We start from the raw sequence: 42,455 nt of genomic DNA on the forward strand, positions 1-42,455 counted from the left end.
GCAGAACTTGAGCGACGATCCCGCGCTGGTGCTGTCCTTGATGGCATATTTTGCGATGTAGTCCTCGGTCGCCTGGTCGCGGTGCGATTTGGAGGCGACAACCATGAGCGCGGCATTGTCCGGCGTGCTGACACTGACCGGGCGGGTGGCGCCGGGCGAGGTCTTGTCGAAGGGACCGGTTTCCTCGACCGAATTGCCGGCCGCATCGGTGTAGAACAAACGCCCCCTGGCGGGGGCAAAGACGACCCCGCGCACCGGCCGGCCGTTCTGCACGTAGGCGATGTTCACGGTGAAATCGCCGCGCCGTTGGATGAATTCCTTTGTCCCGTCCAGCGGGTCCACGATCAGGAAGGTCGAGGCCGACAGATCATGCGATTCCGCCTGTTCTTCGGTCACCAGCGCCACATCGGGAAAGGCCGCCCGAAGCCCCGCAGAGATATGCGCGTCAGCCGCCTCGTCCGCCGCGGTGACGGGGCTTTCGTCACCCTTGGTCCGCACCTCGAAATCGGGGGCGCCGTAGACCTCCATGATCAGGTCGCCCGCCTCAAGCGCCAGGCGGCGCATGACATTTACAAGAGTATCGAAATCCAAGGGCCTGCTCCCGGTCCGCCCCCCGGGGGCGCTGCGTGTTGATCGTTGTCCCGGCTGCTCCTATGCTATGATGACGGGAATTGGCAAGATTTTCGCGCCACCTTCGCGCGGGAACGACGCAGGCAGGTCACGATGTTCGAGACGCACAGGGTACAATCACGCTCGCGCGGCGCGCTGGGAATGCTGGAGCTGATCTATCACTCCATCGTCCGCGATATTCGCAAGCAGCATCGGCACGCGGTGATCGGCCTGCTCATGAACATCATGCAGACCATGGTCTTCGCCCTGGCCTTTTATTTCATGTTCTCGGTCCTGGGCCTGAAGGGTACGGCAATCCGCGGTGACTTCATGCTCTACATCATGACCGGGATCTTCCTGTTCATGACCCACATCAAATCCATGGGCGCGGTGCTGGGGTCCGAGGGACCCACCTCGGCGATGATGAAACACGCGCCGATGAACACGATCGTCGCGATCTCGGCCTCGGCGCTCAGTGCGCTTTACATCCAGGTCCTATCCATGGCGGTGGTGCTCTATCTCTACCACACGATCATGACGCCAATCACCATCCATGATCCCATCGGCGCCATGGGCATGGTTATCCTGGCCTGGTTCTCGGGCTGCGCGGTCGGACTCGTCTTCCTTGGGCTCAAGCCCTGGCTGCCCGGCTTCGTCACCATCGCCTCGTCGGTCTATTCGCGGGCCAACATGATCGCCAGCGGCAAGATGTTCGTGGCCAACGCGCTGCCCAGCTCGGTGCTGGCGCTGTTCGACTGGAACCCTTTGTTTCACGCCATCGACCAGGCACGCGGCTTCACCTTCATCAACTACAACCCGCTTTTCACCTCGGTTTCATATCCGCTGATGATCAGCGTAATCCTGGTGCTGATCGGGCTGATGCTGGAATTCTACGCGCGGCGGAATGTCTCGGCCAGCCATGAAGCCGCACGCTGAGATCAGGACACATGGCGAACCACGATGACACGTGCTGCCGGCGCGATGGCGAAAAAGGCCCGCTGAGCGGCGCTTTCAACGGTGTGCCACGCGCCGCGCATTCCTGAGCTGCCGAACATGATCCGGATGCGGATACGTCCTTCATGGCTGCAATATCATGGGTGGGCTGCTGGCGTTCTAACGGGTGCAGGGCATATCCCTTGCCCTGCAACGCCAGATCACGTGACGAAAGAATGGCACCGGTGTCTCGCGTCTCGAACCTGCGCCACCAACGGGTCGGAGTTGGTCGCGTGAATGCGACTGAACGCAACGCGCTCTAGTCCACTTCGCGCAGGATCTCGCTGAGCAGGGCGATCACCTGTCCGGAATGAGTGAAGGGCATCTGGTGGCCCGCACCGTCGACGACCTCCTGCCGGACGGTCCGGTTCCACTGGGTCAGCATCCCCAGCGATGATAGCGGGATTACCTCGTCCTTTTCGGCCCAAATGCCAACGACCGGTACGCCCTCGCGGCCCAGCAGGCGGTGATCCTCCTCTTGCACTTCGGCCAGCATATGCCGGCGGCTGGACAAGACCGACCGCAGAAAACCCCGGCCTGCGTACTCGGCCAGTTGCAACTCGACGATGCCTTCGATGTCGAAGTCGCGCCCCAGCTGGCGGCGCAAGGCGCGACGTTCACGGCGCTGGACGATCACCGCGTGAACCCAGTCGCCAAGAAAGGGCGTGGTCCGGCAGAACCGGTTCAGGCGATCCTCGCGCAGACGCATACCGGCCGAGGCCAGAAGGATCAGACGTTTCATGCGCCCCGGACAAGCCGCAGCGAAGGCCGTGGCGATGCCCCCACCCATGGAATAGCCAAGCACTGTCAGGTCCTCCTCCAGGTCCTGGTGCGCCAGCAGGTCCTGAAGCTGGGTCAGGAAGAAACCCCGGTCCTGCGCCCCGCCCGGCGCGTCGGAATAACCGCGACCGTAAAGGTCGTAGATCAACACCCGGTAGCCTATCCGTGCCAACCCGCGGGCGATGGCGTAAAAAACCGGGCCGGGCGTGGAAAGGCCGTGAATCGCAACCACGACCGGGCCACGCGCGGGGCCCAGCCATTGGTAGTGCGTCACGCCCTGCGACAGCTTGGCAAAACGGCCCGGCGCGGCATCGCGCATCCGCGCGGCCGGGATACGGCGCGCCTCGGCTTGCTGCGGCAATGTCGCAACGACCGCGACCAGGATCGTCAGCAGTATCCAGCCCATCTCAACCCTGCCATCTCTCCAGGATGTAGCGGCTCGTCATCAGGTCCAGATGCGCGCCACCCCCGTTCTTGAACAGGGTGATCTCGTCCGCGGACTGCCGGGTGAACGCGGACAGCCCGTAGTAGTCCGAGACGACATCATCGCGGGTGATCGCGCCGGTTTCCAGGGGAATGCGCAACTCGCCGATGTGGCCAAGCGTCGTGTCGCAACTGTCGACGAAGATACGGGCCCGTTGCAACGCAGTGTCGTCGGCCTCGCGCATGTCAGGGCGATAGGCACCGATCAGGTCGATGTGCTGACCCGGTTGCAGCCAGCCCCCCTTTAGCAGCGGTTCAGTGCTCATGGTGGCCGAGGTCACGATGTCGGCCTGTTCGACCGCCGCCTGCAAGTCCTCGGCGACGGTGACGCCCGGACAATCCCCGGCGAACCGCGCCGCCCCCTCGGGCGACCGGTTCCAGACCGTGAATTCAGCCTGCGGAAAGGCCGCGCCGTAGGCCTGCCAGAGCGACCGGCCCACGGTGCCCGCGCCGACGATCAGGATCTTGCGGCTGTCGGGCCGGGCCAGGCGACGCGCGGCCAGAAGGCTGTCGCCTGCGGTCTTCCACTTGGTCACAAGGTGGAAATCCAAGATCGCCTCCAGGTCGCCACCCTTGTCGGCGAACAGCATGACCGCCCCGTTGATCATCGGCTGCCCCGTGGCCGGATTACCGGGAAAGATCGTGGCGCATTTCACCGCGATTCCCATCCCGTCGATCCAGGCGGACCGGTTCAACAGCGTGTCCGGGTCCCGGTAGAGGAACAAGTCATCGACCGAGGCGCGCGGGCCGTCGTGTCCGGCTGCCAGCGCCTCGGTCAACGCCAGCCAATCCAGCCCGGCCTCGCCGTCCTCGAAGGGTATAATTGTCGTCATGCAAGGGCCCCCCGCGTGATGAGACCCGCCGCGACGAGCCGTCGGGCCCAGCCGACGGGACCGTCGAAAAGATGCGCCTGCCAGCCACGTTCGCTGGCTGCCATGATGTTCTCGGGCCGATCGTCCGTGAACAAGAGCCGCTCGGGCGTCACGCCGCAGTCGTCTTCGACCATCTCGTAGATGCGCGGATCTGGCTTGGTCACACCCATATGCCCGCTGATGTAGTGACGGTCGAATTCTTCCAGGAAAGGATAGTGCTCGCGCCCGATCTGGAATGTCTCGATCCCGAAATTCGACAGGGCGAAAACCGGAACACCGGCGCGGCGCAATGCACGCAATATATCCACCGAGTCGTCGATTGCCGGGGCAGCCATGTCGATCCATCGGTCCTGCCACATCCGGATTTCCTTGGCCCAGTCGGGGTTGGCGGCGGCGACCTCGGCTATGACTGCGGCAAAAGGTTCGCCCCGGTCGATCCGGTCGTTCATCCCGTGCAGGTCTATGGCCCCGAAGAAAGCCGCGCGCCGCTCCGCGCCGATCACGCGATCATAAAATCGTTCGGGCTGCCACTCGATGAGGACATTGCCGATGTCGAAGATCACGGCGTCGGGGGTCATGGGAACTCCTTCCTGCTGTGCCCGGCACAGTAGCCCCGCCCGGGGGTCGCGGAAAGCCCCGTCTACGGCACCATGAAAAGGCCGGCCGCTCAGCGCGGCCCGGCGCCCCGCAACTGGCGTTCCAGCCGGTCCAGGAAACGCGAACGGTCGGCCTTGGTGAAGCCCCTGCCGCCACCCTGGCGAAACGGGTCGGCAGCGCGTAGATCGGTCATCAGGTCGCGGGTGGCCAGCGCCTGGCCCACGTTGCGTGGAGTCAGTTCCTCGCCATCGGGCTTGAGCACGGACGCACCGGTCTCGACACAGCGGGCCGCAAGAGGAATGTCACCGGTCACGACCACGTCCCCGGGGCCGCAGCGTTCGGCGATCCACTTGTCGGCCTCGTCGGGGCCATCCGGGACGAAGACCGTTTCGATCAGCGGATTGGCCGAGGGCCGAAGGCCGCCGTTGGCCACGATGGTGACGGGATGCTTGTGGCGCGTGGCGACGCGCTCGACCTCGGCCTTCACGGGGCAGGCATCGCCGTCGACGAAGATCACGCCCACAATGCCTCGGCATGGAAGGCCAGGTGATCCGCAATGAAACTGGAAACGAAGAAATAGCTGTGGTCGTAGCCTTCTTGAAGGCGCAACTGGCCCTGTTGACGCCGCGCAGTCATGGCATCGGCCAGTGTGTCCATGCGCAGCAAGTCCCAGAAATCGTCACGCGTGCCCACGTCGACCAGGACCGGTCCGTCGAAGCCACTTTCGCGCATCAGCAGGCTTGCGTCGTGGGCGCGACCGGCCTCGACGCTGCCAAGGTAGCCTTCGAACTGCTTTCGGCCCCAGTCGCTGTCGGTCGGGTTGCAGATCGGCGAGAAGGCCGAGACCGAGCGGAACCGCCCTGGCAGGGACATGGCCAGGGTCAGCGCCCCGTGGCCGCCCATGGAATGCCCGGTGATCGCCTGCCGATCGGGGTCGATGGCAAAACCGTTGTCGAGGATCGTGGGCAGTTCCTCGGCTAGGTAATCCCACATCCGGAAATGGGGGGTCCAAGGCTTTTGCGTCGCATTCAGGTAGAAACCGGCCCCCTGGCCCATGTCGTATTCGGGGTCGTCGGCGACCCCCTCGCCCCGCGGCGACGTGTCGGGAAAACACAGCGCGATGCCGTGATCCGCCGCCCAGGCCTGCGCGCCTGCCTTGGTCATGGCGTTCTCGTGGGTGCAGGTCAGACCCGACAGGTACCACAGCAACGGCACCGGACCGTCGCCGGTCTCTTCGGGCAGGAACAGCCCGAAGGTCATATCGCAGGAGCAGGCGTCCGAGCGGTGTCGATAGACGCCCTGAACTCCCCCGAAGCAGCGGTTCTCGGAGAGTGTTTCCATCAGCTTTTTCCTTCGTATGTGGTCATGATCTGATCCAGCGGTTTCTTTGACTTGGCAATGGCGGGGACGGTCGCGTCCTCTCCCGGATGGCCGATAGCAAGGATCATGACCGGTTTCTCGTTCTCAGATCGTTCGCACAGACCGTTGAGGAACTTCATCGGGTTGGGCGTATGGGTCAGGCAGGACAGCCCCGCGGTATGCAGTGCGGTGATGAGCATTCCGGTGGCTATGCCGACGCTTTCAGGAACATAATAGTGCTTGATCCGTTTGCCCTCGCGATAGCCCCAGCGCTGGGCGAAGATCACGATCAGCCACGGCGCGAGATCCAGGTGCGGCTTGGAGGCATCGGTGCCGATAGGTTCCAGCGCGGCCAGCCACGCGTCACCACCGCCACCGTCGTAGAATCTCTCTTCTTCGGCCTCGGCGGCCTTGCGGATCTCGTGTTTCATCCCGGGGTCCGAGATGGCGACGAAATGCCAGGGCTGCTGGTTGGCGCCGCTGGGCGCGGTGCCCGCCGCCGCAATGCACCGTTCGATCACGGCACGCGGAACCGGCCGTTCGGAATAATCGCGGATCGAGTGGCGGGTCTGCATCAGCGCGAGGAAATTCGCGGCCGCCTCCTGCATATCGGCATCCGTTAAGCTGCGCCTGTGCGGCAGGCGCAGCGCCTTGTAGACGGGTCGCTCGGCCATGGCCCCTCCTAGCTGCTGACAAGGGCGATGACGCCCGAAACGGTGAAAACGCTGACCGCGGTCGAGATCAGGATCGACGCCGACACCCTGTGCGGCGCGACGCTGTAGTGCTGGGCCAGAATGTAGACATTCCCGGCAACCGGCAAGGCGGCAGCGGCAATCATGACACCAGCTGCATAGGGGTCCACCGGAAACACGTAGAGCGCGGCGAACCCAACGGCCGCCGGATGCAGCACCAGCTTGGCGAAGGACAGCCAACCGGCGACCGCCACCCGCTCGGCAGACTTGCTGGCCAGCGAGGCCCCGATGGCAAACAGCGCACCGGGCGTCGCCGCTGCGCCAAGGATTTCCAGGAAATCGTCCGCGGGGCCGGGAATGGACAATGGCAGGGCCGAAACGATCAGCCCCATGCCGATGGACATGATCATCGGGTTCTTGAGAAGCCCCAGCCCGACAGTGCGCAGGATGCCAAGGCTCATCCGACCGTCGCGCGACCCGGTGATCAGGATCACGATCAGCGAGCCGAAGACGATCAGGTCCACCGACAGGACCATCATCACTGCCGGGATCGCTTCGGCCCCCAGTAGCATGGCCAGCATCGGAATCCCGAGAAACCCGACGTTACCGATCACGGCGCATTGTGCCTCAACCGCTGCCTCTTCGATCCCGCGGCGGCGCAACAGGGCGACGCCATTCGCCACGACATAGATCAGGAGCGTCCCCCAGAAGTAAGCCTGCACGAAGGACCAGTCGAAGATGTCCCCAATCGACAGGTTCGCGGCGAACCTGAACAGCATGGCAGAGAGCGCGAAATAAAAGACGAACTTGGTCAGCCAAGCCGTGGCCTCTGCTGTAAAGAAGCCGGTCCGGCCCGCGCCGTAGCCCAGCCCGATCAGGGCGAAGAAGGGCAGCGTCTGAAGGAAGATATCCCACATGAAGGCAGCGTTAGCAGGCCCGGCGGACCGGTGCCAGTGGCAAGGGGCACAGGCACGATCGGGGCCGTTTCAGGTCCGACACAAGGGCTCCGCGGTCTTGGCGACGCGCCTAGCCGCCGCCGATCAGCGCGCCCGCCGCAAAGACCAGCGCCCCGCCTAAAACGACCTGGAACGTCGCGCGCAAAAAGGGCGTGTCCATGAACCGGTTCTGGATCCAGACAATCGCCCAGAGTTCGACGAAGACAACGATGAGCGCGGTTATGGTCGCCGTCCAGAAATCCGGGATCAGGTAGGGCAGCGCGTGGCCCAGCCCGCCCAGCGTGGTCATGACGCCACTGGCCAGACCCCTCTTGAAGGGTGACCCGCGCCCCGAGATCTGGCCATCATCCGAAGCGGCCTCCGTGAATCCCATCGAAATCCCGGCCCCGACAGAGGCCGCCAGGCCGACCAGAAAGGTCGTCCATGTGTCCTGTGTAGCGAATGCCGTGGCAAAGATCGGGGCCAGCGTCGAGACCGAGCCGTCCATCAGACCGGCAAGCCCCGGCTGAACCCAGGTCAGGACAAAACGGCGATGCGCCTCGGAATCCTCGTCGCTGCGGGCATCGTCGCCCAGGTGCTCCTGCTCCAGTTCGTCGGCGGTGTCGGCGTGGCCCGCCTCGGCCGCAGCCAAGTCGCCCAGCAGCTTGCGGGTGTCCGCGTCGGTGGTGGCCGCCGCCGCAGCCTCGTAAAAACGCTGGGCGTCGCGCTCCATCAGATGCGCCTCTTCGCGTATCCGCTCCAGGCCGAGGTTCTCGACCAGCCAGACCGGACGGCGCGCATGGAACCCGGCCACGTGTTCGCGCCGCAGCAATGGAATGGTCTTGCCAAATCGGACCTCGTGCAGGTCAATCAGGCGGCGGCGGTGCGTGTCTTCTTCCCCGGCCATGCCGTCGAAAACCGCGGCCGACGAGGGGAAATCCTCGCGCAGCATCTCGGCATAGCTGCGGTAGATTCGGGCGTCGTCCTCTTCCGATGATATGGCGAGAGCCAGGACCTCCTGCTCGTTGAGGTCCTTGAAACGGCGGCGGGATGGAATTCCGGGGATCACGAGAACACCTCATTTTTAGAATAATTCTAATATGTATAATTCCTGTTGGATTGCAAGCTCCGTATCTTCGGTGTCTGCCAAGAAGCGTTCCGGGACGCGGCTGACGTCGCGGTTTCCTTGCTGAAAGTGAACCGGACGGTTTATAGTCGTCGCACGGAGGAGAGATGGCCGACGGCGATATCGAGATCAAGAAAGGCCGCAAGTTCGACCAGGTGCTGCTGGGAGCGCGTCAGGTGTTCATGGCCCACGGCTACGATGGCGCCTCGGTCGACGAGATCGCGCGCGCCGCGGGGGTGTCCAAGGCCACGCTCTACAGCTATTTCCCCGACAAGCGCCTGCTCTTCGCCGAGGTGGCCAAGCACGAAAGCGAACGCCAAGCGCAGCTTTCCCTGGCCGAGATCGACACCAACGGCCCGCCGGAGGAGGTTCTCTATCGCGCGGGCAAGAGCCTGATGACCTTCCTGACCTCACGCTTCGGCCAACAAGTCGTCGGACTCTGTTCCGCCGAGGCGCAACGATTCCCCGAACTGGGCTGCATGTTCTACGATTCGGGCCCTGGCCTGGTTCGTCAGCATTTCAGCCACTACCTTGCCTGTGCCGCTCAGGCGGGCCGGTTGCGGATCGACGATCCTCTGCTGGCCGCCGACCAGTTCGCCGAACTCTGCAAGGCTCGGATTTTCACCCGCATCACCTGCGGGGTCCAGACCGAGTTCGACGACGACGAACTGGAGATGATCCTGACCGCTGCCGTCGATTTGTTCATGGCCCGCTACGGCCCCTGACGACACGCGTGGGCGTCAGTCCTTGCGGCGCACTTCCATGTGATTGCCGGACCCGCGGCGCAGTTCGAACAGCTTGAGTGTGCCGACAAGGTCACTGAGCTTCGTCTTGCCATAGGTGCGCGGGTCGAAGTCGGGGTTGTCGGCCACGAGCTTTTGCCCGATCGCACCCAGACCGACCCATTCGCTTTCCTGATCGACCGCGTCCATGGCGCGGCGGATCAATGGCACCGCTTCGGTAGGTTTGCGCTTGCCCGATTGGGGTGCGTCCTCCTCGGCGATGTTCTCGATCAGGACGAACCGGTTGCAGGTGTTGCGCAGGCTGACCGGGGTCTTGGCCTCGCCGATACCGATCACGGACAGGCCCTGTTCGCGGATGCGGCTGGCCAGTGCCGTGAAATCGCTGTCGGAACTGACCAGCACGAAACCGTCGAACCGGCCCGAATGCAGGATATCCATGGCGTCGATGACCAGGCCGATGTCGGTGGCGTTCTTGCCAGTTGTGTTCGACGGCAACTGCCGCTGCACTAACCCCAGCTCGGCCGCGGTTTTCTTCCAGCCCGACAGGTGACCGCTGGACCAGTCGCCATAGACCCGGCGCAGGGCCGGCTCCCCGAACTGGGTGATCTCCTTGAGGACCGCCTCGGCGTGGCTGGACGAGACGTTGTCCGCGTCGATCAGAACGGCATAGAGGCTGTTGGGGTCCGGCATGAGCCCTCCGCAGGCATGAGATTAATAGACGACGACCGAGCGGATCGACTCACCGCGATGCATGAGGTCGAAACCGGTATTGATCTCGTCCAGCCCAATGGTGTGGGTGATCATCGGGTCGATCTCGATCTTGCCGTCCATGTACCAGTCCACGATTTTCGGCACGTCCGTCCGGCCCTTGGCGCCACCGAAGGCAGTGCCGCGCCAGACCCGCCCGGTGACCAGCTGGAAGGGGCGGGTGGAAATCTCGGCCCCCGCGGGGGCCACACCGATGATGACGCTTTCGCCCCAGCCCTTGTGCGCGGATTCCAGCGCGGCGCGCATCACGTCCACGTTGCCCGTGGCGTCGAAGGTATAATCGCCACCGCCCCCGGTCAGATCGACCAGGTAGGGGACCAGGTCGCCCTCGACCTCGGCCGGGTTGACGAAATCCGTCATGCCGAAACGCTCGGCCATGGCCTGCTTTTCGGGGTTCAGGTCGACACCGACGATCTGGTCGGCCCCCGCCATCCGCAGTCCCTGGATCACGTTCAACCCGATGCCGCCAAGGCCGAAGACGATGGCGCGCGCGCCGATCTCGACCTTCGCGGTGTTGATGACCGCGCCGATCCCGGTGGTCACGCCACAGCCGATGTAGCAGATCTTGTCGAAGGGCGCATCGGAGCGCACCTTGGCCAACGCGATCTCGGGCAGGACGGTATGATTGGCGAAGGTCGAGCAGCCCATGTAATGCAGAATCGGGTCACCATCGAGCGTGGAAAACCGGCTCGTGCCATCGGGCATCAGGCCCTGCCCCTGGGTAGACCGGATCGCCTGGCACAGGTTGGTTTTCCCGCTCAGGCAGTATTCGCATTCGCGGCATTCGGGGGTGTATAGCGGGATCACGTGATCGCCGGGCTTGAGGCTTTTCACGCCCTCACCCACCTCGAGCACGACGCCTGCGCCCTCGTGGCCCAGGATCGCCGGGAACAGGCCCTCTGGATCAGCGCCCGACAATGTGAATTCATCGGTGTGACAAATGCCGGTGGCCTTGATCTCGACCAGGACCTCACCGGCGCGTGGACCTTCCAGGTTCACGTCCATGATTTCGAGCCGCTTTCCAGCGGCGGTGGCTACGGCGGCGCGGGTACGCATGGTGAATCCTTCCTGATACTTTGGCGAAACCCTCATGTAAGTGCTGCCGCGTTGCAAGCACCAGAGTTGATTTCACCGCCTGAAATGCGACCATCCGCACATGCGACCCCTTTGCCTTGCGACGCTCTTTATCAGCCTTGCCGCCTGTGGCACCTTGGATCATTCTGATCCGCCCCGAGTGCCGCCCCAGGGCGCGGACAACTGCGGCGCAGGTGATCACGCGGGCCTGGTCGGGCTGGACGCCACCGCGCTGGAACAGGTGCTGATCCTCGGGCCCGTGCGTGTGATCCGCCCCGGCGACGCGGTGACCATGGATCAGCGGCCCGGACGCATCAATTTCGTCGTCTCCGAGGCGGGGCGAATCGAGCGCATAAGCTGCGGCTGACCCCAGCACTGCGCCGCTTTGACAAACGGGTTGAAAAACCCGGGCATAGCAGCAAGTCTAGCCGCTATGAATGCCCCTCCGCCCATCCCGCTGACAACCCGTGAAAGCCAGAAAGTGGCGTTCCATCGTTCCGAGTTGAACGTCATCCTGTCGCTTTACGGACGCATGGTTGCCGCCGGAGAATGGCGGGACTACGGAATGTCGTTCCTCAAGGACGTGGCGGTGTTCTCGGTCTTCAGGCGGACGGCCGAGGTGCCGATCTACCGGATAGAGAAACGGCCCAAGATGCGGCTCCGGCAGGGCCAGTATTCCGTCGTCGGGATGGAAGGGCAGGTTCTCAAGCGGGGGGACGATCTCAGGACCGTGCTGCGGGTGCTCGAACGCAAGCTGATCCGCGCGGTAGAGTAGAAGGCCCCCGTTACAGCCGTCTGCGCATGGTAATCTGCCCATCCCCCTGCGCCATGATCCGGGAAATGGCAGCGTCGATTGGCTCAAGCGTCACCGCCATATGATGCAAGTTGGCGTGGATCAGGGTCTGAGGATCCGCAGCAAGGGCGACATGCCCCTTCCAGAAGAACAGGTCGCCCCGCTTTATGGGGTCATCCGGCGCGACAGCCTCACCCAGCGTGGCCTCCTGCACGTCGCTGTCACCGGGACAGGGCCGACCGCAGGCGTGCAGCGCGACCTGCACCAGTCCCGAACAATCGATCCCGAAAGACGAATTCGCCCCCCAAAGGTAAGGCGTGCCCAGGTAGCGTTCCGCCACGGCCACGGAATCGGATTCCAGATCATCGGCCAAATGCGCCGTGGGCACCCAGCCAAGTTCGGTGCGAGTGAACCGGCCCTCTTTCTCGCTCGTCGCAACGATGGCCATATGCGGCAGGGCCATGCGCTCGGGCGCCTTGAAATCGGGCGCGTCGTAGACGTGGGTCTGCCGTGCGCCGATCCACTCCAGTGCCTCGGGCCGGTCGCTTTCCGCGGCCAGACCCGCCTCGGCCACCCATCCAACATATTCTGCCAGCGCCGCGATGCCGAAGGCGAAACCGTCGCGCCTTTCCAGCACCTCGAAACCCTCGCCATAGCGCAGTTGCCTGGCGCGTGGACCGCCGGGGGACAGGCTCAGATCCAGGACCGGCCAGCCGACATGGCGGGGCGGCTCGGGGTCCGCCGGGCTGCGGTCCGGATACTCGGCGGCCAGCCAGCGTGCGACGACGCGGTCATTAACCGGGGTCAGACGCGGGTCGCTCACGACGACAGCACCGCCGGCAGGGCCTGCAACAGGGCCCGAGCCCCCTGCCCAACGCCGCCCTTGGGGCGCGCCGGCGCCGGGGTAGGCTGCCAGCCATAGATGTCGAAATGTGTATAGGGGGCGGTCTCAACGAAACGGCGCAGGAACAGCGCCGCGGTGATCGACCCGGCGAAGCCGCCCGCGGGCGCGTTGTCCAGGTCCGCGATTCCAGGCTCGATCATGGCTTCGTAGGGATCATGAAAAGGCATCTGCCAGACCGGGTCGCCCACCAGGGCGCCGGCTTGCGGCAGGGCCTCGGCCATCCGCGCGTCGGTAGTGTAGAAGGGTGCAATGTCGGCACCCACGGCGGCGCGCGCCGCGCCGGTCAGCGTGGCGAAGGAGACGATCTGGTCGGGTGCCTCCTCGTCGGCCAGGGCCAGCGCGTCGGCCAGCACAAGCCGCCCTTCTGCGTCGGTGTTGTTGATCTCGACCGTGAGCCCCTTGCGGCTGGTCAGAATGTCGCCGGGGCGGAACGCATCGCCACCGACGGCGTTTTCTACAGCCGGAATCAGAACGCGCAACTTCACTTCAAGGCCCAGCGCCATAATCATCTGGGCCAGGCCCAGCACGGTGGCCGCGCCGCCCATGTCCTTTTTCATCAGCGCCATCGAGCCGCCCGGCTTGAGGTTCAGCCCGCCGGTGTCGAAGATCACCCCCTTGCCCACAAGGGTCAGCGTCGGGCCACTGTCACCCCAGCGCAGATCGATCAGACGCGGGGCGCGTGCGGCGGCGCGGCCGACAGTATGTATCATTGGCAAATCACGCGACAGCAGGGCGTCGCCTTCGACAACCTCGATCGCGGCGTCATGATCCTCGGCCAACCGTGCGGCAGCCTCGGCCAGCTCTTGCGGGCCCATATCGTTGGCCGGTGTATTTATCAGGTCACGGGTCAGCGCCTCGCCCGCGGCGATGGCTTCCAGCCGTGCGGCATCGACGCCTGCAGGGGCGGCAAACCGAGGCCGCTCTTCCGTCACGGTTCGATAGCGGTCGAAGTGGTAGCCCGTCAGAAGCAGGGCAAGCGCCGCCTCGTCCAGCGCAGCGCCCTCCAACGTGTTTTCCAGGTGATAGTTTCCGGCGGGCAGGCCCTGCGCCGCCTCGGCAATGGCCATGCGCTTTCGCCGCCGCTGCTCGGCACTGCCCAACCCGACGAAGGCACAGGAGATCTCGCCCGCGTCGTCAGGCACCAGTTGCCGCTCGCCTGCCCGGCCCGAGAAGCCGGTCGCACGCAGCCAGGCGGCCCAGCGCCCGGGCAGGGCGTCCAGCAGAGCCGCCAGGTCCTCGACGGCGACGGCGTGCAGGGGGGTCGTCTGCGTGGCGGGCGGCAGAAATTTCATGGCGGGGGACCTTTCCGGATCAAATCTCGCGCCAGCCTAGTGCATGGTGCCGCCGCTGCAAGCGCTCACCAGCCGGGGCGAATGAGGCCGATCTCGTCCAATGTGGCGGTCAGCAACCGCATCAATCGCGCCAGGGTCGCCGCAAGGGCAGGTTCGTCCCCGGCGACATGGCAGTAGTGCGCATCCGCCCCCACCCGAGCGACACGTCGCATCCCGATCCGGTCGGCCAGTGCCACGATGGCGTGCAGCCGGCTGTCAAGCCGCTCCGGCTCGGCCAACTGATAATCGTCCTCGAGACGGCGCAGGTGCCGGCCTAGGTCGGTCAAACAGACCGAGAGAAAATCTTCGGTGCGCCGGACATCCTGAGCCCCGGCCATTTCGCCCGCCACGGGCAGGCACTGGTCATGTTGCCCCGCTTCACGCGGAACCAGCCTGATTATCTGCATTTCCCCTTTCCCGCGACACGGCGCGGGACCCTTGATATTCACCACGGGGCACAGCCTGACGCGAAACGGTTTCCAAGGCGGTAACGAGGCGGCGGCGCGCAACAGGGTTTTCCCTCGAAATTGCCGCGAATTGGGCGTATGCCCATGGTCCGGACCGGAGGCAGGATAATGCTCAGCCCAACCCCCTTGCCCGACTACCTCGTCAATCGCTACCACGGCTGGCGAGCCACCACCTATGCCAGGAATACCGCCTGGTATCAGCACCTGGCCGAGATGGGCCAGCACCCCCGTGCCATGGTGATTTCCTGTTGCGACAGTCGGGTCCATGTGACCTCGATCTTCGGCGCCGACCACGGCGAGTTCTTCATCCACCGCAACGTGGCCAACCTCGTGCCGCCGCATACCCCCGACGGAGAGACCCACGGCACCTCGGCCTCGGTCGAATACGCGGTCACCGTACTGAAGGTCGCCCACCTGATCGTTCTCGGCCATTCCAACTGCGGCGGCGTTAAGGGCTGCTATGACATGTGTTCAGGCAAGGCGCCCGCGCTCGAGGACAGTTCCAGCTTCGTCGGCCGCTGGATGGAGATTCTTCGCGGCAAGTTCGAGGCCCTGCCCTCGGGCGACGAGGACACGCGCCTGCGGGAACTGGAACAACAGGCGGTCAGGACGTCGCTGCAGAACCTCATGACATTTCCCTTCGTTAGCCAGGCCATGCAGGGGGGCCGGCTTACGCTGCACGGTCTTTGGAACGACATCGGCGCGGGCAGACTGTCCTGCCTTGATCCGCAGACCGGGGAATTCACTCCGCTATGATCCGATAGAGGTTGCCCCGGCGGCAATTCGATCCTAAGCACCCGCAACCTGAGACGACCCGGGGTGCCTTATGGCCGACATCCTTTCACTTGCCGCCGAAAATCTTCTGTCCCCCGTCATTTTGTCGTTCATCCTGGGTGTTGCCGCGGCACTTGGCCGGTCCGACCTCTCGGTGCCCGAGGCCGTCGCCAAGGGGCTTTCGATCTACCTGCTTTTCGCCATCGGCTTCAAGGGCGGGGCCAGCGTGGCCAGCCACGGTGTGGACGCCACGCTGGTTGCGACCATCGCGGCGGGCCTGATCCTTTCGGCCGGTCTGCCCATGATCGCCTTCAACCTGCTGAAGATCATGACGCGGATGTCGCGCACCGATGCCGCTGCGGTGGCCGGGCACTATGGCTCGATCTCGATCGTGACCTTCGTGGCCGCGACCTCCGTGCTGCAGGGGCGCGGCATCTCCTCCGAGGGCTACATGGTGGCCGTGGCCGCCGTGATGGAGGCCCCGGCAATCCTCTCGGCACTCTGGCTGATCTCGACCGGGGGTTCCGAGAAACGCATGGACGGCGCGCTGTTGCGTGAAATCCTTCTCAACGGCTCCATTGTTTTGCTGGTGGGGGCATTCTTCATCGGCATGGTGACAGGCGAGGACGGGCTGGAGAGCATATCCAGCTTCATCGTGGCGCCCTTTACCGGCGTACTTTGCCTATTCCTGCTGGACATGGGTCTGGTCGCGGGGCGTGGGTTGCGCGACGTGCGCGGGGTTCTGGGCGGCGGGGCCATCGCCTTCGGCGTCCTCATGCCCTTGGTCGGTAGCCTGGCAGGACTGGCGGCAGCTATGCTGATCGGACTCAGCACCGGCGGCGCTGTCCTGCTCATGGTGCTGTCGGCGTCGGCAAGCTATATCGCGGTTCCAGCGGCAATGCGCGTCGCCCTGCCCGAGGCGAACCCCTCGATTTACCTGACCCTGTCCCTGGGCATAACATTCCCCTTCAACCTGACGGTCGGCATCCCGCTTTACGTGACGCTGGCCGAACTGGCCACCGGAGGCTGACATGAAGACCCACAAGGCAAAACGCGTGGTCATCACGATCGAGGCCATCATGCAGAAACGCCTGACGGACACGCTCGAAAGCGCGGGCGTAACAGGCTATTCCATTCTTGACGTGATTGGCGGATCTGGCCGCTCCGGCCCCTGGACCTCGGAGGGCCAGATCAGCCGGGCCAGCGGCATGGTGCAGGTAATCTGCATCATCCGCGAGGAACGCCTGGATACCCTGATGGAAGCCGCTTTCGACGTGGTAGACAAGCACATCGGCGTGGTCACGATCACCGACGTGGAAGTCTTGCGGGCCGAACGGTTCTGAAACGAAAGGACCCGCCGAGTGCGGCGGGTCCCCGGGAATCTTCCGTTATCGTCGGTCAGCCCTTCTTGAGCATTCGAACGCCCAGCGTCTCGGCAATCTGAACGGCGTTGAGGGCCGCGCCCTTGCGCAGGTTGTCGCTGACGCACCAGAAGTTCAGGCCGTTGTCGATGGTGCTGTCTTGGCGGATGCGGCTGATGAAGGTGGCAAAATCACCAACGCATTCGACGGGCGTGACGTAGCCACCGTCCTCGCGCTTGTCGACGACCATGAGACCGGGCGCCTCGCGCAGGATGTCGCGGGCCTCGTCGTCGTCGAGGAAATCTTCGGTCTCGATGTTGATCGACTCGGCATGGCCCACGAAGACCGGGACACGCACACAGGTCGCCGTGACCTTGATCGAGGGGTCGACGATCTTCTTGGTCTCGGCGACCATTTTCCACTCTTCCTTGGTGGACCCGTCATCGAGGAAAACGTCGATATGCGGGATCACGTTGAAGGCGATTTGCTTGGGGTAGACACTTGGCTCGACCTCCTGCCCCGGCACATAGACACCCTTGGTCTGGTTCCAGAGCTCGTCGATGCCATCCTTGCCAGAGCCGGAAACCGACTGGTAGGTGCTGACCACCACGCGCTTGATACCCGCGCGGTCATGCAGCGGCTTGAGCGCGACGACCATCTGCGCGGTCGAACAGTTGGGGTTGGCGATGATGTTCTTCTTGGCGTAGCCATCGACCGCTTCTGGATTGACCTCGGGCACCACCAGCGGAACGTCCGGATCGTAGCGGTAAAGCGAGGAATTGTCGATCACCACGCAGCCCGCTGCGGCCGCCTTGGGCGCATAGGTCTTGGTCGCATCCGACCCGATGGCGAAAAGCGCCATGTCGAAGCCCGTGAAATCGAACTGGTCAAGATCCTTTGTCTTGAGCGTCTCGTCGCCATAGCTGACCTCGGTGCCCAGCGAGCGGCGGCTGGCCAGCGCGACGACTTCGTCGGCTGGAAACTGGCGCTCTGCCAGGATGTTGAGCATTTCCCGGCCCACGTTTCCCGTGGCGCCGACGACGGCGACTTTGTAGCCCATTGGCTTTGGCTCCCGATTTGAAATCGTTCGCCTGATAACTCTGCAAGGCAGAAATTGGAAGGGCTAGTCGATCCGGTCGCGGCTGAAGGCATAGATCGCCAGCCCCGCGAGCAACAGCAGACCGTAGACCAGGAACAACGTGGCATAGGGGTCGGACGGGGCCTCGGCCACCGCGGATTGCGCCGTGTGAACCTGGCCAGTGACGAACTGCATCACCCCGACACCCGCGATCCCAAAGAGGTTCATGAGTGTAACGCCGCGCCCGGTCAGATGCGCCGGGAAAAAGGCACGGCCATGGGCGATGAGTTGTGGAAAGGACGCGCCGAAGAAGCCGACCAGCGCCAGCAGCGCAACCACGGTCCAGATATTGCTCATGGTTAGGCCAGCAAGCGCGAAGCAGGCCGCGGCCCCCAAAAGGTTGCCCCCGAAGATGCCCCACTTGCGCGTGCCCAGCCAGCGGTCCAGCGGTCCGTAAAAGAAGTTGCCGGCGATCATGGCCAGCCCCATGACCAGGGACACGAGGCCGATCCGGGCCGCGTCGGCACCAAAGACATCCGCCATATAGGGGCCGACCCAGAGCCCCCGTGTCCCCGCCGAGGGCGCGTAGTTCACGAACATCAGCGGCAGGATCAGCCACATGGCCGGAATCCTCAGGATATCGAGGACCGAGCCGCGCTTTTCCGCCCCGGCCCTTGGCGGGTCCGAGACGAAGGCCGCGATCAGAACGGCGAGGCCCAGGCTGATCGCCGCCAGCACGAAAAGCGTGCCGCGCCAGCCAAAGACCTCGGCCGCCCAGGCCAGCGGTACGGAACTGGCAACATTGCCCAGTGAGCCGACACCAAGGACCACGCCCGCCAGGGTGCCGAAGACGGCCGCCGAATAGATCCGCGCGAAGATGAAATAGGCGGCCATCAGGACCGGAGAACAGCCGATACCCAGAAGGACCATGCCGAGGACGATGTGCAGAGGCGACTGGGCCAGCGCGCAGACCAGCGCTCCGCCTGCCCCGCCCAACGCGAAAAGCACGGCCGCCGTGCGCCGCGGGCCGACCCTGTCCAAGGCTGCGCCCACGGGAATCTGCATCGCGGCGAAGGCCACGAACCACATGCCCGAGGCATAGGACAGGTCCGCCGGCGTTGCCCCTAGCTCGGCCTTGAGCGCAGGCGCCAGAACCGCAAGGAATGCACGGTAGAATTGGCTGAGCACATAGGCCAGCACGAGGCTGATGACGCCCGCTCGCATGTCGTTCCTCCCCTTTGACGGGGATCAGGTCGCACGGGGCGGCATCAGGGACAAGTCAAAGCACGTCAGAGCGCCCGCGAGTGGCGCCCCTCGGGCATCGCGTATTCGTCCAGTTCCGCTGCGACCAGCCGCGCCACGAGCCGGGCGTTCTCGCTCAGGCGGATGCGGTTGTCATGCACCTCGACATGGTCGGGGAAGTCCCGCGGGATGTGGCGAACCCGGTCGCGCAGCGCGGCGACCGACAGGCCATGGCGCGCCGACAGCGTCTCCAGATCGAGTTCGAAGCGGCACATGAGCATCTCGATCATGTCGGCTCGCAACTGATCCTCGGCGCTCATCGCATGACCGCGAACGGTCGCAAGGCGCCCTTCCGTGACGGCCGCCGCATAGATCGAAGAGGTCGAATGATTCTGCGCGAACCCCTGCGGATAGCGCGAGATCGCCGAAGCCCCCAGCCCGATCAGCAGGTCTGCGGTGTCATCCGTGTAGCCCTGGAAATTGCGCCGCAAAGTCCCGGTCCGGTCGGCCTCGGCCAAGGTGTCACCCTCCCGGGCGTAATGGTCGATACCGATCTCGCGATAGCCGTCCCAATTGAAAAGCCGCCGCGCGGTGTCAAAGAGTGCCAGCCGCGCCTCGGCGTCGGGAAGGGCGTCGGCGGGGATCATGGCCTGCCGCTTGGCCATCCAGGGCACATGTGCATAGCCATAAAGCGCCACACGGTCAGGCCCCAAGGACAGCACCTTCTGGACGCTGTCGGCCATGCGGCCCTTGTCCTGGTGCGGCAGGCCATAAAGGATATCCATGTTAAGGCTTTGCACGCCGGCATCGCGCAGCATATCGACGACATCCCGGGTCTGTTCGAAGCTCTGTCGGCGGCCAATGCACTCCTGCACGACCGGATCGAAATCCTGCACCCCGATCGAGGCACGGGTCATGCCGATATCCCTGAGGGCCTCGATTCGCGGCTGATCCACCTCGGTGGGGTCAATCTCGACCGAGAACTGGCAATCCTCGGCCCAAGGCCGGAAACCGGCGATGTCGCGTCCCAGGTCGCGGATCATCTCGGGCGGCAGCAGCGTCGGCGTTCCGCCACCAAGGTGCACCTGGCTGAGCACGACATCCTCGGGCAGGTTGGTCGCGACGGTGGCCATTTCAGCGCGCAACTGGTCCAGGTAGGGGATCAGCGGACGATCGGTACTCGTGCCCTGTGTGCGGCAGGCACAGAACCAGCACAAGCGGCGGCAGTAGGGAATGTGCAGGTAGAGCGAAACACGCGCCCCTGACGGCACAGCCTGCAACCATTCCGAGACAACGCTCGGGCCTATGCTATCGTCAAAGTGGTTGGCCGGCGGGTAGCTGGTATAGCGCGGCGCCCTAGCGTCAAAGAGTCCCAAACGTCTCAGTCGGTCCATGGATGACATTGCAAACCCCTAATCAGTCACGTTACGGTAGGCCCGTTCACCTTGCGTACGGGGACCCACGCTGTGTCAATTTCGCTGTCGACAACGGATATCCGTTGCGCTGATTGCCCGATCCGTCACCGGGCCGTCTGTTCCAACTGCACTGATGATGAACTTCAGCAGCTGGATCAGATCAAGTATTACCGTACCTACGCGCCCGGGCAGACGATCGCCTGGGGCGGAGATGAGTTGGGCTTCGTCGGCTCGGTCGTGCGGGGCGTTGCCTCGCTCAGCCAGACAATGGAGGACGGTCGCACGCAGATGGTCGGCCTTCTGCTGCCCTCCGATTTCGTCGGTCGCCCGGGGCGCGCATCGCTGCCCTACGACGTGACCGCGGTGTCCGAGATCACGCTGTGCTGTTTCCGGCGCAAGCCCTTCGAGAAACAGTTGGCGATGACGCCGCACATCGCCGAGCGGCTTTTGGAAATGACGCTCGACGACCTGGACGCGGCGCGGGAATGGATGCTGATCCTTGGCCGCAAGACGGCCCGCGAGAAGATTGCCAGCCTGCTGACGATCATCGCCCGTCGCGAGAAGAGCATGGAATTCGCGGCGCAGGGCGACGCGGTGGTCATCGACCTGCCGCTGACCCGGGAAGCGATGGCCGATTACCTTGGTCTGACGCTGGAAACCGTCAGCCGCCAGATCTCCGCGCTCAAGCGCGAGGGAATCATCGCACTCGACGGGAAGCGGCGTATTCTCGTGCCCGACATGCCCGCCCTGATGGAAGAGACCGGCGACGACATGGATGGCGGCCTGATTGCCTGAGCGGGCCGCCATCGCGGCTTGTCTCACACGGTTGCCTCTCATAGCGCTCAATGGGTCATCACGATCGGCACCTTGGCCGACTCCAGCATTTCGCGGGTAGCGCCACCGAGGACAGCCTCGCGCACGCGCGAGTGGCCATAGGCCCCCATGATGATCACCTTGCTGCCGTGCTCGGCCACGAAACGGTTCACCACCGCCGACACCCGCGGCAGGGTCTTGGCCAGGATCGAGACTTCGGATTTCACTCCCTGCCGGGCCAGCATCAGGCAGAGCACTCCGCCCGGGTCCGAGCGTTCGGGCGAATGGCTGGGCGGGTCGACCATGACAATGTCCGTATGGTCCGCCCCGCGCAGCACAGGCAGCGCTTTCCGGACGGACTCTAGGCATTCATCGCTTTCGTCCCAGGCAATAACGGCGCGGTCGAAGCGCGTGGTGAAATCGCAAGCAACACGCGGCACGACCATGACCGGGGCCCCTGTTCCAAACAGCGCGGCCTCAAGTGTCAGGACCTGGAGCTGGGTCGCCGCCTCACCATAGGGCTGGGCCGCGACGACAAGGTCGGCATAGCGCGCAAGCCGCGCAACGGTCCCGTCCAGGCCCAGCGTCGTCACCACCGCGGGCGCCACCACAGGGGACAAGTCATAAGCCGCGAGCATTCCTTCGGCCCACTCGACAAGGTCATCGGCCTGCTGGCGCGCGTCGTCGATGCCGGACTCCAGCACCACGCCCGCGGCACCCACCGGCATGGCCTCGTAGCGCGCGGGGTCGATCCCGAGCGCGTGCACGTCCAGATGGGCCCGTTCGCGCACGGCGATTTCGGCGGCGGCGATAAGGGCGGGTGCATCGGCGACTGTATCAGTCACGATCACGGCAATTGTCTTGTAGGCCATGGCGGATCCTCGAGGTCTGTCACGCCGATCCATAGGGCGGGCGCGGGTCTTGAACCCCTGCACATCTAACAATCCTTCGCCCGGATTCACTTGACATGGATCAAGGCTTTGACCCCCTCTAGATGAGAAACCCCGAACGCATAAGCATCCGCCCGGACGATTCCGATCTGATTTGTCCGGGCCAATGAAGGGAACGCACGTCATGTGGGATTGGATCAAGATCGCGGTCCTGGGCATCATTGCCCTAATGGCCGCAGTGGCGGCGAACTTTGCGAGGGACCTGGCCTTTCAGGTGCACGCACTGATCGTCATGGCCGTCGCGGCCGGTATGTTCATCTATACGGTGAGAACAGCGGGAGACGAGAAACCGGCGCCGGTCGGCTATATGGACGGGGTCGTGCGCGCTGGCGTCATCGCCACCGCCTTCTGGGGCATCGCGGGGTTCCTCGTCGGGACCTTCATCGCCTTCCAGTTGGCCTTTCCGCAGCTGAACTTTGACTTCCTGCAAGGCTACGGCAACTTTGGCCGCCTGCGTCCTCTGCACACCTCGGCCGTGATCTTCGCCTTCGGGGGCAATGCCCTGATCGCCTCGTCCTTCTATGTCGTGCAACGCACCAGCGCCGCCCGGCTCTGGGGCGGCAATACCGCATGGTTCGTCTTCTGGGGGTACCAGCTGTTCATCGTGTTGGCCGCGACCGGCTACCTCATGGGGGCCACCCAGTCGCGTGAATACGCCGAGCCCGAATGGTACGTTGACCTCTGGCTGACCATCGTCTGGGTGGCCTACCTGGGTGTCTTCCTGGGCACGATCATCAAGCGCAAGGAACCCCACATCTACGTGGCCAACTGGTTCTACCTGTCGTTCATCGTGACGGTGGCAATGCTGCATGTGGTCAACAACCTGGCCCTGCCGGTCTCGCTCGTGGGGTCGCGATCGGTCAGCGCCATGGCCGGCGTGCAGGACGCCATGACCCAGTGGTGGTACGGCCACAACGCGGTGGGTTTCTTCCTGACCGCGGGCTTCCTGGGCATGATGTACTACTTCGTGCCCAAGCAGGCCGAACGGCCGGTCTTTTCCTACAAGCTGTCGATCATCCACTTCTGGGCGCTGATCTTCATCTATATCTGGGCCGGTCCGCACCACCTGCATTACACCGCGCTGCCCGACTGGGCCTCGACGCTGGGCATGGTGTTCTCGATCGTGCTCTGGATGCCCTCCTGGGGCGGCATGATCAACGGGCTGATGACCCTTTCGGGCGCCTGGGACAAGATCCGCACCGACCCGATCATCCGCATGATGGTCATCTCGATCGGTTTCTATGGCATGTCCACGTTCGAGGGCCCGATGATGTCGATCCGCGCGGTCAACTCGCTGTCGCACTATACCGACTGGACCATCGGCCACGTGCACTCCGGTGCGCTCGGCTGGAACGGCATGATCACCTTCGGCGCGCTCTACTTCCTGACACCGCGCCTTTGGAACCGGGCCCGTCTCTACAGCCTCAGGTTGGTCAACTGGCACTTCTGGCTCGCCACCATCGGCATCGTGCTCTACGCGGCCTCGATGTGGGTCACGGGCATCATGGAGGGCCTGATGTGGCGTGAAGTCGATGCGCAAGGTTTCCTGGTGAACTCCTTCGCCGACACCGTGAGCGCCAAGTTCCCGATGTACGTGGTGCGCGGCCTGGGCGGGGTGCTCTATCTCTCCGGTGCGATGATCATGTGCTACAACCTCTGGATGACGGTCCGCGGGCAGAAGGAAGTTTCCGCCACCGCCGCCACCCCGGCCGAATAAGGAGAACAAGAGATGGGAATTCTCGATAAACACAAGGTGCTGGAGACCCACGCCACGCTGCTGCTGGTCTGCAGTTTCCTCGTGGTGACCGTCGGCGGTATCGTCCAGATCGCACCGCTCTTCTACCTCGAAAACACGATCGAGGAAGTGGAGGGTGTGCGCCCCTATACCCCGCTGGAATTGGCGGGCCGGGAGATCTACATCCGGGAGGGCTGCTACGTGTGCCACAGCCAGATGATCCGTCCCATGCGGGACGAGGTCGAGCGCTACGGACACTACTCGCTGGCAGCCGAGTCGATGTACGACCACCCGTTCCAGTGGGGGTCCAAGCGGACCGGGCCGGACCTGGCCCGTGTCGGCGGCCGTTACTCGGACGCCTGGCACGTGGATCATCTGATCAACCCGCAGGCCGTGGTGCCGGAATCGATCATGCCGCCCTATGCCTACCTGATGGATCGCGAGATCGACCCGGAACACATGGACGATCTGCTGCGGACGCAGGCCATGGTGGGCGTGCCCTACACAGACGAGATGATCGAGAACGTGGAAGAGGACTTCTACGCACAACTCGATCCCTTCTCGGATGGCTATGACGGCCTGGTGGCGCGCTACATCACCGATGAAAATCCCGACGACGACCGCGAACCTCGAAACACGATCGTAGCGCGGAACTACGACGGGCAGGAAGAGGTCACCGAGATGGACGCCCTTGTGGCCTATCTCCAGATGCTCGGCACGCTTGTCGACTTCTCGACCTTCACCCCCGAAGAAGCCGCGATGCCGCGCTGAGGAGAGACCGATGGAAACCTATTCCCTGCTTCGCCACTTTGCAGACAGCTGGATGCTGTTGGCGCTGTTCATCTTCTTCATCGGAACCTGGTTCTGGGCCTTCCGGCCCGGGTCGCGCCCGGTGCATGACGATGCGGCCAATTCCATCTTCCGGAACGAGGACGCGCCCGCGGATGAGGATGGCGACCGTTCCCAGGACAACAACACCGACCCGGAGGGTCAGAAATGAGTGAAAAGAAAGAATATGACGGCGTCGAGACGACCGGCCACGAGTGGGACGGCATCGAGGAGTTGAACAACCCGCTGCCGCGTTGGTGGGTCTGGGTCTTCTACGCCACGATCGTCTGGGCGATCGGCTATTCCATCGCCTATCCCGCCTGGCCCGGCATCAAGAGTTCGACCGCTGGCCTGTTGGGCTACTCGACCCGTGCCAACGTGGCCGAGGACATCGCTGCCGTGAACGAACAGAACGCCGCACTGCGGACCGAGTTGGCCGGCGCAGACCTCGCCGCCCTTGTCGACAACCGGGACAGCGATGTCTACAGCTACGCAGTCAACGGCGGGCGCGCGGTTTTCGCTGCCAATTGCTCGCAATGTCACGGATCGGGCGCCAACGGGGTGGCCCCAGCAAATGGCTACCCCAACCTGCGCGACGACGCCTGGCTTTGGGGTGGCACGGTTGACGAGATCGCCTTCACGGTGTCCCACGGGATCCGCAACGAGCAGTCGCGTGACGCGCGTTGGTCCGAGATGCCCGCCTTCGGCGATATCCTGCCACCCGAAGAGGTGGACCAGGTCGTGCAGTACGTGCTGTCGCTGTCGGGCAACGAGAGTGACGCGGCACTGGCCGAAGCGGGGGCCGAGGTCTTTGACCTCAACTGTTCCTCCTGCCACGGGGCCGAGGGGATGGGCGACCAATTCCAGGGCGCGCCGAACCTGACCGACGCGATCTGGCTGTACGGCGGTGACGAAGAGAGCTTGACCGAGACGGTCATGAACTCGCGCTTTGGCGTCATGCCGGCCTGGTCCGACGAGTACCGCGTCGGCGCGGGTCTCAGCCAGGACGAGGTCAACGCCGTGGCCGTCTACGTGCACCAGTTGGGCGGCGGCCAGTAAGAGACTTGCCGGGGCTTCGCAGCGGCCCCTGGCAAAGGTGGACCTGATACCTGTTCGCGCATTCCATCAGGCCCGCCCCCTCCGATCGGAGGGCTACGCCCCCGGGGTTTGCCCCCGGGGGTATTTCTTTGCAAAATGCCGCAGGTGCGGGGGATAGCGGTTGAGAAAGCCGATCATATATCAATAAAACCAAAGTTGGCCCACGGATACGGCTTTTCAGTTGATCCAAGTCAAAGCCATGTCCCGGTCATATCAGCGAAACCGGTTCCAACGCGAACAGTCACGAACAGGACGATTCCATGAGTTCGACCGAAGAACAGTCGCTCTACGCCAAGCGTGAACCCGTATTTCCGCGCAAGGTGAAGGGCAAGTTCCGCACCCTCAAGTGGTGGATCATGGCAGTGACACTGGGCATCTATTACCTGACGCCCTGGATTCGCTGGGACCGTGGCCCGGCCCTGCCGGACCAAGCGGTTCTGGTCGACATGGCGAACCGGCGCTTCTTCTTCTTCTGGATCGAGATCTGGCCGCACGAGTTCTACTTCATAGCCGGGTTGCTGATCATGGCCGGGCTGGGGCTTTTCCTGTTCACCTCGGCGCTCGGGCGGGTCTGGTGCGGCTATACCTGCCCACAGACTGTCTGGACCGATCTATTCGTGCTGACTGAACGCTGGATCGAGGGTGACCGCAACGCGCGCGTCCGCCTGTGGAAGCAGAAGTGGGACGCCAAGAAGATTCGCAAGCGGCTTGAAAAATACGTTGTCTGGGCGCTGATCGGCCTGGCCACGGGGGGCGCTTGGATCTTCTACTTCGCGGATGCCCCGACGCTGCTGCAGAACCTTGTTACAGGGCAGGCCAACCCGATCGCCTATACGACCATGGGCATCCTGACATTCACTACCGTCTTCATGGGCGGGATCGCACGCGAACAGGTCTGCATCTACGCCTGCCCCTGGCCGCGCATCCAGGCCGCCATGATGGACGAGGACACAATCACCATCGGCTATCGCGAATGGCGCGGCGAACCGCGCGGCAAGGGCAAGGATCGCGAGGGCCTTGGCGACTGCATAGACTGCAATGCCTGCGTCAACGTCTGCCCCATGGGTATCGACATCCGCGACGGCCAGCAGCTTGCCTGCATCACGTGTGGTCTGTGCATAGACGCCTGCGACGACATGATGGAAAAGGTCGGCAAGCCACGCGGCCTGATCGACTATTTCACCCTCCGCGACGAAGAAGTCGAACGCGCCGGTGGCACTGCCAAGGATATCTGGCGTCACATCCTCCGGCCGCGCACGGTCCTCTATTCCTCGCTCTGGGCGGCTGTGGGCCTGGGGCTGGTCGTGGCGCTCTTCGTGCGCTCCGAGATCGATCTGACCGTCCGGGCTGAACGCAACCCACTCTTCGACCAGATGTCGGACGGCTCTGTGCGCAACACCTACGAACTGCGCCTGCGCAACATGACCGGCGATGACCGGCCCTTCCGCATCACGGTGACGGGCGATCCCATGCTCTACCTCCAGATCGAGGGCACACCCTACGAGACCGTCCAGGTCGATGCCGACCAGATGCTGATCCAGCGCGTTTATGTCACCGCACCGGCCGGGTCCGAGGCGGCACAGGACACACGCACGGACTTCCGCATCTGGGTGCAAGACCTGGAAAGCAACGAACGCACCCACGAGGACACCCACTTCAATGGACTGGAGAGCAGATAATGGTGATCACCGGCCGCAAGGTCTTTCTAATTTTCGCCGGCGCCTTTGCCGTCATCATTTCCGTGAACCTGCTGCTCGCCTTTTCGGCGGTGCGCACCTTCCCGGGACTGGAAGTCAAGAATTCTTACGTCGCCAGCCAGAACTGGGACGAGGAACGCGCCGCCCAACTGGCCCTCGACTGGACGGTGGATGCCGTGGTGCGCGACGAGATGCTGACGCTCAGCATCACTGACGCCATGGGCGCCCCCGTCGAGGTCCAAAGCCTGAGCGGCGTCTTCGGGCGGGCGACCTCGGTCAAGGATGACCAGACCCCGGCCTTCGAATTCAACGGCGAGGCCTATGTCGCCCCGGTCCAAACCTCGGACGGCAACTGGAACCTTCGGCTCGAGGCGGTGGCGCCGGACGGAACGGACTTCCGGCAGAGGATCGTGGTCCTGGTAGACTGATGGCAAGCACTGACCTGGAAACCGAGTTCGAAACAGGCGCCTCGGCCTGCCCCGGCTGCTCCATGGCCAGCGTTGCCGCGCAGCACGCTCGGCAACAGGCAGGCGAAGAAGATGAAACGATCCTGGTTTCCTTGCCGACGATCCATTGCGCCGCCTGCATCAACACGGTTGAACAGGGGCTTCTGGCCCTGCCCCATGTCAAGGATGCGCGGGTCAACCTGACCCGCAAGCGCGCCACGGTGCATGCAGACCCCGGCACCGACCCCGCCGATATTGCCGCTGATGTCGAGCGGCTCGGCTACGAAGCACACATCCTGGATTCCGCGACCCTGTCCGGCGACAGCGCCGACCGCGCCGGGCGCGACCTGCTGATGCGTCTTGCGGTGGCGGGCTTCGCTTCAATGAACGTCATGCTACTCAGCGTCGCGGTCTGGTCAGGGGCCGAGGGCGCCACGCGCGACCTGTTCCACTGGATCTCCGCGGCCATCGTCATGCCAGCCGTCGCCTTCTCGGCCCAGCCTTTCTTTCGCAACGCCTGGACCGCCCTTCGCGCTGGACACCTGAACATGGACGTGCCGATTTCCCTGGCGATACTGCTCGCGCTCGTGACGTCGCTTTGGGAAACGTCGCTATCGGGGGAACACGCCTACTTCGACGCAGCCATCGCCCTGACCTTCTTTCTTCTGACAGGTCGCTACCTGGATTACCGGACTCGGTCCGTCGCGCGCTCCGCGGCGCGCGAACTGGCAGCGCTGGAGGTGCCGAAAGCTTGGCGCTTGACCGAGGACGGGGACGAGAAGGTAGACGTATCGACCCTCGCCGTGGGTGACCTTATCCGGGTTCATCCCGGGGCGCGTATGCCGGTGGACGGGGAAATCACCGAGGGCCGGTCGGAACTCGACCGGTCGCTGCTGACCGGGGAAACCGTGCCTGTTTATGCCGAACCGGGCCGGGATGTCAGCGCGGGCGAGGTCAACCTGACCGGCCCCCTCGTGATCCGAGCCAGCGCCGTGGGCCGCGACACTTCTCTGCACCGCATGGCCGACCTGGTGGCGATCGCCGAATCCGGGCGGTCGCGCTACACTTCTCTGGCCGACAAGGCGGCCAAGCTCTATGCACCCGGCGTGCATATCCTGTCGGCACTGGCCTTCGTGGGCTGGCTCCTCTACTCGGGGGATCTTCGCGTTGCGCTCAACGTTGCCGCCGCCGTGCTCATCATCACCTGCCCCTGTGCGCTCGGGCTGGCCGTTCCGGCAGTCACCACCGCCGCGTCAGGTCGCCTGTTCCGTCACGGGCTCTTGATCAAGAACGCCACAGCGCTGGAACGCCTGGCGCAGGTCGACACGGTGGTTTTCGACAAGACAGGCACGCTGACCGCGGGCACCCCCGTCCTGACCAACCTTCAGTCGCTGCCCCCGCGCGACCTGCAGATCGCATTGGCCCTGGCCGAAGGTTCGGCGCACCCGCTGTCCAAGGCGCTGGCCCAAGCCGCGCGCGATGCGGGCGTTGTCCCCGCCGAGGTCACCGGGGTTACAGAGGTGCCGGGCCACGGCACCGAAGGGACCTGGCAGGGCAGCACTGTCCGGCTGGGCCGCGCCGGCTGGGTCGGGGCCGGGTCTGTAGACCAGACCGCCGCCTGGCTGCGGGTGGGCGGTGACGCTGCGCAACCCTTCCTGTTCACCGACCGGCTGCGCAATGGCGCGGCTGAAACTGTGGCGGCCCTCGAGCAAAGCGGTCTGCGCGTGATCCTGATGTCCGGAGATGGTCCGCAAGCGGTCCGATCGCTGGCCGAAACCCTCGGGATCGACGACTGGACCGCCGAGGCTCTGCCTGCCGACAAGGCCGCCCGCATCGAGGCCCTGAGCGCGGAAGGCGCCAAGGTGCTTATGGTGGGCGATGGATTGAACGACACCGCCGCGCTTACGGCCGCCCATGCCTCGATCTCGCCCGCCTCGGCGCTGGACGCGGCACGCGTGGCCTCGGACATCGTGCTGCTCGGCTCCACCCTCGCTCCCCTTCCCGAGGCCATAAGCACCGCCGGGCGCAGCCTGCGCCGCATTCGGGAGAACTTCACAGTGGCGACCTGGTACAATATCATCGCCGTACCGCTAGCGGTTGCTGGCCTGTGTTCGCCCCTGATCGCTGCGCTGGCGATGTCGGCCAGTTCGATAACAGTCTCCCTGAACGCCCTGCGCGTGAGGTAAGAATGGAAGTCTTGTCCTTTCTCATCCCCATCTCGATCTTCCTCGGGATCGTAGGGTTGGTCGGGTTCATCTGGACCCTGCGGACCAACCAGTACGACGATCCGGAGGGGGACGCTCGCCGCATCTTGTCGGACACCTACGACGACCACCCGGCCGAGGATTGACCACCGAGGAGAGCGGGGGCCATTGGTCAAATTGGTCGGGGTGGCGAGATTCGAACTCACGCCCCCAACCTCTTAAAGACGAAGACCCTTTTTGGAACTCCCAAGACCAAGGCGTTTCACGACGGGTTCCGGGCGCGCCACGTCATCAAGGATCGGAAGGGCCTGCCGCAACACCGAATGCCCCGTTCCGCGCCCGAACGGCGCACGCCAGACGCCGGATATCCGGCCGAGCGCAGGAACCGAAAGCCGAATGAAACCTAGCCGCGATACACCTCAGAGACGCTGCCAATACGTCGGAAATGGCGGGACCACTTCAACCGAGGCGCACATGGTCGATCGCCGCGATAGGGGCATCTCCACTTGGGATGATCCGGGTCACGACGGCCCCGACGGCAAGCCCCGGACGACCGGTGGCCTTTCCGACTGAACGTGCCACGCGGCTCGGTGCGCGGATCAATCCGTATCACGCAGGATAAGGGCGATTTCGTCTTCGGTGAGGGACACCGGATTGGCGCGCGTCGACGAGGCCGTCACGGCAAGGTTTGCCACTTCCGGCTTGTCCGCATTGTGCAGGTTGAGCGCCGCAAGGGCCGGCAGTTCATGGCGATCAATGAAATGGCGCAACGCCGCGCTGCCGCTGGTCGCGGAATCCCCGAAATGCCGGTTCAGGATGATGTCGATCTCTTCGATACGCGCGGACGAAAGGCCGCGTGACCGAAGTGCCGCCGCGTTCACATCCAGCGCCGCCGGCAGGAGGCGGCCACAGATCGCGCCATGCGCACCCCCCCGCCCGCCGATGATCGAGGCCAGGCCGTGGACAATCCCCAGGCCGGAATTCGCGAGCGCCAGCCCACTGAGGTAGCTGGCCCGGGCCATGTCGTCACGTGCGGCCGGGTCCTCGTTGCGCATCAAGGTCTTCAGCGCCGCCACTGCGGGGGAAATTGCCGATTGGGTCAGCGCGTCAGTGATGGGCGTCGCGCGGCAGCTCAGGTAGCATTCGATCAGCTGGGTGATCGCATCCAGTCCACTGGCCAGCGTCAGGCCCCGGGGGGCACCATCCGTCAGAGCCGGATCGACAATCGCCAGGTCGGGAACGAGACGTGCATCGCGCAGGCTGATCTTGGCCCCTGTTCCGGGCAGGCCGAGCACGGCATTCCGCGTCGCCTCGGCGCCGGTACCTGCGGTCGTCGGGATCGCCACTGTGGGAAGGGGGTCAGCGAACTGTCGCGGAGGGGTTCCGTCCGATGGCAGATAGTCCGCAACATTCCCCGCGCTGGGGCAAAGCGCGGCGATGGCCTTGCCCAGATCGATCACCGCGCCACCGCCGACGCCAACGACACAGTCGGCAGAATGGGTGCGGGCCGCATTCACGCCCCGCCGCACGCTGTCCAGGTCAGGTTCTCCGGTCGATACAACGCTCTCCACCGCGCAGCCCTGGCCGATCAGTGCGTCGTGCAGCATGTCGACCCAATCCACCGCGCGCCCGCGCACCAGAAGGACCCGATGCCCCAGCGCCGCGACCCGCTCCGCCGCCTCTGCGCGCGTACCCCGGCCGAAAACTGTGCTATGCGGGGCTGTGAAAGTGAAGGCAGTCATTGCGCGTGATACTCTGCCAGTCGGGCCACTTCTGCGGCAGAGCCGAGGACGACGGGCACGCGCTGGTGGTGACTCTCGGGGAGCAGGGGAAGAATGCGCTCGGCGCCCAGTGTCGCCGCGCCGCCGGCCTGTTCGATGAGAAAGGCCATCGGGTTGGCCTCATAGAGAAGGCGCAGCTTGCCGCCCGCTTGCCCGTTCTCGGCATCGGCCGGATAGAGAAATATCCCCCCGCGGGTTAGGATACGATGGACATCGGCCACCATCGAGGCGGTCCAGCGCATGTTGAAATCGCGCCCCCGTGGGCCGGTTTCCCCGGCAAGGCAGTGGTCGACATAGGCCCGCACCGGCACAGGCCAGAAGCGTTGCCGCGACGCGTTGATCGCGAATTCCGAGGTCTGCTCGGGTATGGACATCCCGGGGTGAGTCAGGCGGAAATCGCCGGTGCCGTATTCACAAGAAAACCCGTGGACACCGTGGCCGAGGCTCAGGACGAACATCATCGTCGGGCCATAGAGGGCATAGGCCGCACAGCGCTGATCGGTGCCGGGCTTGAGGACGTCGGTATCACCATCCTCCGCAACCCGTGCCACCGAGAAGATCGAACCGACCGAGATATTCACGTCAATGTTGGAAGACCCGTCCAGGGGATCGTAAAACAACAGGTAATCCCCGGTCTCGGGCGTTTTAAGCCAGTGCGCGGCTTCGCGTTCCTCGCTGACAAGAGCTGCCAGATCAGGCGAGTTTTCGCAGCTGCGGGCGATGATGTCGTCCGCGATCAGGTCAAGCTTCTTTTGATCCTCGCGATGGACATTGACGGCCCCCGCGCTGCCCTGCGCCCCCTCGAAGGCGGCGTTGCGCAGCGTGTTGCCGATCGCCCGGCAGGCCGAGGCGATGTCCTCGATCAAGAAGACGAGGTTGGCGTCGATCGGGGCGGCCTGGCGGGTCAGAAACCGGCGCAGGGTCGGATGGCGGTCGGTCATGGGTTCAATACCTCATGGTGGCCTCGACCGCCCGCGCCCAGGCGGCATATTTGCGCTGGCGGATGGCCTCGGGCATCGCGGGAGTGAAAGTCCGGTCAACTCGCCAAGCATCGGCAAAGGCCTGCATGTCCGGATAGACTCCGGCCCGCTGACCGGCCAGCCAAGCCGCGCCAAGCGCCGTGGTCTCAAGCACCTCGGGCCGGTCGACGGGCGCGTTTATGATGTCCGACAGAAACTGCATCGCCCAGTCGCTGGCCGTCATGCCTCCGTCGACCCGCAGGGTAGGGCGCGTCCCCTCGGCCTGCCAGTCGGCCTGCATGGCCTCCAGCAGATCACGGGTCTGGTAGCCGACGCTTTCCAGCGCGGCGCGCGCCAGTTCCTCGGGGCCGCTGGCGCGGGTCAACCCGAAGATGGCCCCGCGGCATTCGGCGTTCCAGTAGGGCGCGCCCAGCCCGGTGAAGGCCGGCACGAGCGTGACCTCCTGACCTGGATCGGCGGCTTCGGCGAGCGGCTGGGTCTCGCCCGCATCTCGGATGATCCGCAGCCCGTCGCGCAGCCATTGCACCACGGCACCAGCGATGAAAATCGATCCTTCGAGTGCATAGGTCGGGGTGCCGTCCAACTGATAGGCGATGGTGGTCAGCAAGTGATTCTTCGAGGCAACGGGGGTCCGCCCGGTGTTCATCAGCGCGAAACAGCCCGTGCCGTAGGTGGATTTCAGCATCCCCGGCTGGAAACAGGCCTGGCCCAGCGTGGCCGCCTGCTGGTCGCCCGCAACCCCCAGGATCGGCACTGCCCCACCAAAGAGATCGGGCCGGGTCATGCCAAAATCGGCGGCGCAGTCGCGTACCTCCGGCAGCATCTGCAGGGGGATGTCGAACATTTCGCAGATCGTGCGCGACCAACGGCCTTTGTGGATGTCGTACAGCATGGTCCGGGCCGCATTGGTGGCATCGGTGACGTGCGAGGCCCCGCCGGTCAGCTTCCAGATCAGCCAGGTGTCTACGGTGCCGAATAGCAGCTCGCCCCGGCGGGCACGGTCACGCGCGCCTTCGACGCGGTCGAGGATCCATTTCAACTTGGTGCCCGAGAAATAGGGGTCGGCCAGCAGGCCCGTGCGAGCCGCAATGGTCTTGTCGTGCCCCGCCGCGCGCAGCTCTGCGCAGAAACCAGCGGTGCGCCGGTCCTGCCATACGATGGCATTGTGGATTGGCTTGCCGGTGGTGCGATCCCAGACCAGCGTGGTCTCCCGCTGATTGGTGATGCCGATGGCAGCGATCTGTCCCGGGGTCAGGCCGGCCTTTTCGATGGCGGCCCGGCAGGTTCCAGCGGTCGTGGCCCAGATTTCCTCGGGGTCGTGTTCGACCCAGCCGCTTTCCGGAAAATTCTGGGTGAATTCCTCTTGGGCGGTCGCCGCGATGCCCATTTCAGCATCAAAGACGATGGCGCGGGACGAGGTCGTGCCCTGGTCGATGGCCAAAACGTAAGACATGGCTCACTCCTCCGCGCGGTGTCTCGACGCGCGTGCCTGAACATCTGTTGGGAAAAGTGGTGGTGGCCGGAGCGCGCTGCGCGCTCCGGCCGGGGGCAGCTTACTGCCAGGACTTGATCAGCTCGTCATAGGCGATCGTGATCGGTTCGGGGTCCTCGTTATCGAGCGCGGGCTTCGGCGCGCCCGGCTGGCTGAGCCAGTATTCGGGATCGCGCTCCTCGTTCATCGCGGGTCCGATATCGCCCTGCACGCCGGCACGCTCGAGGCGTTCCATCACGCGCTCCTGCTCCGCACAAAGCGAGTCGAGGGCTTCCTTGGCCGTCTTGGCTCCGGAGGACGCGTCACCGATGTTCTGCCACCACAGCTGAGCGAGGCGCGGGTAATCGGGCACGTTGAAGCCGGTATCGGTCCAGTTTTCACGCTCGGGCGAACGGTAGAACTCGACCAGGCCACCGAGGCGCGGCGCGCGTTCGGTAAAGCTCTCATGCTCGATGGTGCTTTCGCGAATGAAGGTCAGACCGTAGTGCGACTTTTCCACGTCCACCGTCTTGGAGGCGATGAACTGCGCATAGAGCCAAGCGGCCTGTGCGCGGTCAACGGGCGTGGACTTCATCAGGGTGGCAGACCCCACGTCCTGATAGCCGACCTTCATGCCCTCTTCCCAGTAGGCCCCGTGTGGGCTGGGTGCGAGGCGCCATTTCGGCGTGCCGTCCTCGTTCATCACCGGCAGGTCCTCGTCGACCAGCGAGGCGACGAAGGTGGTGTAGAGGAACATCTGCTGCGCGATGGCCCCCTGACCCGGAACGGGTCCTGCCTCGGAGAACGTCATGCCGGCAGCCTCAGGCGGCGCATAGTTCTCCAGCCAGTCCTTGTATTTCTCGATGGCATAGACTGCTGCGGGGCTGTTCGTGGCGCCGCCGCGGGACATGCAGGACCCGACCGGCTGGGAGTCGTCGTTGACGCGGATACCCCATTCGTCGACCGGGACGCCGTTCGGCAGGCCCTTATCGCCCATCCCGGCCATCGACATCCAGGCATCGGTGAAGCGCCAGCCAAGGCTGGGGTGCTTGCGCCCGTAGTCCATGTTGCCATAGACTTCCTGGCCGTTGATCTCGCGGCCGGTGAAGAACTCGGCGATGTCCTCGTAGGCCGCCCAGTTGACCGGAACACCGAGTTCGTAGCCGTATTCCGCTTCGAAATCGGCCATGATCTCGGGATCGGTGAACCAGTCATGGCGGAACCAGTAGACGTTGGCGAACTGCTGCACGGGCAGCTGGTAGAGTTTGCCGTCAGGGCCGGTGGCCGACGCGGTGCCGATGAAATCCTCGAGGTCGAGGTCCGGGTTGGTGACCGCGGCGCCCTCGCCGTCGATCCAGTCGGTCAGGTTGCGGACCTGCTGATAGCGCCAGTGCGTGCCGATCAGGTCGGCGTCGTTGACATACATGTCATAGACGTTCTCGCCGGTCTGCATCTGCGTTTGCAGGCGCTCGACGACGTCGCCCTCGCCGATGAGGTCGTGGGTCACCTCGATCCCGGTGATCGCAGTGAAGGCGGGCGCGAGGACCTGGCTTTCGTATTCATGCGTCGCGATGGTTTCCGAGACGACGTTGATCTCCATGCCCTGATAGGGCTCGGCGGCGTCGATGAACCACTGCATCTCGGCTTCCTGGGCCTCGCGGCTCAGCGCCGAGCGGTCGATATTCTCGTCCAGAAAGCCGCGCGCGGCTTCCATATCGGCCATCGCCTGCCCGGAAAGCGCCATAAGCGCCGCCGTCGCGGTGGTCAGTTTGAACTTGAGGTTCATTTGGTGTCCTCCCTTTGAACCGTTACATGAGGGGAATTTGAGACGTGGCCGGTCCCCTTCTTTCCGGCCTCGTCAGTGCCTGTCTAGACCCAGCGGAAGACCGCGAGAGCGTAGATCAGGCAGACGATAAGGGCATAGGGTTGCTGTGCCCCAACGAGTCCGAGCCAGGCCAGATTGATGAAGGCCGAGCCCAAAAGGGTGATGAAAAGTCGGTCGCCGCGCGTCGTCTCGAGCTGCAGGATGCCCTTGCGTGGGGTTTCCGGAAACTTGATCGCGAGCACCGAGAAGGTGATCAACAGGCCGGCGATGACCATGAAGAAGATCGCCGTTGGCCAGGTCCATGCCATCCATGCCATGTTTCGTCCTCCCTTAGACGCGGCCCAGGGCAAAGCCCTTGGCGATGAAATTGCGTACGAAATAGATCACGAGGGCCCCCGGCAGGATCGTGAGCACGCCCGCGGCGGCCAGCACGCCCCAGTCGACGCCCGAGGCGCCCACCGTCCGGGTCATCGTGGCGGCGATGGGTTTGGCATCGACGCTGGTCAGGGTGCGTGACAGCAGCAGCTCCACCCACGAAAACATGAAGCAGAAGAAGGCCGCGACACCGATCCCGCTTGCGATCAGCGGCATGAAGATCTTCACGAAAAAGCGCCCGAAACCGTAGCCGTCGATATAGGCGGTCTCGTCGATCTCCTTGGGCACGCCCCGCATGAAGCCTTCGAGAATCCACACCGCCAGGGGCACGTTGAACAGCGTGTGTGCCAATGCAACCGCGATATGCGTGTCGAACAGGCCGACCGAGCTGTAGAGCTGGAAAAAGGGCAGCGCAAAGACCGCGGGCGGCGCCATGCGGTTGGTCAGGAGCCAGAAGAACAGATGCTTGTCGCCCATGAAGTGGTAACGCGAGAACGCATAGGCCGCCGGAAGGGCCACCGCCAGGCTGATCACCGTATTCAGCGTCACGTAGATGATAGAGTTGATGTAGCCCGTATACCACGCCGGGTCGGTCAGGATCGTGACATAATTCGCAAAGGTCAGATCGCGTGGCCACAGTGAGAAGGTGCTCAGGATCTCCGCGTTCGTCTTGAAGCTCATGTTCAGTAGCCAGTAGATCGGCAGCATCAGGAAGACCAAGTAGAGGGTCATCACCAAGAGGCGGCTGTTGATCCGGGGCAGGCCGCGCGGACGGCTGGATGCCTTGTTGACGGTCATGTCGGCCATGGGTCAGCCCTCCTGCTTATCAAGGTTTGTCATCACGGTGTAGAACACCCAGGAGACGAGAAGGATCACGAGGAAATACATGATTGAGAAAGCTGCGGCCGGTCCCAGATCGAACTGTCCCAGTGCCATTTTCACCAGATCGATCGACAGCAGCGTGGTGGAGTTGCCGGGGCCACCGCCGGTGACAACGAAGGGCTCGGTGTAGATCTTGAAGCTGTCCATGAAGCGCAAGAGGATCGCGATCGTCAGAACGCCGCTCATCTTGGGAAGCTCGATGTAGCGGAAGACCTTCCAGCGGCTTGCCTGGTCGATCTTGGCAGCCTGGTAATAGGCGTCGGGGATCGACTTGAGCCCTGCGAAAGCCAGCAGCGCCACCAGGGATGTCCAGTGCCAGACGTCCATGACGATCAACGTCACCCAGGCGGCGAACTTGTCCTGCGTGTAGTTGTAGTCGATCCCGATCGCATCCAGCGTGTAGCCCAGCAGGCCAATGTCGACGCGGCCGAAAACCTGCCAGATGGTGCCGACCACGTTCCAGGGGATCAGCAAAGGCAGCGACATGAGAACCAGGCAGACCGAGGACCAGACCCCGCTCTTGGGCATGTTCAGCGCCACGAAGATGCCCAGCGGCACCTGGATCGCCAGGATGATGCCCGAGAACATCAGCTGCCGGCCCAGCGCGTCCCACATCCGGTCCGAGGCCAGCATCTCCTCGAACCAGATCAGCCCGGACCAGAAGAACTGGTTCTGACCAAAGGTGTCTTGCACCGAGTAGTTGATCACGGTCATCAGCGGGATCACCGCCGAGAACGAGACCAGGATCAGCACCGGAAGCACCAGAAACCATGCCTTTTGATTGACGGTCTTGTTCATCACGCGGCCTCCCCCTCAACACGCCAGTCGTTGGCGTAGACGTTGACGTGATCCGCATCGAAGGTGACGCGGTTCATGTCGGCGCTGACGCGGTCGTCTTCGCCGGCGATAATGTTGATGTCTTGGCCAAAAAAATCCGCGCGGATGATCTTGTGCCGGCCCACATCCTCGACCCGGCGCACCTGCACCGGCAATCCTTCGGTCTGCGACAGACGCGCATATTCGGGGCGAACGCCGATCTCTACCTTGCCCTGGGGTGGGCGATAGGCCTGGCCCAGCGGGATCTCCGAGCCATTGACGACAGCCCGTTTGCCCTGGACATCCGCGGGGATGACATTCATGCCCGGCGAGCCGATGAAGTAACCCACGAAGGTATGCTCGGGCCGTTCGAAGAGTTCCTCGGGCGTGCCGATCTGAACCACGCGGCCGTCGTACATCACCACCACCTTGTCTGCGAAGGTCAGCGCCTCGGTCTGGTCGTGGGTGACGTAGATCATGGTATGGCCGAAGTCGCGGTGCAGGGTCTTGAGCTGCGTGCGCAGCTCCCACTTCATGTGCGGGTCGATCACCGTCAGCGGCTCATCGAAAAGCAGCGCATTCACATCCTGGCGCACCATGCCGCGGCCAAGGCTGATCTTCTGTTTGGCGTCGGCGGTCAGGCCGCGCGCCTTGCGGCGCAGCGTGTCCTCCATCCCGATCATGCGGGCAATCTCCTGAACGCGTTGGGCGACGTAGGCTTCGTCCCGGCCGCGGTTCCGAAGGGGAAAGGCCAGGTTGTCCCGAACGGTCATTGTGTCATAGACGACCGGGAACTGGAAAACCTGGGCAATGTTGCGTTCGGTCGTGGGGGCATGGGTGACGTCGTTCCCGTCGAACAGGATGCGTCCCTGGCTTGGCTGGAGCAGCCCGGAGATGATGTTGAGCAGGGTGGACTTGCCACAACCCGAGGAACCGAGCAGCGCATAGGCCGCACCGTCTTCCCAGTCGTGGTTGAGTTCCTTGAGCGCGAAGTCCGCTTCGGATGTCGGAGCGGGCAGATAGGAATGCGCGAGATTGTCGAGCGTGATCTTGGCCATCGGTTCCTCCCTCAGGCAGCCAGCGCATAGGCGGCGGGCGCAACAAGGCCGCCGTCCTCGGCGAAGATGTAGACATGGCGCGGGTCCAGCCAGACGCTCAGCTCTTCGCCCAGCGACAGGTCATGAACCCCGTGTATGAGGCCGACCCAGCGCTCGCCGTGGTGATCGAGGTGCACGAAGGTCTCGGACCCGGTCAGTTCGGTCACGCTCAGCGTCGTGCGGAATTCCATCGCATCTGCGGCGTGCCGGCCGATTTCCAGGTGATTGGGCCTGAACCCGGCCGTGTAGCGTCCGTCCTCCAGATCCGCCAATTTGCCCGCGGCCGCCGCGCTCTGGCCGTCGCCGAACATGATGCGATTGCCGGTCTTGGAGATCGGCAGGAAGTTCATCGGTGGGTCGCTGAATACCCGCGCGGTGGTCGCATCCACCGGCTGACGGTAGACCTCGGGTGTCGGCCCAAACTGGGTGATGCGCCCCTCCCATAGGGTGGCGACCTTGCCACCCAGCAACAGGGCCTCTTCCGGCTCGGTCGTGGCGTAGACAAAGATCGAGCCTGCGGCCTCGAAGATCTTTGGGATCTCGATGCGCAATTCCTCGCGCAGCTTGTAGTCGAGATTGGCCAAGGGTTCATCCAGAAGCACGAGGCCCGCGTCCTTGACCAGCGCGCGGGCCAACGCGCAACGCTGCTGCTGCCCGCCCGAGAGTTCCAGCGGCTTGCGGTCCAGCATCGGTCCAAGCTGCATCAGGTCGGCGCTTTCGCGGACGCGGCGGTCGATCTCGGCAGTTTCGATGCCAAGCAGCCGCATCGGCGAAGCGATGTTGTCGTAGACGGTCATCGAGGGGTAGTTGATGAACTGCTGGTAGACCATGGCCACCTTGCGGTCCTGAACGCGCATGCCCGTCACGTCCTCACCACGCCAGTAGACCCGCCCGCTGCCCGGCGCATCGAGACCGGCCATGAGACGCATTAGGGAGGTCTTGCCCGACAAGGTCGGCCCCAGCAACACGTTCATCGTGCCCTGCTCCAGTGTCATGTCCGTTGGATGAATGTGAATCTGCCCATCCACGCTCTTGGTCACGCCTTTCAGTTCCAGCGTCATCCCGGTCTCCTCCTCATTCCGCGGCATCCGCGCGGATTGTGTTCTTGGCCATCCACTCCTCCAGGGCGGCCACCTGGGACTGGTCGAGCCGCAGGCCAAGCTTGTTGCGGCGCCAGACCACATCCTCGGCGCGCCGGGCGTATTCGCGGGTCATCAGCCAACGCACCTCGGCCTCGGTCAGGGTCGCGCCAAAGTCCCGGCCCAGGGCCTCCGCGTCTTGCGCCTCGCCCAGAATGCTGCGCGCCTCGGTGCCGTAGGCGCGCACCAGGCGCAGCGCCCAGTCGCGGGTCAGGAACGGATGATCGCGGCACAACCCCTCCACCAGATCTGTGACGCCATCCACGGGAAAGTCACCGCCCGGAAGCGGCACGCCAGCGGTCCAGGGTCCCCGCGAGAGGGGAAGATGCGCGCCGATCTGCTCCAGCGCGGCTTCGGCCAGACGCCGGTAGGTGGTGATCTTGCCACCAAAGACATTGAGCACTGGCGGCCCACCCGTCGTGTCCACCTTGAGCGTGTAGTCCCGCGTGGCCGCAGTCGCGCTGCTGGCCCCGTCATCATGAAGTGGCCGCACGCCGGAATAGGTCCAGACAATATCCTCGTCGCCCAGTTCCTGTTCGAAGTAGTGGTTCGCGAAATCCAGCAGGTAGCGGCGTTCCGCGGGGGTGCACTCGGGCTTGACCGAGGGATCGTCGTGCTCGGCGTCGGTGGTGCCGATCAGGGTGAAGTCGCGCTCGTAGGGGATGGCGAAGATGATCCGACCGTCGGTGCCCTGGAAGAAGTAGCATTTGTCATGATCGTAGAGCTTGCGGGTCACAATGTGGCTGCCGCGCACCAGACGCACGCCGTCGCTGGAGTTGAGCCGCACCCGCGTCTGGATCACGTCACCGACCCATGGTCCGGCGGCATTGACCAGCATACGGGCATGATTTGTTGCGGTTTCCCCGGTTTCGGTGTCGCGCGTCTCGATGCGCCAGAGACCGTTTTCACGGCTGGCGCTGACCACCTCGGTCCGGGCGCGAATCTGTGCGCCGCGCGCCTCGGCATCGCGGGCATTAAGCACGACCAGGCGAGAATCCTCGACCCAGCAGTCGGAGTATTCGTAGGCCTTGGCAAAACGATCCTGCAGCGGCGCGCCTTCTGGGGCCTTGGTCAGGTCGAGCGTTGTCGTCCCTGGCAAGATCTTCCGCCCGCCCAGGTTGTCGTAAAGAAAAAGCCCGAGCCGGATCAGCCAGGCCGGACGCCGTCCCTTCATCCACGGCATGAAAAGGGACAGCAGCTTCGAAGTCGGGGTCTCGGATTCGAAGCGCATGTCCTTGTGGTAAGGCAGCACGAAGCGCATCGGCCAGCTGATATGAGGCATGGCGCGCAATAACGTCTCGCGCTCGACCAGCGCCTCGCGGACGAGTCGAAATTCGAAAAATTCAAGGTAGCGCAGCCCGCCGTGAAACAGCTTGGTCGAGGCCGAGGAAGTTGCGGATGCCAGATCGTTCATCTCGGCCAGCGTGACAGACAATCCGCGCCCTGCCGCATCACGGGCAATGCCGCAGCCATTGATGCCGCCGCCGATGATGAAGAGATCCGTTACCTCGTTGTCCGAGCGGGTGGTCAAGGGCTTTCCTCCATACGCCTCGCATCCTCCATGCGCGCCGTGTGCTAAAAACTGTGACGAATTGCCCAAAAACGCAACACAAAAATTTTCGAAAATATTCGCTTTTAATATCATAAAGCAAAATCAATGCCCTGGCAGGCTCCCCCCGGTCCGCAAAGCTGCGAAATGTTCCTTCGCTGCGTCGGACGCCGCGTCACGGATGTTTGATTCTGCGCGAACGGGCCGCGATGTCCTGATTAAGTCGTTTGAAACGAAAGGCTGCGAAGATGTCCCAGACGCTCCGCCACCCCGAGATTCTCGAGATGGTCCGCCGCGACGGCAAGGTCACGGTCGAAGGGCTGGCGGCGCATTTCGGCGTCACGCTGCAGACCATCCGCCGCGATCTGACCGA

At 64.0% G+C, this 42,455-nt stretch carries 45 protein-coding genes (1 of these 45 running past the window's edge); 17 read left to right on the top strand and 28 right to left on the bottom strand.

Going from position 1 to position 42,455, the window contains the following annotated elements:
- On the bottom strand, window positions 1-591 hold the 5' portion of the coding sequence (gene cysQ, locus VJ897_RS07500; RefSeq protein ID WP_324054697.1) for a 3'(2'),5'-bisphosphate nucleotidase CysQ. 207 nt of this gene lie to the left of the window's left edge; 591 of the gene's 798 nt are visible here — the first part of the coding sequence; its start codon is at window positions 589-591; its stop codon lies off the left edge, out of view.
- A gap of 132 nt (window positions 592-723) precedes the next feature.
- Here cysQ and VJ897_RS07505 point away from each other — a divergent pair, with 132 nt between their 5' ends.
- The gene (locus VJ897_RS07505; protein ID WP_324054698.1) at window positions 724-1,545 is read left to right on the top strand and encodes an ABC transporter permease; all 822 of its coding nucleotides are present in this window, start codon (window positions 724-726) and stop codon (window positions 1,543-1,545) included.
- A gap of 316 nt (window positions 1,546-1,861) precedes the next feature.
- Here VJ897_RS07505 and VJ897_RS07510 read toward each other — a convergent pair whose 3' ends face one another.
- The 8 genes from VJ897_RS07510 to mbfA form a co-directional block, all read right to left on the bottom strand.
- Complete coding sequence (locus tag VJ897_RS07510; protein WP_324054700.1) at window positions 1,862-2,788, bottom strand: alpha/beta fold hydrolase; 927 nt, start codon at window positions 2,786-2,788, stop codon at window positions 1,862-1,864.
- Window position 2,789: 1 nt separating this feature from the next.
- Window positions 2,790-3,698, bottom strand: a complete 909-nt coding sequence (locus tag VJ897_RS07515) for an ornithine cyclodeaminase family protein (RefSeq protein WP_324054702.1) — start codon at window positions 3,696-3,698, stop codon at window positions 2,790-2,792.
- The gene (locus VJ897_RS07520; RefSeq protein ID WP_324054705.1) at window positions 3,695-4,315 is read right to left on the bottom strand and encodes an HAD family hydrolase; all 621 of its coding nucleotides are present in this window, start codon (window positions 4,313-4,315) and stop codon (window positions 3,695-3,697) included. The genes VJ897_RS07515 and VJ897_RS07520 overlap by 4 nt, the downstream gene beginning before the upstream one ends.
- An 89-nt stretch (window positions 4,316-4,404) precedes the next feature.
- The gene (locus VJ897_RS07525; protein WP_414706703.1) at window positions 4,405-4,851 is read right to left on the bottom strand and encodes a YaiI/YqxD family protein; all 447 of its coding nucleotides are present in this window, start codon (window positions 4,849-4,851) and stop codon (window positions 4,405-4,407) included.
- Window positions 4,848-5,675 (bottom strand): S-formylglutathione hydrolase, encoded by an 828-nt coding sequence (gene fghA / locus VJ897_RS07530; protein ID WP_324054709.1) that lies wholly within the window; start codon window positions 5,673-5,675, stop codon window positions 4,848-4,850. Before fghA ends, VJ897_RS07525 begins: the two co-directional genes overlap by 4 nt.
- On the bottom strand, window positions 5,675-6,367 hold the full coding sequence (locus tag VJ897_RS07535; RefSeq protein ID WP_324054710.1) for a nitroreductase family protein: 693 nt from the start codon (window positions 6,365-6,367) through the stop codon (window positions 5,675-5,677). The genes fghA and VJ897_RS07535 overlap by 1 nt, the downstream gene beginning before the upstream one ends.
- An 8-nt stretch (window positions 6,368-6,375) precedes the next feature.
- Window positions 6,376-7,302 carry an AEC family transporter gene (locus tag VJ897_RS07540; RefSeq protein WP_324054712.1) on the bottom strand — a complete coding sequence of 309 codons (927 nt, stop codon included), beginning with the start codon at window positions 7,300-7,302 and terminating at the stop codon, window positions 6,376-6,378.
- Window positions 7,303-7,411: 109 nt separating this feature from the next.
- A complete protein-coding gene (mbfA, locus tag VJ897_RS07545) occupies window positions 7,412-8,389 on the bottom strand; it encodes an iron exporter MbfA (protein ID WP_324054713.1) in 978 nt (325 codons plus the stop codon).
- Window positions 8,390-8,553: 164 nt separating this feature from the next.
- Here mbfA and VJ897_RS07550 point away from each other — a divergent pair, with 164 nt between their 5' ends.
- Window positions 8,554-9,171, top strand: a complete 618-nt coding sequence (locus tag VJ897_RS07550; RefSeq protein ID WP_324054715.1) for a TetR/AcrR family transcriptional regulator — start codon at window positions 8,554-8,556, stop codon at window positions 9,169-9,171.
- A gap of 15 nt (window positions 9,172-9,186) precedes the next feature.
- Here VJ897_RS07550 and VJ897_RS07555 read toward each other — a convergent pair whose 3' ends face one another.
- The gene (locus VJ897_RS07555) at window positions 9,187-9,879 is read right to left on the bottom strand and encodes an NYN domain-containing protein (RefSeq protein WP_324054717.1); all 693 of its coding nucleotides are present in this window, start codon (window positions 9,877-9,879) and stop codon (window positions 9,187-9,189) included.
- Between the two features lie 21 nt (window positions 9,880-9,900).
- On the bottom strand, window positions 9,901-11,013 hold the full coding sequence (locus tag VJ897_RS07560; RefSeq protein ID WP_324054719.1) for an S-(hydroxymethyl)glutathione dehydrogenase/class III alcohol dehydrogenase: 1,113 nt from the start codon (window positions 11,011-11,013) through the stop codon (window positions 9,901-9,903).
- A 100-nt stretch (window positions 11,014-11,113) separates the two neighbouring features.
- Between VJ897_RS07560 and VJ897_RS07565 the strand changes: the two genes are divergently transcribed.
- Window positions 11,114-11,398 (top strand): I78 family peptidase inhibitor, encoded by a 285-nt coding sequence (locus tag VJ897_RS07565; protein ID WP_324054721.1) that lies wholly within the window; start codon window positions 11,114-11,116, stop codon window positions 11,396-11,398.
- 66 nt (window positions 11,399-11,464) lie between these two features.
- Window positions 11,465-11,806 (top strand): DUF2794 domain-containing protein, encoded by a 342-nt coding sequence (locus tag VJ897_RS07570; RefSeq protein ID WP_324054723.1) that lies wholly within the window; start codon window positions 11,465-11,467, stop codon window positions 11,804-11,806.
- A gap of 10 nt (window positions 11,807-11,816) precedes the next feature.
- Here VJ897_RS07570 and VJ897_RS07575 read toward each other — a convergent pair whose 3' ends face one another.
- From VJ897_RS07575 to VJ897_RS07585, 3 genes are all read right to left on the bottom strand, one after another.
- A complete protein-coding gene (locus tag VJ897_RS07575; RefSeq protein WP_324054725.1) occupies window positions 11,817-12,647 on the bottom strand; it encodes a C40 family peptidase in 831 nt (276 codons plus the stop codon).
- Window positions 12,644-14,020, bottom strand: a complete 1,377-nt coding sequence (locus tag VJ897_RS07580; protein ID WP_324054726.1) for a leucyl aminopeptidase family protein — start codon at window positions 14,018-14,020, stop codon at window positions 12,644-12,646. Before VJ897_RS07580 ends, VJ897_RS07575 begins: the two co-directional genes overlap by 4 nt.
- A 65-nt stretch (window positions 14,021-14,085) precedes the next feature.
- Window positions 14,086-14,466 carry a hypothetical protein gene (locus tag VJ897_RS07585; protein ID WP_324054727.1) on the bottom strand — a complete coding sequence of 127 codons (381 nt, stop codon included), beginning with the start codon at window positions 14,464-14,466 and terminating at the stop codon, window positions 14,086-14,088.
- A 168-nt stretch (window positions 14,467-14,634) separates the two neighbouring features.
- Here VJ897_RS07585 and VJ897_RS07590 point away from each other — a divergent pair, with 168 nt between their 5' ends.
- From VJ897_RS07590 to VJ897_RS07600, 3 genes are all read left to right on the top strand, one after another.
- A complete protein-coding gene (locus VJ897_RS07590) occupies window positions 14,635-15,282 on the top strand; it encodes a carbonic anhydrase (RefSeq protein ID WP_324054729.1) in 648 nt (215 codons plus the stop codon).
- A gap of 70 nt (window positions 15,283-15,352) precedes the next feature.
- Window positions 15,353-16,330, top strand: coding sequence for a sodium-dependent bicarbonate transport family permease (locus VJ897_RS07595; RefSeq protein ID WP_324054731.1), 978 nt, complete (start codon window positions 15,353-15,355; stop codon window positions 16,328-16,330).
- Between the two features lies 1 nt (window position 16,331).
- Window positions 16,332-16,643, top strand: a complete 312-nt coding sequence (locus tag VJ897_RS07600; protein WP_324054733.1) for a P-II family nitrogen regulator — start codon at window positions 16,332-16,334, stop codon at window positions 16,641-16,643.
- 55 nt (window positions 16,644-16,698) lie between these two features.
- Here the strand turns inward: VJ897_RS07600 and VJ897_RS07605 are convergent, their stop codons facing one another.
- The 3 genes from VJ897_RS07605 to hemN all read right to left on the bottom strand — a co-directional run bounded on the left by VJ897_RS07605 (window position 16,699) and on the right by hemN (window position 20,384).
- Window positions 16,699-17,721 (bottom strand): aspartate-semialdehyde dehydrogenase, encoded by a 1,023-nt coding sequence (locus VJ897_RS07605; protein WP_324054735.1) that lies wholly within the window; start codon window positions 17,719-17,721, stop codon window positions 16,699-16,701.
- Window positions 17,722-17,784: 63 nt separating this feature from the next.
- Window positions 17,785-18,963 carry an MFS transporter gene (locus VJ897_RS07610; RefSeq protein ID WP_324054737.1) on the bottom strand — a complete coding sequence of 393 codons (1,179 nt, stop codon included), beginning with the start codon at window positions 18,961-18,963 and terminating at the stop codon, window positions 17,785-17,787.
- A gap of 65 nt (window positions 18,964-19,028) precedes the next feature.
- Window positions 19,029-20,384: an oxygen-independent coproporphyrinogen III oxidase gene (gene hemN, locus VJ897_RS07615; RefSeq protein WP_324054739.1), complete on the bottom strand. Its 1,356-nt coding sequence runs from the start codon at window positions 20,382-20,384 to the stop codon at window positions 19,029-19,031.
- A gap of 63 nt (window positions 20,385-20,447) precedes the next feature.
- On the opposite strand from hemN, the gene fnrL reads away from it, so the two are divergent.
- Complete coding sequence (fnrL, locus tag VJ897_RS07620) at window positions 20,448-21,191, top strand: transcriptional regulator FnrL (protein WP_324054741.1); 744 nt, start codon at window positions 20,448-20,450, stop codon at window positions 21,189-21,191.
- Window positions 21,192-21,238: 47 nt separating this feature from the next.
- On the opposite strand, the gene VJ897_RS07625 is transcribed toward fnrL, so the two are convergent.
- Window positions 21,239-22,081 (bottom strand): universal stress protein, encoded by an 843-nt coding sequence (locus VJ897_RS07625; protein WP_324054743.1) that lies wholly within the window; start codon window positions 22,079-22,081, stop codon window positions 21,239-21,241.
- Window positions 22,082-22,283: 202 nt separating this feature from the next.
- On the opposite strand from VJ897_RS07625, the gene ccoN reads away from it, so the two are divergent.
- From ccoN to ccoS, 8 genes are all read left to right on the top strand, one after another.
- Complete coding sequence (gene ccoN / locus VJ897_RS07630; protein ID WP_324054745.1) at window positions 22,284-23,876, top strand: cytochrome-c oxidase, cbb3-type subunit I; 1,593 nt, start codon at window positions 22,284-22,286, stop codon at window positions 23,874-23,876.
- A 12-nt stretch (window positions 23,877-23,888) separates the two neighbouring features.
- On the top strand, window positions 23,889-24,665 hold the full coding sequence (ccoO, locus tag VJ897_RS07635; RefSeq protein ID WP_324054747.1) for a cytochrome-c oxidase, cbb3-type subunit II: 777 nt from the start codon (window positions 23,889-23,891) through the stop codon (window positions 24,663-24,665).
- A 10-nt stretch (window positions 24,666-24,675) separates the two neighbouring features.
- Window positions 24,676-24,894 (top strand): cbb3-type cytochrome c oxidase subunit 3, encoded by a 219-nt coding sequence (locus VJ897_RS07640; RefSeq protein WP_324054749.1) that lies wholly within the window; start codon window positions 24,676-24,678, stop codon window positions 24,892-24,894.
- Window positions 24,891-25,781 carry a cytochrome-c oxidase, cbb3-type subunit III gene (gene ccoP, locus VJ897_RS07645; RefSeq protein ID WP_324054751.1) on the top strand — a complete coding sequence of 297 codons (891 nt, stop codon included), beginning with the start codon at window positions 24,891-24,893 and terminating at the stop codon, window positions 25,779-25,781. Before VJ897_RS07640 ends, ccoP begins: the two co-directional genes overlap by 4 nt.
- A gap of 299 nt (window positions 25,782-26,080) precedes the next feature.
- Entirely contained in the window at window positions 26,081-27,499 is a 1,419-nt protein-coding gene (ccoG, locus tag VJ897_RS07650; protein WP_324054753.1) for a cytochrome c oxidase accessory protein CcoG, read from the top strand.
- The gene (locus VJ897_RS07655; RefSeq protein WP_324054755.1) at window positions 27,499-27,945 is read left to right on the top strand and encodes a FixH family protein; all 447 of its coding nucleotides are present in this window, start codon (window positions 27,499-27,501) and stop codon (window positions 27,943-27,945) included. Before ccoG ends, VJ897_RS07655 begins: the two co-directional genes overlap by 1 nt.
- On the top strand, window positions 27,945-30,149 hold the full coding sequence (locus VJ897_RS07660) for a heavy metal translocating P-type ATPase (protein ID WP_414706707.1): 2,205 nt from the start codon (window positions 27,945-27,947) through the stop codon (window positions 30,147-30,149). The genes VJ897_RS07655 and VJ897_RS07660 overlap by 1 nt, the downstream gene beginning before the upstream one ends.
- 2 nt (window positions 30,150-30,151) lie before the next feature.
- A complete protein-coding gene (gene ccoS, locus VJ897_RS07665; RefSeq protein WP_324054757.1) occupies window positions 30,152-30,313 on the top strand; it encodes a cbb3-type cytochrome oxidase assembly protein CcoS in 162 nt (53 codons plus the stop codon).
- 453 nt (window positions 30,314-30,766) lie between these two features.
- On the opposite strand, the gene VJ897_RS07670 is transcribed toward ccoS, so the two are convergent.
- The 10 genes from VJ897_RS07670 to glpD form a co-directional block, all read right to left on the bottom strand.
- A complete protein-coding gene (locus VJ897_RS07670) occupies window positions 30,767-31,909 on the bottom strand; it encodes an iron-containing alcohol dehydrogenase (protein ID WP_324054760.1) in 1,143 nt (380 codons plus the stop codon).
- Window positions 31,906-32,889 (bottom strand): class 1 fructose-bisphosphatase, encoded by a 984-nt coding sequence (locus VJ897_RS07675; RefSeq protein WP_324054762.1) that lies wholly within the window; start codon window positions 32,887-32,889, stop codon window positions 31,906-31,908. The genes VJ897_RS07670 and VJ897_RS07675 overlap by 4 nt, the downstream gene beginning before the upstream one ends.
- Before the next feature lie 4 nt (window positions 32,890-32,893).
- Entirely contained in the window at window positions 32,894-34,381 is a 1,488-nt protein-coding gene (gene glpK, locus VJ897_RS07680) for a glycerol kinase GlpK (protein ID WP_324054763.1), read from the bottom strand.
- A 100-nt stretch (window positions 34,382-34,481) separates the two neighbouring features.
- On the bottom strand, window positions 34,482-36,185 hold the full coding sequence (locus tag VJ897_RS07685) for an ABC transporter substrate-binding protein (protein WP_324054765.1): 1,704 nt from the start codon (window positions 36,183-36,185) through the stop codon (window positions 34,482-34,484).
- An 83-nt stretch (window positions 36,186-36,268) separates the two neighbouring features.
- The gene (locus tag VJ897_RS07690; protein WP_324054767.1) at window positions 36,269-36,541 is read right to left on the bottom strand and encodes a DUF2160 domain-containing protein; all 273 of its coding nucleotides are present in this window, start codon (window positions 36,539-36,541) and stop codon (window positions 36,269-36,271) included.
- Between the two features lie 13 nt (window positions 36,542-36,554).
- Window positions 36,555-37,406 carry a carbohydrate ABC transporter permease gene (locus tag VJ897_RS07695; protein WP_324054769.1) on the bottom strand — a complete coding sequence of 284 codons (852 nt, stop codon included), beginning with the start codon at window positions 37,404-37,406 and terminating at the stop codon, window positions 36,555-36,557.
- Window positions 37,407-37,409: 3 nt separating this feature from the next.
- Window positions 37,410-38,279, bottom strand: a complete 870-nt coding sequence (locus tag VJ897_RS07700) for a carbohydrate ABC transporter permease (protein ID WP_324054771.1) — start codon at window positions 38,277-38,279, stop codon at window positions 37,410-37,412.
- Window positions 38,279-39,355: an ABC transporter ATP-binding protein gene (locus VJ897_RS07705; RefSeq protein WP_324054773.1), complete on the bottom strand. Its 1,077-nt coding sequence runs from the start codon at window positions 39,353-39,355 to the stop codon at window positions 38,279-38,281. The genes VJ897_RS07700 and VJ897_RS07705 overlap by 1 nt, the downstream gene beginning before the upstream one ends.
- A gap of 11 nt (window positions 39,356-39,366) precedes the next feature.
- A complete protein-coding gene (locus VJ897_RS07710) occupies window positions 39,367-40,455 on the bottom strand; it encodes an ABC transporter ATP-binding protein (RefSeq protein WP_324054775.1) in 1,089 nt (362 codons plus the stop codon).
- A 13-nt stretch (window positions 40,456-40,468) separates the two neighbouring features.
- A complete protein-coding gene (gene glpD, locus VJ897_RS07715; protein WP_324054777.1) occupies window positions 40,469-42,064 on the bottom strand; it encodes a glycerol-3-phosphate dehydrogenase in 1,596 nt (531 codons plus the stop codon).
- Window positions 42,065-42,330: 266 nt separating this feature from the next.
- Between glpD and VJ897_RS07720 the strand changes: the two genes are divergently transcribed.
- On the top strand, window positions 42,331-42,455 hold a 125-nt coding region (locus VJ897_RS07720; RefSeq protein WP_324054566.1), incomplete at its 3' end, for a DeoR family transcriptional regulator.

It is taken from the genome of Salibaculum sp. (assembly GCF_035270045.1).
GTDB lineage: Bacteria > Pseudomonadota > Alphaproteobacteria > Rhodobacterales > Rhodobacteraceae > Salibaculum.

Bases quoted from the DNA above. Each gene is read 5' to 3' on its own strand.
- VJ897_RS07505 (WP_324054698.1), top strand. From the start codon at position 724: ATGTTCGAGACGCACAGGGTACAATCACGCTCGCGCGGCGCGCTGGGA.
- VJ897_RS07510 (WP_324054700.1), bottom strand. From the start codon at position 2,788: ATGGGCTGGATACTGCTGACGATCCTGGTCGCGGTCGTTGCGACATTG.
- VJ897_RS07515 (WP_324054702.1), bottom strand. From the start codon at position 3,698: ATGACGACAATTATACCCTTCGAGGACGGCGAGGCCGGGCTGGATTGG.
- VJ897_RS07520 (WP_324054705.1), bottom strand. From the start codon at position 4,315: ATGACCCCCGACGCCGTGATCTTCGACATCGGCAATGTCCTCATCGAG.
- fghA (WP_324054709.1), bottom strand. From the start codon at position 5,675: ATGGAAACACTCTCCGAGAACCGCTGCTTCGGGGGAGTTCAGGGCGTC.
- VJ897_RS07535 (WP_324054710.1), bottom strand. From the start codon at position 6,367: ATGGCCGAGCGACCCGTCTACAAGGCGCTGCGCCTGCCGCACAGGCGC.
- VJ897_RS07540 (WP_324054712.1), bottom strand. From the start codon at position 7,302: ATGTGGGATATCTTCCTTCAGACGCTGCCCTTCTTCGCCCTGATCGGG.
- VJ897_RS07550 (WP_324054715.1), top strand. From the start codon at position 8,554: ATGGCCGACGGCGATATCGAGATCAAGAAAGGCCGCAAGTTCGACCAG.
- VJ897_RS07555 (WP_324054717.1), bottom strand. From the start codon at position 9,879: ATGCCGGACCCCAACAGCCTCTATGCCGTTCTGATCGACGCGGACAAC.
- VJ897_RS07560 (WP_324054719.1), bottom strand. From the start codon at position 11,013: ATGCGTACCCGCGCCGCCGTAGCCACCGCCGCTGGAAAGCGGCTCGAA.
- VJ897_RS07565 (WP_324054721.1), top strand. From the start codon at position 11,114: ATGCGACCCCTTTGCCTTGCGACGCTCTTTATCAGCCTTGCCGCCTGT.
- VJ897_RS07570 (WP_324054723.1), top strand. From the start codon at position 11,465: ATGAATGCCCCTCCGCCCATCCCGCTGACAACCCGTGAAAGCCAGAAA.
- VJ897_RS07580 (WP_324054726.1), bottom strand. From the start codon at position 14,020: ATGAAATTTCTGCCGCCCGCCACGCAGACGACCCCCCTGCACGCCGTC.
- VJ897_RS07585 (WP_324054727.1), bottom strand. From the start codon at position 14,466: ATGCAGATAATCAGGCTGGTTCCGCGTGAAGCGGGGCAACATGACCAG.
- VJ897_RS07590 (WP_324054729.1), top strand. From the start codon at position 14,635: ATGCTCAGCCCAACCCCCTTGCCCGACTACCTCGTCAATCGCTACCAC.
- VJ897_RS07595 (WP_324054731.1), top strand. From the start codon at position 15,353: ATGGCCGACATCCTTTCACTTGCCGCCGAAAATCTTCTGTCCCCCGTC.
- VJ897_RS07600 (WP_324054733.1), top strand. From the start codon at position 16,332: ATGAAGACCCACAAGGCAAAACGCGTGGTCATCACGATCGAGGCCATC.
- VJ897_RS07605 (WP_324054735.1), bottom strand. From the start codon at position 17,721: ATGGGCTACAAAGTCGCCGTCGTCGGCGCCACGGGAAACGTGGGCCGG.
- VJ897_RS07610 (WP_324054737.1), bottom strand. From the start codon at position 18,963: ATGCGAGCGGGCGTCATCAGCCTCGTGCTGGCCTATGTGCTCAGCCAA.
- hemN (WP_324054739.1), bottom strand. From the start codon at position 20,384: ATGTCATCCATGGACCGACTGAGACGTTTGGGACTCTTTGACGCTAGG.
- VJ897_RS07625 (WP_324054743.1), bottom strand. From the start codon at position 22,081: ATGGCCTACAAGACAATTGCCGTGATCGTGACTGATACAGTCGCCGAT.
- ccoN (WP_324054745.1), top strand. From the start codon at position 22,284: ATGTGGGATTGGATCAAGATCGCGGTCCTGGGCATCATTGCCCTAATG.
- ccoO (WP_324054747.1), top strand. From the start codon at position 23,889: ATGGGAATTCTCGATAAACACAAGGTGCTGGAGACCCACGCCACGCTG.
- VJ897_RS07640 (WP_324054749.1), top strand. From the start codon at position 24,676: ATGGAAACCTATTCCCTGCTTCGCCACTTTGCAGACAGCTGGATGCTG.
- ccoP (WP_324054751.1), top strand. From the start codon at position 24,891: ATGAGTGAAAAGAAAGAATATGACGGCGTCGAGACGACCGGCCACGAG.
- ccoG (WP_324054753.1), top strand. From the start codon at position 26,081: ATGAGTTCGACCGAAGAACAGTCGCTCTACGCCAAGCGTGAACCCGTA.
- VJ897_RS07655 (WP_324054755.1), top strand. From the start codon at position 27,499: ATGGTGATCACCGGCCGCAAGGTCTTTCTAATTTTCGCCGGCGCCTTT.
- VJ897_RS07660 (WP_414706707.1), top strand. From the start codon at position 27,945: ATGGCAAGCACTGACCTGGAAACCGAGTTCGAAACAGGCGCCTCGGCC.
- ccoS (WP_324054757.1), top strand. From the start codon at position 30,152: ATGGAAGTCTTGTCCTTTCTCATCCCCATCTCGATCTTCCTCGGGATC.
- VJ897_RS07670 (WP_324054760.1), bottom strand. From the start codon at position 31,909: ATGACTGCCTTCACTTTCACAGCCCCGCATAGCACAGTTTTCGGCCGG.
- VJ897_RS07675 (WP_324054762.1), bottom strand. From the start codon at position 32,889: ATGACCGACCGCCATCCGACCCTGCGCCGGTTTCTGACCCGCCAGGCC.
- glpK (WP_324054763.1), bottom strand. From the start codon at position 34,381: ATGTCTTACGTTTTGGCCATCGACCAGGGCACGACCTCGTCCCGCGCC.
- VJ897_RS07685 (WP_324054765.1), bottom strand. From the start codon at position 36,185: ATGAACCTCAAGTTCAAACTGACCACCGCGACGGCGGCGCTTATGGCG.
- VJ897_RS07690 (WP_324054767.1), bottom strand. From the start codon at position 36,541: ATGGCATGGATGGCATGGACCTGGCCAACGGCGATCTTCTTCATGGTC.
- VJ897_RS07695 (WP_324054769.1), bottom strand. From the start codon at position 37,406: ATGGCCGACATGACCGTCAACAAGGCATCCAGCCGTCCGCGCGGCCTG.
- VJ897_RS07700 (WP_324054771.1), bottom strand. From the start codon at position 38,279: ATGAACAAGACCGTCAATCAAAAGGCATGGTTTCTGGTGCTTCCGGTG.
- VJ897_RS07705 (WP_324054773.1), bottom strand. From the start codon at position 39,355: ATGGCCAAGATCACGCTCGACAATCTCGCGCATTCCTATCTGCCCGCT.
- VJ897_RS07710 (WP_324054775.1), bottom strand. From the start codon at position 40,455: ATGACGCTGGAACTGAAAGGCGTGACCAAGAGCGTGGATGGGCAGATT.